The 57,671-nt window shown below is 36.1% G+C and carries 40 protein-coding genes and 4 pseudogenes (1 of these 44 only partly in view); 15 read left to right on the plus strand and 29 right to left on the minus strand.

The annotated features are described in order from the left end of the window. Positions 1-1,385: 1,385 nt before the first annotated feature. Positions 1,386-2,009 (minus strand): PEP-CTERM sorting domain-containing protein, encoded by a 624-nt coding sequence (locus F6K23_RS11900; protein WP_293155110.1) that lies wholly within the window; start codon positions 2,007-2,009, stop codon positions 1,386-1,388. 729 nt (positions 2,010-2,738) lie between these two features. Between F6K23_RS11900 and F6K23_RS11905 the strand changes: the two genes are divergently transcribed. Next, positions 2,739-4,043 carry an NAD(P)/FAD-dependent oxidoreductase gene (locus F6K23_RS11905; RefSeq protein WP_293155113.1) on the plus strand — a complete coding sequence of 435 codons (1,305 nt, stop codon included), beginning with the start codon at positions 2,739-2,741 and terminating at the stop codon, positions 4,041-4,043. A 398-nt stretch (positions 4,044-4,441) separates the two neighbouring features. Here F6K23_RS11905 and F6K23_RS11910 read toward each other — a convergent pair whose 3' ends face one another. After that, positions 4,442-4,591 (minus strand): hypothetical protein, encoded by a 150-nt coding sequence (locus tag F6K23_RS11910; RefSeq protein WP_293155115.1) that lies wholly within the window; start codon positions 4,589-4,591, stop codon positions 4,442-4,444. A gap of 211 nt (positions 4,592-4,802) precedes the next feature. On the opposite strand from F6K23_RS11910, the gene mtnA reads away from it, so the two are divergent. Beyond that, entirely contained in the window at positions 4,803-5,843 is a 1,041-nt protein-coding gene (gene mtnA, locus F6K23_RS11915; protein WP_293155118.1) for an S-methyl-5-thioribose-1-phosphate isomerase, read from the plus strand. Between the two features lie 932 nt (positions 5,844-6,775). Here mtnA and F6K23_RS11920 read toward each other — a convergent pair. The 5 genes from F6K23_RS11920 to F6K23_RS11940 all read right to left on the minus strand — a co-directional run bounded on the left by F6K23_RS11920 (position 6,776) and on the right by F6K23_RS11940 (position 14,844). Continuing rightward, positions 6,776-8,659, minus strand: a complete 1,884-nt coding sequence (locus F6K23_RS11920) for a serine/threonine-protein kinase (RefSeq protein WP_293155121.1) — start codon at positions 8,657-8,659, stop codon at positions 6,776-6,778. A gap of 849 nt (positions 8,660-9,508) precedes the next feature. After that, a complete protein-coding gene (locus F6K23_RS11925; protein WP_293155124.1) occupies positions 9,509-11,407 on the minus strand; it encodes a serine/threonine-protein kinase in 1,899 nt (632 codons plus the stop codon). A gap of 477 nt (positions 11,408-11,884) precedes the next feature. Further along, positions 11,885-12,301 (minus strand): hypothetical protein, encoded by a 417-nt coding sequence (locus F6K23_RS11930; RefSeq protein WP_293155127.1) that lies wholly within the window; start codon positions 12,299-12,301, stop codon positions 11,885-11,887. A gap of 24 nt (positions 12,302-12,325) precedes the next feature. Continuing rightward, a complete protein-coding gene (locus F6K23_RS11935; protein ID WP_293155130.1) occupies positions 12,326-13,078 on the minus strand; it encodes a hypothetical protein in 753 nt (250 codons plus the stop codon). Positions 13,079-13,251: 173 nt separating this feature from the next. Continuing rightward, positions 13,252-14,844, minus strand: a complete 1,593-nt coding sequence (locus tag F6K23_RS11940; protein WP_293155133.1) for an Hsp70 family protein — start codon at positions 14,842-14,844, stop codon at positions 13,252-13,254. 1,112 nt (positions 14,845-15,956) lie between these two features. Between F6K23_RS11940 and F6K23_RS41755 the strand changes: the two are divergent. After that, positions 15,957-18,170, plus strand: a pseudogene (locus F6K23_RS41755) (SUMF1/EgtB/PvdO family nonheme iron enzyme). A 2,278-nt stretch (positions 18,171-20,448) separates the two neighbouring features. Here F6K23_RS41755 and sodX read toward each other — a convergent pair. Together sodX and sodN are read right to left on the minus strand one after the other, a co-directional pair. Next, a complete protein-coding gene (gene sodX, locus F6K23_RS11955; RefSeq protein ID WP_293155139.1) occupies positions 20,449-20,823 on the minus strand; it encodes a nickel-type superoxide dismutase maturation protease in 375 nt (124 codons plus the stop codon). Positions 20,824-20,839: 16 nt separating this feature from the next. After that, a complete protein-coding gene (gene sodN / locus F6K23_RS11960) occupies positions 20,840-21,298 on the minus strand; it encodes a superoxide dismutase, Ni (RefSeq protein WP_293155142.1) in 459 nt (152 codons plus the stop codon). Between the two features lie 222 nt (positions 21,299-21,520). Here sodN and F6K23_RS11965 point away from each other — a divergent pair, with 222 nt between their 5' ends. After that, the gene (locus F6K23_RS11965; RefSeq protein ID WP_293155145.1) at positions 21,521-22,480 is read left to right on the plus strand and encodes an orange carotenoid protein N-terminal domain-containing protein; all 960 of its coding nucleotides are present in this window, start codon (positions 21,521-21,523) and stop codon (positions 22,478-22,480) included. Between the two features lie 261 nt (positions 22,481-22,741). After that, a complete protein-coding gene (locus F6K23_RS11970) occupies positions 22,742-23,074 on the plus strand; it encodes a hypothetical protein (RefSeq protein WP_293155148.1) in 333 nt (110 codons plus the stop codon). A 74-nt stretch (positions 23,075-23,148) separates the two neighbouring features. On the opposite strand, the gene F6K23_RS11975 is transcribed toward F6K23_RS11970, so the two are convergent. Next, positions 23,149-24,006 (minus strand): EI24 domain-containing protein, encoded by an 858-nt coding sequence (locus F6K23_RS11975; protein ID WP_293155151.1) that lies wholly within the window; start codon positions 24,004-24,006, stop codon positions 23,149-23,151. 486 nt (positions 24,007-24,492) lie between these two features. Here F6K23_RS11975 and F6K23_RS11980 point away from each other — a divergent pair, with 486 nt between their 5' ends. From F6K23_RS11980 to F6K23_RS11990, 3 genes and pseudogenes are all read left to right on the plus strand, one after another. After that, positions 24,493-24,666 (plus strand): hypothetical protein, encoded by a 174-nt coding sequence (locus F6K23_RS11980; RefSeq protein WP_293155154.1) that lies wholly within the window; start codon positions 24,493-24,495, stop codon positions 24,664-24,666. A gap of 58 nt (positions 24,667-24,724) precedes the next feature. Further along, positions 24,725-25,264: pseudogene (locus F6K23_RS11985) on the plus strand (RNA-guided endonuclease InsQ/TnpB family protein); the annotation flags it as partial. Between the two features lie 46 nt (positions 25,265-25,310). Continuing rightward, positions 25,311-25,730 (plus strand): transposase, encoded by a 420-nt coding sequence (locus F6K23_RS11990; protein WP_293155157.1) that lies wholly within the window; start codon positions 25,311-25,313, stop codon positions 25,728-25,730. Positions 25,731-26,971: 1,241 nt separating this feature from the next. Here F6K23_RS11990 and F6K23_RS11995 read toward each other — a convergent pair. The 7 genes from F6K23_RS11995 to F6K23_RS12025 form a co-directional block, all read right to left on the minus strand. Beyond that, positions 26,972-28,039 carry a branched-chain amino acid aminotransferase gene (locus F6K23_RS11995; RefSeq protein ID WP_293155160.1) on the minus strand — a complete coding sequence of 356 codons (1,068 nt, stop codon included), beginning with the start codon at positions 28,037-28,039 and terminating at the stop codon, positions 26,972-26,974. A gap of 364 nt (positions 28,040-28,403) precedes the next feature. Beyond that, positions 28,404-28,679: a hypothetical protein gene (locus F6K23_RS12000; RefSeq protein WP_293155163.1), complete on the minus strand. Its 276-nt coding sequence runs from the start codon at positions 28,677-28,679 to the stop codon at positions 28,404-28,406. 36 nt (positions 28,680-28,715) lie between these two features. Beyond that, positions 28,716-28,985, minus strand: a complete 270-nt coding sequence (locus F6K23_RS12005; protein ID WP_293155166.1) for a hypothetical protein — start codon at positions 28,983-28,985, stop codon at positions 28,716-28,718. Positions 28,986-29,009: 24 nt separating this feature from the next. Then, positions 29,010-29,183, minus strand: coding sequence for a hypothetical protein (locus F6K23_RS12010; protein WP_293155169.1), 174 nt, complete (start codon positions 29,181-29,183; stop codon positions 29,010-29,012). A 9-nt stretch (positions 29,184-29,192) separates the two neighbouring features. After that, positions 29,193-29,480 carry a hypothetical protein gene (locus F6K23_RS12015; RefSeq protein ID WP_293155172.1) on the minus strand — a complete coding sequence of 96 codons (288 nt, stop codon included), beginning with the start codon at positions 29,478-29,480 and terminating at the stop codon, positions 29,193-29,195. A gap of 470 nt (positions 29,481-29,950) precedes the next feature. Further along, positions 29,951-30,115 carry a YqaE/Pmp3 family membrane protein gene (locus F6K23_RS12020; RefSeq protein ID WP_293155174.1) on the minus strand — a complete coding sequence of 55 codons (165 nt, stop codon included), beginning with the start codon at positions 30,113-30,115 and terminating at the stop codon, positions 29,951-29,953. Between the two features lie 158 nt (positions 30,116-30,273). After that, complete coding sequence (locus F6K23_RS12025) at positions 30,274-31,218, minus strand: fused MFS/spermidine synthase (protein WP_293155177.1); 945 nt, start codon at positions 31,216-31,218, stop codon at positions 30,274-30,276. A 537-nt stretch (positions 31,219-31,755) separates the two neighbouring features. Here F6K23_RS12025 and F6K23_RS12030 point away from each other — a divergent pair. Continuing rightward, entirely contained in the window at positions 31,756-33,123 is a 1,368-nt protein-coding gene (locus F6K23_RS12030) for a transposase (RefSeq protein WP_293155180.1), read from the plus strand. 178 nt (positions 33,124-33,301) lie between these two features. Further along, positions 33,302-34,111: a trans-aconitate 2-methyltransferase gene (locus F6K23_RS12035; protein WP_293155183.1), complete on the plus strand. Its 810-nt coding sequence runs from the start codon at positions 33,302-33,304 to the stop codon at positions 34,109-34,111. Between the two features lie 1,149 nt (positions 34,112-35,260). Here F6K23_RS12035 and trxA read toward each other — a convergent pair. From trxA to F6K23_RS12055, 6 genes and pseudogenes are all read right to left on the minus strand, one after another. Then, on the minus strand, positions 35,261-35,581 hold the full coding sequence (gene trxA, locus F6K23_RS12040) for a thioredoxin (RefSeq protein WP_293155186.1): 321 nt from the start codon (positions 35,579-35,581) through the stop codon (positions 35,261-35,263). Positions 35,582-35,627: 46 nt separating this feature from the next. Next, the gene (locus tag F6K23_RS12045) at positions 35,628-35,855 is read right to left on the minus strand and encodes a hypothetical protein (protein WP_293155189.1); all 228 of its coding nucleotides are present in this window, start codon (positions 35,853-35,855) and stop codon (positions 35,628-35,630) included. A 265-nt stretch (positions 35,856-36,120) separates the two neighbouring features. Next, positions 36,121-36,579 carry an HNH endonuclease gene (locus tag F6K23_RS42835; RefSeq protein WP_375340756.1) on the minus strand — a complete coding sequence of 153 codons (459 nt, stop codon included), beginning with the start codon at positions 36,577-36,579 and terminating at the stop codon, positions 36,121-36,123. A gap of 15 nt (positions 36,580-36,594) precedes the next feature. Beyond that, a pseudogene (locus F6K23_RS42840) lies at positions 36,595-36,834 on the minus strand (group II intron maturase-specific domain-containing protein); the annotation flags it as partial. A gap of 78 nt (positions 36,835-36,912) precedes the next feature. Beyond that, a complete protein-coding gene (locus F6K23_RS42845; protein ID WP_375340757.1) occupies positions 36,913-37,836 on the minus strand; it encodes a reverse transcriptase domain-containing protein in 924 nt (307 codons plus the stop codon). A 549-nt stretch (positions 37,837-38,385) separates the two neighbouring features. Next, positions 38,386-39,303 (minus strand): glycosyltransferase family 2 protein, encoded by a 918-nt coding sequence (locus F6K23_RS12055; protein ID WP_293155192.1) that lies wholly within the window; start codon positions 39,301-39,303, stop codon positions 38,386-38,388. A 900-nt stretch (positions 39,304-40,203) separates the two neighbouring features. Between F6K23_RS12055 and F6K23_RS12060 the strand changes: the two genes are divergently transcribed. Further along, positions 40,204-41,406 (plus strand): argininosuccinate synthase, encoded by a 1,203-nt coding sequence (locus F6K23_RS12060; protein WP_293155195.1) that lies wholly within the window; start codon positions 40,204-40,206, stop codon positions 41,404-41,406. Positions 41,407-42,134: 728 nt separating this feature from the next. Beyond that, positions 42,135-42,401 (plus strand): hypothetical protein, encoded by a 267-nt coding sequence (locus F6K23_RS12065; protein WP_293155198.1) that lies wholly within the window; start codon positions 42,135-42,137, stop codon positions 42,399-42,401. 348 nt (positions 42,402-42,749) lie between these two features. Here the strand turns inward: F6K23_RS12065 and F6K23_RS12070 are convergent, their stop codons facing one another. The 6 genes and pseudogenes from F6K23_RS12070 to F6K23_RS12095 all read right to left on the minus strand — a co-directional run bounded on the left by F6K23_RS12070 (position 42,750) and on the right by F6K23_RS12095 (position 50,889). Continuing rightward, entirely contained in the window at positions 42,750-44,357 is a 1,608-nt protein-coding gene (locus tag F6K23_RS12070) for a helix-turn-helix domain-containing protein (protein WP_293155201.1), read from the minus strand. Between the two features lie 461 nt (positions 44,358-44,818). After that, positions 44,819-45,310: a helix-turn-helix domain-containing protein gene (locus F6K23_RS12075; protein ID WP_124147368.1), complete on the minus strand. Its 492-nt coding sequence runs from the start codon at positions 45,308-45,310 to the stop codon at positions 44,819-44,821. Between the two features lie 522 nt (positions 45,311-45,832). After that, positions 45,833-46,111: pseudogene (locus F6K23_RS12080) on the minus strand (ISAs1 family transposase); the annotation flags it as partial. Positions 46,112-46,995: 884 nt separating this feature from the next. Further along, complete coding sequence (locus F6K23_RS12085) at positions 46,996-47,124, minus strand: hypothetical protein (RefSeq protein ID WP_293155205.1); 129 nt, start codon at positions 47,122-47,124, stop codon at positions 46,996-46,998. Between the two features lie 504 nt (positions 47,125-47,628). Beyond that, on the minus strand, positions 47,629-47,928 hold the full coding sequence (gene fdxB / locus F6K23_RS12090; RefSeq protein ID WP_124146397.1) for a ferredoxin III, nif-specific: 300 nt from the start codon (positions 47,926-47,928) through the stop codon (positions 47,629-47,631). Between the two features lie 1,161 nt (positions 47,929-49,089). Beyond that, entirely contained in the window at positions 49,090-50,889 is a 1,800-nt protein-coding gene (locus F6K23_RS12095) for a PAS domain S-box protein (RefSeq protein ID WP_293155207.1), read from the minus strand. A 681-nt stretch (positions 50,890-51,570) separates the two neighbouring features. On the opposite strand from F6K23_RS12095, the gene F6K23_RS12100 reads away from it, so the two are divergent. From F6K23_RS12100 to F6K23_RS12110, 3 genes are all read left to right on the plus strand, one after another. Then, on the plus strand, positions 51,571-51,795 hold the full coding sequence (locus F6K23_RS12100) for a hypothetical protein (RefSeq protein WP_293155210.1): 225 nt from the start codon (positions 51,571-51,573) through the stop codon (positions 51,793-51,795). A 65-nt stretch (positions 51,796-51,860) separates the two neighbouring features. After that, the gene (locus F6K23_RS12105) at positions 51,861-57,131 is read left to right on the plus strand and encodes an AAA family ATPase (protein ID WP_293155213.1); all 5,271 of its coding nucleotides are present in this window, start codon (positions 51,861-51,863) and stop codon (positions 57,129-57,131) included. A gap of 133 nt (positions 57,132-57,264) precedes the next feature. After that, on the plus strand, positions 57,265-57,671 hold the beginning of the coding sequence (locus F6K23_RS12110) for an AAA family ATPase (protein WP_293155216.1). Its footprint extends 1,714 nt past the window's final position; the window shows 407 of its 2,121 coding nt (coding positions 1-407); its start codon is at positions 57,265-57,267; its stop codon lies off the right edge, out of view.

Here is a 57,671-nt window from a genome sequence, read left to right on the forward strand (position 1 = left end):
ATAATTACTCTCCATGCAGATGTTGACTTTATTTACAGTAAGTTAAGTTTCTTTAATTAACTTAACTATGAATATACTGACATAAGCATTTTGTGAGACGCAAGTAGTTATTAATAGTCAATCCACTTGGTAAAAACCATCATCGAAAAACACTAAATTATTTATCTCAAGAGAATTTGAAGATTTGTGTAAGAAATGTTATAAAAGTTTAATTAAATACCAAAACTTCACATAATCTTTAATAAAAGCACCCCAAACTTCACATAATCTTTATAAAAGCATATTTATGGACTATAAATTTTTCTCAATATCCATTTGCACGCATTTCTTAAATTAATACTTGCGTTTAAATCGCGGTCAATAGATATGCCACACTCAGGAAATCAAAAGTTCTTAAATGCAACAGCATATCCTGAATATGACCACAGTTATACCAAATTCAAAAAAGATAGCTATCGTGTTTGATTTTGGCGATCGCTCTGAGCATACTCGTATTCTCCCGGGAATTGTAGTCAATATTATTGTTTAATCATCAAATAAATTTGGGTAAAACTACTGAGCTTGCAAATCCTATCAAATAAATTTGGGTAAAACTACTGATATTGCAAATCATAAAGTTCTGTAGTATACTTGCTGAAATGTAAAACTCAAGGAAAATGGATAATGAACCAACCCTTAGAATCTAATGTTTCTCGCAGTGAGATTACTGTTAATCGCCGTTCCCGAACAAACCTATTGAATTTAAACAGCTCTAATTCACTAGTTCAAGTGGTTTTAGATACTTGTTCTGATTGTGGGCAAGACCCCTGCGAGTGCTAGAGTCATGTGCTAAATACTACTTTTTTTTATCTGGGTACATCTATCTATAAAAAAATTTAAGGACTTACCCACGCATACGAAATTATACACCACTTGTAGGGGTTAACGGCCGTTAACCCCTATTATGTTTGGTTGTTATGTGTAAGTCCTGTATAGTTTCCAGTGGAAAGTTATGGTGGTAAAGTTTGGATGGGTTGTCGCTACACAAAACATTTCCAAGAAGAGGGAAAGACTATTGTAGAAATGAGGCGTTTCGGGGCTGAAAAATTTACTGTTATAGCAATGAGCGCTGGTATATTTACAAATTGTAGGAAAGGGCAAATAGCTAAAAGTATTATATTACCGGCAATTTATTCCCCCAGATGAGCTGTTGCTTTCCGGAGCTGTTGCCTGCGCACAGCGCTATAGCACAGGAGTTGTCAAGTTATCAAGGGATAGCTTTGATGCCACTGAATAAAGCTACAACATATCCTAAATAGATTTCTCAGAAAAAAAATTGTAGGAACATTCTATGGCATATCCCTACAATGGTTGCTCGAAAAGACTGGTATAATTTCTGAAAAATTCTATTTGCGCTTTAACATTGAACTAGCACCCATAGCACCAAATGCTAATAAACCTAAAATTGAAGCAGGTTCAGGAGTTGATTTTGGTGTAGGGTTGAAAGTAAAGTCATCAATACCGATCGCTACTTGATTTACATCTTGAATCTCAAATCGCACAATACCTAGACCGGATATGGATAAAGTCTGTGCTGTTATGTCTGTAAAAGTGTCAGAAGCAACAAGGTTGTCAAAGTCATCGAAACCTAGAAGAGTTACAGTCTCAGTATCACCACTCGCATTATCTCCTGCAAAGACTGAAACAAAATCAACTGCTTCTGTGAAGAAACCGCTAATATCCCCGAATAAGGGTTCAGTACCTATAGCAACGTTTATTCCAGATTTAATAGGTGCAGCTGGATGTCCTTGAAAAATTTTTAGGTCTTGATCGAAAACAACACCTAAATCACTAAAAGTATCACCGGAGATAGTTTCAAAGTGGCTAAATCCCTCAAAATCAAGAGTTACTGCTTTAGCTGAGTTATTCCCTATGAAAATAGGAGCTAAAATAGCAAGAGAAGCTAAACTTTTTACGGTCGTAGACCGTAAAAAGTTGATTGCATTTTTTTTGTTTACTTGACTAATCATGATAATTACTCTCCATGCAGATGTTGACTTTATTTACAGTAAGTTAAGTTTCTTTAATTAACTTAACTATGAATATACTGACATAAGCATTTTGTGAGACGCAAGTAGTTATTAATAGTCAATCCACTTGGTAAAAACCATCATCGAAAAACACTAAATTATTTATCTCAAGAGAATTTGAAGATTTGTGTAAGAAATGTTATAAAAGTTTAATTAAATACCAAAACTTCACATAATCTTTAATAAAAGCACCCCAAACTTCACATAATCTTTATAAAAGCATATTTATGGACTATAAATTTTTCTCAATATCCATAATTTATGTTTCAATAATGGATAATGGATAATTAATAATTACCTATCCCTAAAAAGAAGAGGATTGAATAAAAGGAAAATTTTTTCTCTCTTGGTCGATTGGATATGACGAGGTCTCCTCGCCATCCCACCCTACGGGAAGCTGCGCTAACGACCGCTTGTTTCTCCTTTAAAGGAGAGGCTTTAAACCTTAATTATTCGGTAAATTTTAAGAAGGGGACAGTTTTTGAGGATGGGCAAGTATCGTACCATTTCTCAAAAACTTTTCTATATTTTCTATAGTTGAAGTGTTGCCTAAGTATAGTATGACTTTTGGTAATCCCTTCCGGAGTACTGCGCAAAACCTGTCTGTCGCTTCGGACGAAAATACCTTGTAATGTGTAAGTCCTACAAAATATTTTCTCAAATATTTCTATGAGTAAATCAGAAATTATGAACAGTAAAAATGAATTTAATGTGGTAGTTATTGGAGCAGGTCCGGCAGGTTGTCAATGTGCTAGAAGTTTGGCAAAATTGGGACGCAAAGTTTTATTAGTTGAACAACACGAAACATTTAATAAAAATGACTTTTCCAGTGCGGCAACTCCTCAAGAAACTCTCGATAAATTTGACTTACCAGAAACAGTAGTCGGTAGTTATTGGCAGAAAATTAGTATTGTGACAACTAATGTTAATCATACCTGGGCGTCACCAAAAATATTAGGATCAGTTTTAAATTTTGCCAAACTTAGAGAATTTTTGGCGGGAGAGGTGGAAAGTTATGGCGGTAAAGTTTGGATGGGTTGTCGCTACACAAAACATTTTCAAGAAGAGGGAAAGACTATTGTAGAAATGAAACGTTTCGGGGGTGAAAAATTTACTGTTAGTACAGAAGTTTTGGTTGATGCAACCGGACCAGCAAGGGCAGTAATGTATGATAAAAAAAGCAGGCAACCTCAATTTTTAACGGCTGCGGGAATTGAATATTTAATTGAAGTTGAAGGAAGAGAATATGAGAAATATGCTAAGGATTTGATTTTTTTCTTAGGTCATAAATGGATGCCGAAAGGTTATTCATGGATATTTCCTATGGAGGCAGAAAAGCACAGATTAAAAATAGGTGTGGCGCGGTTTAATCTAGAACATAAACAAATAGTTGAAACCAAATCTATGAGATGGTATCTAGAACTATTGATTCAAGATTATATGAAACTTGAGGAGTATGAATTAATTGATTCTCATGGTTCAACTGTTAGATATTCTGTGGGATTAAAGGATATTTATTATCAAGATAATATTATTGCTATTGGTGATGCTGTATCTACTATTAATATGTTGGGTGGGGAAGGAATTAGACATGGTATGGATAATGCAGAAATAGCTAGTAAGTATATAGAAAAATATCTTGATAAACGTTTATCTAGTTTTCGTTCTTATCAAAAAGAAATGCAGAGACGATATGCTATAAAATGGAACATTTCTGAACAAATGGGGCGCAGAAGATATATGCAAGATAGTGATGAGTTGATTGATAAAGGAGTGAATTATTTAAAATCTTTGACAGTAGAGGATATGATGAATATTTTATTTGCATACAATTTTCAAAAGTTGTATAAAGGATTGGGTAAGTACATACAACGCAAGGTAAAATTAGGATGGCAACAAATGCAAGCATTCAGCGGTCAGCTATCAGCTATCAGCTATGAGTTATTAACTCATTATTTTGGCAAGAAGAATTAGTCTCGAAGAAGGATAGACCTCTGTAGGGAAGTAGGGGATTAGAGGAGTAGGGGAGTAGGGGAGATTAAATATTGAAGTATAAACAGATATTATATAACCAGATTCTATGTGCAATTAACCGGATTTGATATTACGCAAATTAACTTTTAGGCATTGCATAATTGCGGGATGATTTTGTCACCAGAGCACAAACCATAATCCCCCTGTCTCCCTTTCTCCCTGTCTCATATAGAATCCGGTTATACAGTATATGTTTATAATTCTATCCACACTTTCGGATCCTTCAATCTCTCGACCTCCCCTTCTCCCCACACTCCCCACCCTCCCCACACTTCCCACCCCCAAACATAAGATAAGTATTCAACCGGATTTTATATCAGTGGAGCGCCAAAATCATCCTAGTATTCAGCAACGCCACTTTTAGGTGGTGGTGCATTGTAATGGTCGTGCATTGCATTATTTTTGTTAGGAGGTACGGCAGTGGGAGCATCTTGCTCCCGTGCCAACCATTCTTTGTTACTTGTATAATTACTATGCAGGAATACCAACTCTTTAAGCACCATTTGTAGGGGGAAATAGTATTTTTTATCACTATATGTAGAGTCTCTGCTTAAGTCCTGTCAAAAAAAATCTATCGATCGCTGACCGCTGACTACTTCTTTAAAATGACTATGATTATTAGGTTGCGCTGTCGCTTAACCCAACCTACTATATTGATTATCTGAATTTGATATTATCTATGATATATGGGGAAAAATTATGATGTCTAAAAATACAGAAGTTAATCCTATTATCTGGCAAAATGACCGTGTTTTATTAATCGACCAAACTTGCCTACCAGGAGAATATAAAACTGTAGAAATTAATAACTCTACAGAGATGGCAAGAGCTATTAAAACAATGATAGTTCGTGGGGCACCAGCTATTGGTGTATCAGCAGCTTATGGAATGTATTTAGGGGCGAAAGAAATTTCTATAACTGATAGAAATGAGTTCTTAAAACACTTAGAAGAAGTGGCTGTAATGTTACGACAAACTCGCCCAACTGCTGTTAATTTATTTTGGGCAATTGAGCGAATGTTAAAAGTAGCAAATGAAACGAATAGCTCTGTAGAAGAAATTAAAACGACTTTATTAGAAACTGCTAAAAATATTCAAGCAGAAAATTTACAAACTTGTAAAAATATTGGCGATCGCGGAGTTAAAGTTTTACCGACTTCTCCAGGAAAATTAAACATTTTAACTCACTGTAATGCTGGTGCTTTGGCGGGTACTGCAGTCTTAAATGTTATTGGATCGGCATGGCGAGGGGGTAGACTAGGGAAAGTCTATGCGGATGAAACTCGTCCCCGTCTCCAAGGTGCAAAACTCACGACTTGGGAATGCGTGCAAGAAGGTATTCCTGTAACCTTAATAAGTGATAACATGGCTGCTCACTGTATGAAACAAGGTTTAATTCATGCTGTAGTAGTTGGAGCTGATAGAATTGCTGCTAACGGAGATACTGCTAATAAAATTGGTACTTATAGTTTAGCGATCGTTGCTAAAGCACATAATATTCCTTTTTTTGTGGCAGCACCTCTATCAACAATAGATTTTAAAATATCTGATGGTAGTCAAATACCAATTGAAGAGAGAGATGCGGTGGAAATATATCAAATAGGAGAAACGCGCATTTGTCCAGAAGGGGTAGAATTTTATAATCCTGCATTTGATGTTACCCCTGCAGAATTAATTGCAGGAATTATGACAGAATATGGTACAGTTGCGCCAGGAGATTTAAAACAGTTTCAGGAATAATCACCTGGGTGTGGGGAGTCAGTCCAGTAGTGGACTGTTTCATCTAAAATAGTGCAATAGAATACCAGCCAAAAGTTACTATTGGACTGACAAGCGATCGCTCTTCAACAGACAACCAAAAACAGGCGATCGCTCTTCAATCAAGATAAAAAATAGGTGTTGGCGGAGCAAGTGCGACAGCTACATCACTATTGAATTGACGGTGACAACACAATGTAGTGGATTGTTTCACCTAAAATAGTGCATTAGCTTTTTTCGTCACCCCATCCCCCCATCACCCCATCACCCCATTTTCTATTGCAACATTTTAGTTGAAACAGTCCAGTAGGGTGTGTTAGCGGTAGCGTAATATCATGTCTGGATAATTAGTGATCAAAAAACTTTCTCCTTTTCCTCCTCTTTATTCTTTCTTCTTTCTTCTTTCTTCCCTCCTGAATCCTGACTCCTGAGGACTCCGTCATTTATTTATACAGCGGTTTTCATTTGGGTAGACCACAGTAGGGACGTTCCATGGAACGTCCCTACAAGGTTTTGCTTGTGAAGATGTGGTTCATCAATTTGAAAAGCGCTGTAAGTATTCAACCGGACATGATATAACGCACCACATCCTATATCTATTGTCAGTCATATCATGTCCGGATAATTAGTGATAAAAAAAACTCTCTCCTTCAACTCCAGTTATTCTTCTTCCTTCTTCCTTCTTCTTTCTTCCCTCCTGACCCCTGACTCCTGACTCCTGAGGACTCCGTAGTTATTTATTTATCACTGTTCAACCGGACATGATATCAGTCCTATCTGTATTAGGATGAAGTAATTTTGCAATTACTCTATAATATTATGTGCGGATAATCTGCGATAGAACTCCGTTCCGCTTACGCAAACCCAAAAACCTTATCCCTTTGAACCAATATTTCCTTCTGTCTTCGTTCCTTTTATTCACAACGCCAAATTTTTACAGTATTGTCACTACTTCCACTCACAATTGTATTATCATAGCCGCTAATTGCCACAGAATTTACATCCTTAGAATGCCCGTTTAAAGTCTTAATAACTTCTCCAGTTTCCATCTGCCAAATCTTAATAGTTTTATCTGCACTGCCACTAATTATTGTTTTTTTATCCAAACAAATTACAGACCTAACCCAATCAGAATGCCCAGTAATTGTTTTGATTAATTTACCTGTTTCTACAGACCATAATTTAATTGTTTTGTCGCTACTACCACTGACTAAAACTTTACCATCAGGACTAAAAGCAATTGTATTAATATCTCTAGTATGTCCGATTAATTTATCTATAAGATTACCTGTTTCTACTTCCCATAATTTAATCACATTGTCACTACTACCACTAGCAAGAATTTTACCATCTGGGCTAAAAGCAACTACATTAATGCCACGAGAATTTTTGATGCTGTACAAAAGTTGACAAGTTTCTTGATGCCAAATTTTAATAGTCCGGTCATCACTTCCACTGGCAATAAAATCTCCATTTGGGCTAAATACTACTGGCATTGAAACAATAGAATCAGAATGTCTGGATAAACTACAACTGATAGTTCCTGTAGCTAAATCCCAAATATTAATAATTCCACCGACATTACCAATAGCTAGGATATTACTTTTAGGATTAAAAGCAATTGATAAAACTATATTAGAAGTTATAAAAGAGTCTAATAATTCTCCTGTAGATAATTTCCACAATTTAATAGTTCGGTCAAAACTACCACTAGCAATCATTTGATTATCTGGGCTAATAGCAACTGATGAAACTGAGCTTAAATGACCGGAAATAGTTTGAGGTTTTCCCCAAGAATAAAGATGTAATCCTGGTACATAATTTGTATCTTTGAGAGAAATTTTTGGGAATGAAAATTGGAGAAAAGATGGTGTGGGTGGGGGTGGTAATTTCCCATGATTTAAATCTTTTAAGACATCTTTAGCAGACTTATAACGTTTGTTTGTACCTTCAGAAATTAATTTATTGAGAATATTTCCCAATTCTTTGCTAATCGGATTATCAATTAAATAATCTCGCCATACCCATTTATTTTCCCCAGTATCAAATAGTTTAAATGGAGAAATATTGGTTAGTAAATTGATGCAGGTTACGCCTAAACTGTATAGGTCACTGGCAAAATTTGCTCTACCTTTGAGTTGTTCTGGGGCTACATATTCGGGAGTACATAATATTGTGCCTGGTTTAAATATTGGAGTTCCAGTCAACTGTTTTGCTACATCAAAATCTACTAATACAAATTGACCTTTTATTCCAGCTTGATAAGCAGAATTTGATGGTAAACGACGAATTATATTTTCAGGTTTAATATCTTGATGAATAATTTTGTGGGAGTGAATAAATTCTAGCACTGGCAGAAGACTATTTAATAGTTCTCGAATTTGATATTCGGAAAATATTCCTTCTGTTTCTAAAACTTGAGCTAAATTTTTTCCAGGTATAAATTCTTGGACTAAATATTGACAATAATCATCGTGTAAATTGGCTAATAATTCAGCTATTTGAGGATGTGTTCCTAAAGTATCTAGTTTTCCTGCTTCTTCTTCAAACAAAGCGATCGCTCTTTTTATATCTACTTCATTTTGTGAGATAAAATAAAATTGTTTAATTACACATGGTGGTTTAGAAGGTTTATCTTGATCTACTGCTAAATAAGTTTTACTTAAGCCTCCTTGACCAATCATTTTAATTGCTCGATAGCGGTCTTTTAGAAGTAACATAGAACCACAGGTTAAACAGATTCTCGTTTCTGGTGGAGAATTAGGATTTTTGCAATTTTCTTTAAGGCAGTAATTCATATTTTTTCTACTCTCCTAACGATAAAATTTAGTCAGCACACCCCATAATTTAGTTCTAATCCAAAAGTATTATACTTTACTGTATAAATACTCTTTCTTCTAGACTCCTAAAAAGGGTAAGCATTTCCTGCGGAATACTGCGTAAACAGCTATTAGCAGTCAGCTATTCCTTTGGAATGCTGCGCAAACAGCAATTAGTAATGAATAATTACTTCTAAGGTTTAGTCCGGGGACTTTGGTCATAACTTTTATTCTTTCTCAATTTCTTTTACCTTCCCCATAATTAATAGCTAATAGCTGACGGCTGAATGCTTACTAAAAAGGTGCTTTAGAGGAGCTTAATTGACATAATAATAATTTTTGACTTTTGATTTTTGACTTTTAACTTAAAAAAGGTGCTTTATAAGAGTTTAATTGACATAATAATAATTTTTGACTTTTGACTTTTGACTTTTAACTTAAAAAAGGTGCTTTATAAGAGTTTAATTGACATAATAATAATTTTTGACTTTTGACTTTTGACTTTTAACTTTTAACTTAAAAAAGGTGCTTTAGAAGAGTTTAATTGACATAATAATAATTTTTGACTTTTGACTTTTGACTTTTAACTTAAAAAAGGTGCTTTAGAAGAGTTTAATTGACATAATCAGGATTTACGCACGGACACTAAATCTAGTGAGGGCGTTTTGCTCCGCAACATATAAAGCGGAGCTTGACGTTAGTCAATGCCATTCGCCCCTACATATGAGGTTTTAAAGGTTAATTTGCGTAAGTCCTAATAATAATAATTTTTAACTTTTAACTTTTAACTTTTAATTTTTGACTTTTGACTTTTGACTTTTGACTTTATTACTGTTGCCAAATTTTAATTGTATTATCACTACTACCACTAGCTAAACTCTTTCCGTCCTGGGAAAAAGTAACAGAATTAACATATTTTGAATGACCTTCTAAATTGGCTATTTGCTGACCTGTTTCCCAATACCAAATCTTAATAGTTTCATCTTCACTACCACTAGCAATAATATCTCCTTGAGGACTAAAAGCTATGGCACAAATATCTCTTGAATGTCCCTCCAAAGTCTTTAATATTTCACCTTTATCTATTTGCCAAATTTTAATATTTCGATCGCGACCACCACTAACTAAAGTTTTACCATCATAGCTAAAAGCAACTGCATAAATATAATGTATCCCCTGATAATAGTTGCATAGAGTCTGAACAGCATTACCTAAATTTAGATCCCATAATTTAATCGTATTATCTTCACTGCCACTCGCCAAAATTTTCCCATCAGGACTAAAAGCGATCGCACGCACTGGTTGTAAATGTCCAGTCAAAGTCATTATCACTTTCCCATAGTTAGGATCGTAAATATCGTCCCCAAGTCGCCAAATTTTAATATTGTTATCCTTACTTGCGCTAGCCAAAATTTTGCCATCGGGACTGAAGGCGATCGCCATTACTCCCTTAGAATGACCAAAATATTCTCCCAGACTCCAGTCACCAAGAATACAAAGAAGTTTCCCTGTTTTAACTTCCCAAAGTCTAATAGTTTTGTCTTCACTCCCACTAGCTAAAATTTTGCCATCCCGACTAAAAGCAACAGAGTTTACATAACCAGAATGTCCAAACATAGTCAATATTTCTCTACCACTATCTACTTGCCACAACTTAACAGTTTCATCCTCACTCCCACTTGCCACAATATTGTCATCAGGACTAAAAGCAACGGAGCAAACCCATTTTTGATGACCTATGAGAGTATGTAGACATTTCCAAGTTTGAGTCGGTAGGGGTTCAGGTGTAACCTCCGGAGTTTGGATAGCAGTTTTATCTTGAATACGAGTCAAGTTGACTTGAGTATTAGCATTTAAAGTTTTGATGACTTCATAAACAGACTGATAGCGACGGTTAATCGCATTTTCCACCAGTTTATCTAAAACATAACCCAACTGTTCGCTCACAGAATTACTCTTTAAATAACGTCGCCACACCCAAGTACCTTCACCCACATCAAATAACTCAAATGGGGAAATGTTGGTCAAAAGATGTAAGCAAGTTACCCCCAAACTATATAAGTCACTCGCAAATACTGCTTTGCCTCGGTTTTGTTCGGGGGGAGTATATTCCGGAGTGCCAATAGTAGTACCTGTTTTCAACAGTGCTGTACCGAGAGCATATTTGGCAGCACCAAAATCTACTAATACTAATTGACTGTCATTGTTTTGACGACGAATAATATTGTCTGGTTTGATGTCGCGGTGAATAACATTGTGAGAGTGGATAAATTGCAGGACTGGCAGTAAATTTTTGAGTAAAGCTTTAATTTTCTCTTCATTGTAAGGCCCTTCGACTGCCAGAGCTTGGCCTAAATTTTGTCCGTCGATGAATTCTTGCACTAAGTATTGTCGCCCATCCTGGATGAAGTGGGCCATTAATTCGGGGATTTGGGAATGTCTGCCCAATTCGTCTAATCTTGTAGCTTCTTTTTCAAAGAGTTGGGCAGCTTTACTGATATTGTTTGTGCCTTGGGATGCTGGGAAAAATTGTTTAATTACACAATAGGGTTTGGAAGGTTTATCTTCGTCGATAGCTAAGAATGTTCTGCCAAAACCTCCTTGTCCAATGAGGTTAAGGGGACGATAGCGGTCTTTGAGTAGTAGTTTTGAGCCACAGTTTTGACAGTATATGTTCCAGTCTGGGTTTTGGGGAATTTGACAGTTGGGGTTGAGGCAATGACTCATGCCGATATTTTTAGCTAAGGATAGTATAGCGCTACGCGCAAGTTAAAATTCAAAAGTCAAAAGTCAGAAGTAATCTCTGACTAACTTTGAGCATTTATAAATGTCCTAACCTATTTGCGTAGTGCTATATTGATTATATTTTGCTTAGGAATTTTTGACTAAATTTGATTTAGTGGGGTTGAGCAATTTATTGTCATTTTTTAAGAATAGGCAAGATAAATTTTGAGAGTTTTTTATTAAATATATTGTTGTTTTTGTCAGTATTGGTTTAAGTTAAGCATAAATTAATTTTTCTTGTTTTTTGTGTGGAGTAGCATTCGCGATCGCTTTTTTAGAAGGAAGATTGAAGGAATAAGGAAGTCAGAAAGCTGGTTGAGAAGCAAATGAGTGAATATTTTTTCAAGGGAATGTTTTTAGTTGCTATAGAGATGACTTATCAGTTTAAAACTTTTGCAAAAATTAGCTTACTTAAAATTACTAGATTTCTAAACGTAATTCTATAAGAGGTACTAACACCATTCCTTTCCAAAGCTTTTTGAATGATATTCCCTTTTTTGTAATTAGATCATATGCTGTTGTTTCTGTATCTTTGTTGCTATATATTAGTCGAAGCAAATATCTACCTGCTTTGAGATTGTCAAAAATCCAAGACCCTCCATCTCCAGCAGCTATTTTAAGTTTAAATTGGTCATTTTTTTTCCACAATAATTTGGCATGAGGAAAGAAAGTAATACTTTTTCCTGGCAATGCTAAAAGTAGATCTGATACTAATATACTTTTCAAAAAATTGCTGGTGTAATACTCCTGCACTATTTGCCAATTTGGGGCGATAAGTTGAGGAATTAGTGTGTTGTAAAAATTAAAATAAAAGTTAGTATTACTTTTGTTTGTCATACGAATACCAATTTTTACTGATGTTTATACACCAGATTTTTTCTCTGGTAAGGTTAATACTGTTCCTGGCAGTGTAGTTTCAAAGCGGATACCATCTACTTCTATTGTTTTATCATTTGGTTTAGGGAGTTCAACCAAGGGTAGATTTAAACAAGAAGTTGTTAAGCGATCGCCTTTTATTTGTTTGGCATTTCTTCCCTGTAAAGTTTCTTTTTCAGGCTGAGGTTTGATTTTACTGCTTGAATAATATATGAATCTGAGTTGATAATTTTCCGGTTTTAGACCATCAAAAAATGAGCTATTCAAAGCTTGATATCTATTAGTTAACAACTGTAACTGTAGTAAATCTTTTTTCCAACAAATATTAGCAGTAATGGAGATGAATGTTGCTCTTTTGGGACTCACCCAGGAAATACTTCTTTTGGTAAAATGATCGATTAAATTTGAAATAAAATAGGCTACTTTATTGACTAAGTTATTTCCTTGATAGGGTCTGTTCGCTTCATTTTCTCGATTATCAGTAGTTAATTCTCTTTCTAAAAATTTACCATCGGGTGCCATTAGTTCTGCAATAATGATTTTATTGGGATGAATTTTCCAAGGTTTTGCTGTCTGATTAGTCAACTTCAGCCATAATCGAAAAGAAATATTTGCCAGTGGGGTTCTTTCTGGAATGGGTAATACTATTAAACTTGGTTCCCATATTTCTAAGAGTATGCTATTTGCTTCATTTTTAAAGCTAATACCATTAACTTCGATAAAATCACTTTCATTCATAAAGCATAATTTTTTTTATTTCCTCCTCAAAAATTACATATAGCAATCCCCATACTGGTGAGGTACAAAATTTTATCTTTGAGGGAACATAAAACAGGGAATAAAAAGACAAAAGAATAACTCTATCTCACTAATTTGAGAAACGCTATATATATTGATTGTCTAAAAACAGATTAACTCAACTGCACAACAACTTGCTCATTTAATAAAATTTCATTAGTTAATAAATCCTCTACTGTTATTCTGAGAAATCTAGATTCATCCACCCAAAACAAAACCTTAATTCGATCGCTTCCAGGATTTCCGGGAGGATTTAATTGAGCAATATTACGACCTCCTTCTTTATCATTTAAAGGCTGTACTGAAGTTTCCTCTCCTGATATTTTTCTAGTAATTAAGCGATCGCCATCGAAATAAACTTCTGTGCCGCCAGACTCAGCACCCAATTCTCCCAAAATTAATTCAATACTTGGTTGACTATTGACCGAAGCACCCAAAACCAACTCTACAGGATTACCCATTGGATATGGTTGACCAGATTTAATCAAAGGATGCCAACTATGAACATTTTTCCTTCTATCCCAATAGCGAATACCATAACTGTGATACAAAAAATCCTTAACCTCAACCCCTTGAGTTAATTGTAATGCTCCCTGAGAAATTGCTTCAAAAGGTTTTTCACAACGAATTCTTGCAGCATCAAAATATTCTTTTACCCACCTCTGTACTGCTGGAATTTGTACCGTACCTCCCACCAACAAAACAGCATCAATTTCTGATAACTCTATTCCTTGTCTTTTTGCCTGTAGTAAAACCTGATTCATCGATTCATCAAGACTGGTAAAAAATCCATTTTTCTTGATAATTTCCTCAAAGCCATCTCGCCCTAATTCCAATTCATAACTTTCTAAACTTTCATCATCAAAAAAAACTTCTGTTGCCTGCTGTTGTAAAGACAATTGAATCTTCAACTTTTCTGCCAAACGAGTAGTTAAAGGAGTCTTTTCAATACCCTGATTTTCCACAAAATAATCTACCAACCAATTATCAATATCCGAACCACCTAAATTTTGTCCCGCCTTTGCCAAAACCCTCGCCGTTTTTACCCTTTGATTTGAACTTTTACCAAACGACTTTTCACCCCATTTCAGAATAAAACCCAAAGGTTGTTTTTGTATCGAATTATCCAACCTTACCAAAGATAAATCTAAAGTTCCCCCACCAAAATCAACCACTAATAAAATTTCTGCCTCTTTCATTCCATAACCCAAAGCTGCGGCAGTAGGTTCATCAATCATTCTTACTTGTTCAACTTCTAAAGACTGACAAACTTCCCCCAACCAATTACGATAAGCCTCAAAACTATCAACTGGAACAGTAAAAATTAAAGATTCTACAGGCAAAGGAACATTCCGAATACCAGCTACAACTTCTTCTAAAAATAATTTTCCTACCTGTTCAAAAGAAACTATTTGACCATCAAGCTCAGGCAAAAATCCTTTAATATCTGAGCCAATACCCCGCTTAAAGTTCCGAAAGAAGCGAGAATCTGTATTTACATCGTAACCCCTATCTCTAACTTGCTGACCTATTACTACCTTATTTTCAGCAGCATTCTCTACATAAACCAAACTCGGAATTAGAGGTGGATTTTGTCCAGAAATAATTGACAAACCTGGTAATTTAACAATTTCAGGCTGTTGAGTTGTTTGATTCCAACGGGAAATTACCGTATTACTTGTTCCGAAATCTATAGCTATAGTCATTTAGTTATCTAATTAAATATCTAATATTTTCAGCAATTATATTGGTTGACAAAGAGAAACTTGACATGATACTATAATCATAATGGAAAAGGTGCGCTCATATATACTCAAATTAATTGGACTAAAATATACACTATTTATCGAACAAAATACCAAAAATTATTCAGAACATAGGGAGTAGGGAGTAACTTACCGAATAATTAATAATTAAATAATTCAGCTTTATTAGCCACCCCTTAGCTGCGCTGCGAGCTGTAGCTCTACAAGGGGAAAAAAAGAAATAAAATTCCCTTATATTTATATTAAATTCTGTAATGGTTTAAACCTGATGTAATTATCCATTATCCATTAATGAAAAGGATAGACTTAGGGTGAAAGTAGACTTAGAAGCACAAATGTCTCCTAGCTTCAAATAATAAACAATTAAAAAATTTAGTTATCGCTTCAACCAAGCATTTAATCCAGCAATGATAGTCACTTTTTTCTCCCAAGTCTTCCCAGTTCTCCTTGTCTTGTAAAAACTAGAAAGTAAAAAACCTACTCTTGACAGGTAGGGAGTAAATAGGTAGGCATAAATAAACGTTAAAACAAAAAATCTGAAAAAGAACCCAGGAACAACTTATCAGTGGGTTATCAGTATTTTGAATCTTCATTGCTATTTTACGGATAATTAGGGTTTGCTGAAAAAGTCTTATGGGCGAGGGTAGGAGACAGGAGACAACCCACCCCTCGCCCCTCCCCATCCCAGGAGGGGAAGACAGGAGAAAAGGTTCGGGAGCAAGAAGGTAGGAGCTAAGTTTTGTCCTTTGATTTTTCTGCCCAACTATGAGCCTAAAATACTAGCTTTTTGAGCATGAAGAGCTGAAAACCAGGCACTTTTTTCGACTCCAAAAAGACACTTACCTTTATCTGTAAATACTTTTATATTTAATCAGCAAGCCCTAATTAAACTCATCTAACTTAGAAAGAAAGAATTAAAGCTAGTTGACAAGCAAAAACTTGACATGATATTGTATGTATAATGGAGAAGGTGCGCTCATATATACTCAAATTGATTAGGCCAAAAACACCATATTTCTCAGGTAAAGGAAAGTCTGATAACTAAAAAAATCATGCAGTCTGGAAAAATCCTGAGAAACCACTACAAAATTATCGACTCTCTCGGAAGTGGAGGATTTGGAGATACCTACTTAGCAGAAGACTTAGACTTACCAGGAAAACCGAAATGTGTCCTTAAGCATCTTAAACCTAAAGGAAGCAAAAGAAGGGATTTACCTTTTCTGCAAAAATTCATCCCTTGGTTGAGCAACAATAAAAGTTCAGACCCAGAAGTTTTAGCTATTGCCCAAAAATTATTTGAGAGAGAAGCAAAGACTCTCTACAAATTAGGCAAAGACTCAGACCGAATACCAAAATTATTTGCACATTTTCAGGAAGGAACAGAATTTTACCTAGTACAAGAATATATAGAAGGGCACGATATTAGTAGAGAACTTACGTCGGGGAGAAAATTAAGCGAGTCTTATACCATTGCCTTACTCATAGGAATATTAGAAGCATTAGCAGTAGCTCATCAAAATAATATTATTCATCGAGACATTAAGCCACAAAATTTGATGCGTCGTAAGTCGGATAACAAAATAGTATTGATAGATTTTGGGGCAGTAAAAGAAATAAGTGTATTAACTAGAACTAACCAACCAGGAACAACTACTTTAACTGTAGCAGTCGGAACACCTGGGTATATGCCAAGCGAACAAAGTAATGGGAAACCAAAATTGAGTAGCGATATTTATGCAGTGGGAATGGTAGGAATAAAAGCACTAACAGGAAAAGAACCAAAAAACTTACCAACAGACTCAAAGACAGGAAATATTATCTGGCGAAATGAAGCACAAGTGAGTGACGACCTGGAAAATATATTAGATAGGATGGTGCGGGAATATTTTTCATAGCGTTATGAAAATGCCATGAAAGTATTAGAAGTATTAAAAGTATTAAATTTTCAAACTCCACCACCCCCTCCACCAGAACCAACACCAGAACCAACACCAGAACCAACACCAGTCCCCCCACCTATTCAAACAGAAACAGTAGTAGCAAAACCCCAACCCCAACCTAATAAAACGAATAAAACTAGAAGACAAATATTGATATTAGGAGGTTTGGCAGGAAGTGGGTTTGTCGCAGCAATATTAAGTAGAGGTTTTGGGAATAAACCATCTCCAGAAAATGTTTCTACTTCCCAACCAACTTCAGAACCAACACCAGAAAATATTTATCCCCCCGAACCAACAAGAGAAACTCCCCCTCCACTATTAATATTAGGAGGTTTGGCAGTAGGTGGGTTTGTCGCAGCAATATTAACTAAATATTTGTGGAGTAAAACACCTCTAGAAAATATTTCTACTTCCCAACCAACTTCAGAACCAATACCAGAATCTCCCCCTCAACCACAACCCACACCAAAACCTACCCCTCCACCACAACCAAAATTTCCCATTCAGACATTTACTACCATCACAGTTAACAGGAGAGGAGAAATAATAAGTCGCCGTAAAGGTAAAGCAGAAGTAATCACAGAAAATCTCGGTAATGGAGTCTCCCTAGAAATGGTAAAAATTCCTGGAGGTAGATTTCTCATGGGGTCTCCAGAGACAGAAGCAGAAAGAGATGATAGTGAAAGTCCGCAACATTATGTAGATGTGCCAGAATTTTTCATCGGAAAGTATCCAGTCACTCAAGCACAATGGCAAGCAGTTATGGGAAATAATCCTTCTTCTTTTAAAGGAGCAAACCGTCCTGTAGAAAATGTAAGTTGGAACGACGCGACAGAATTTTGTCAGAAACTCTCACTTAGAACAGGTAAAAAATATAGTTTACCCAGTGAGAGTCAGTGGGAATATGCTTGTCGAGCTAGAACTTCCACACCATTTCATTTTGGCGAAACTATAACGTCTGAGTTAGTTAACTATTTTGGCAACTATCCTTACGGCGATGCACCTAAAGGAAAATATCGTAAAGAAACAACAGAAGTGGGAATTTTTCCACCCAATAATTTTGGTTTGTACGATATGCACGGTAATGTTTGGGAATGGTGTCACGATGTTTGGCACAGTAACTATGAAGGAGCGCCTACTAATGGTAGTGCTTGGGAAACTGGAGGAGATAGTCGTAGAAGACTGCTCCGTGGTGGTTGCTGGTACAACGATTCTTGGTATTGCCGGTGTGCCAGGCGCGACTATGACTATGCCGACGTCCTCAGCTACTATAGGGGTTTTCGGATCGTCTCGTCTTCTCCGGTGGTTTCTGCCTTTCGTTCCTAGGAATCTTCCCCTTTATTCTTTTCCTCTTTTCCCCTTTTCTCTCTTTTTCTTTTTTCTTTCCTCCCGCGAAGCAGGTCAAATTTTTTTTTAAGAGCGGGACAAGTCAGGGCAAGACAGGGATTTTGTTACCGAGAAATTAAGGTAAGGTATAAAGCCTCTCCATTCATGGGAGAAAGAAAAAAAAAATTCCTTGAGCGCTAATCCTTCTATTACAGAAGAGGTAATTATTCATTATTGTAAGGATGCAGGGATGATAAAATCTGCATTTTGTGGAGCTACAAGATGCCGAAAAGACTTTCCCCCTTGCGTTGAGAAAAAATTTCTGATACAATTTATTCATTGGGGCTTGTTCGCCCCTACACATGACTTTTTATTCAACACAAAAAATACCCCACAACTGAATGAGTCATATCGAAGTTTTAAATCTTCCCTCTTTAAATCTCTGTATTTTTGATCCTCATTCCTTAAGTTTAGCGATCGCCTAATTCAATATAATCCTGACAAATTCAGCATTACCCAAATCCCAAACAACCGTGAAAAAGTCAGAGTAAGACAAGGATTTTGCCACAGATGCACAGATAAGAAGATTTGCATTGTGTGAAGCTACCAAAAAAATCCGCAAGGATATTCCCCTTGCCAGCAGAAAAAATTTCTGATACAATTTAGTTATTGGGGGTTGTTTGCCTTTACGCATGACTTTTTATTCAACACAAAAAATACTCCACAACTGAATGAGTCATATCTAAGTTTGAAATCTTCACTCTTTAACTTCTGTATTTTTGATCCTCATTCCTTAAGTTTAGCGATCGCCTGATTCATAGAATCCTGACAAATTCAGCATTGCCTAAATCCCAAACAACCGTGAAAAAGTCAGAGTAAGACAAGGATTTTGCCACAGATGCACGGATAAGAAAGCTTGCATTGTGTGAAGCTACCAAAAAAATCCGCAAGGATATTCCCCTTGCCAGCAGAAAAAATTTCTGATACGATTTAGTCATTGGGGGTCGTTCGGCTATAAGCATGACTTTTTGTTCAACACAAAAAATACCCCACAACTGAATGAGTCATATCCGAGTTTGAAATCTTCCCTCTTTAATCTCTGTATTTTTTATCCTCATTCCTTAACAGTAGCGATCGCCTGAATCAATAGAATCTTGACAACTTCCGCATTGCCTAAATCCCAAACAACTGTCAGATAAGTCAGAGCTAGACTTGGATTGCCACTGATGCAGAAACAATGAATCTAAATCTGCATTCTGTGAAGCTACTAAAAAAATCGGCGAGAAAAGGAATTTCCCCTTGCATCGGCAAAAAATTTCTGATATGATTTAGTCATGGGGTGTCGTTCGCCCCTGCACATGACTTTTTGTTCAACACAAGAAATAGCCCACAACAGAATAAGTCATTTCAAATTTTTCAACCTTTGCCCTTTAAATTCTGTATCTTATTAAATCCTCATCCTTGACCTTAGCGATCGCTATCTGAAAAGTTTTAATTATCAATCTCAGTTTCTAATTTTAAAATTTTCAACTTTGTCATCAATCTCTGACAAAAAACATCAAAAAAAACCTAAATTAGCCAACAGAATTTCAATAGTTTCAGCCTTTTTGCGATAAAATCAAGAAATTATAATCAAAGGGTAATTATTACCCAATGGAAATTTTCAGCCCAAAACCCTAATTATTTCGTTCTTTAAGTAAGCGATCGCCTAAAATTGATTCAACGATGATGAACTAATTTTTGTCAGTTACTCTCATAGTAGTTTGACGTATTTATAAATATATGGTAAGCAAAAAAAATCAATGAAATAGACCGAGAATAAGAACAATAATCCTCTTATCCACCGTTTGACTTAACCTGATAACGACTCAATGGATAGACAACTGAATAAACTTACTCATTTTAGTTTGATAGCTATATTTATGAGTAAGTTTAATAAATTTTAGAGAAGTTTTTGCTTTCTGTATTTACCCCTAAAAATTGTATCAAATCCGCTTAATGAGGTATAAAAAAATTTTACATCTTCAGCAAAGAGGAAATCTTTCTAAATTCTCTTCCCTTCCGACTCCTGTACAGGGGAATTGCCATTCGCCCCTACAACCCCTGACTCCTAGATTAACTTTCCAAATATACCGATGCTACCAGATTTGATATTAGACATCTCCAAACAATAAAAAATAAAATCAATTATCGTACAGAAACCACCAATTATTTCACCCTATTTCCTACTCCCTAAAATTTACCGAATAATTAATTATTAATTGTTAATTGTTAATTGTCAGTTATTAATTATTACAGGAAACTTGCTAGTAACCCTACCAATTATCTGTTGCCAACTCACACAACCAAAAGAACGACTATCATTACTTTCTTCCTTATTTTCTCCCATCAAAAAACAGTCACCTTTTTCATCAACAAAGGCAACCCACTTAATTATTTTCAAATCTTGACGATAGGGATGTTCAGCCACCACCAGATCGCCAATTTCTGGTAAAAAGTGGCGGTAGGCTCTTGTATCCACAAGAATTTCCTCCCCAGGCTTAAGTAGAGGAAACATAGAAAATCCAGTGACACAAAACCGTTGACGCAACCTTAATAACCAAAGTAATAACTCTTTATTACTACTTTCCTGTATCAACTTTTTACCTACCACCTCAAACTCAAAAAATTTAGCTAGCCTTAACCCAAGCTACATCACGTTCCTTAGTAGCCCAGAACATACCGTGAATTTTCTCCACAGTAGCTAGTAACTCAGTAGCATGCTCCAAACTAACTTCTACTTTACAAGCAGAGCATAACTTAGCAGCCTTCCAGAAAGTATCGTGGAGGTCTGGGTACTTTTCTAAATGTACAGGCTTAAAATAATCAGTCCAAAGAACGAGTAAATCTTCCTTAGTCTTCTGAGCTTGCTCTTCCTTAATTGCAATATAACGAGAAAGAGTATTAGCAGTCTTATGATCTCCAGCTTTTGGGTCAAGCTCCAGGATTTTCTTAGTCATAGACAATACAGCTTCAGCGTAAATGCGAGCAGAAGCGGGGTCATAAACACCACAAGGGCCATCACAGTGAGCGCTAACCTCTGGTGCTGGGAAGTACTTTCTAATCTGAGTAGCAATTCTATTGAGCATAGTTTTCTAAGATATTCCTATCTGTATGAAAAATGTAAAGTAATGTTACGATGAAATAGTGGTTCAGAAGGAAAGATTTTCCTAATAATTTCCACCAACCCTAGTTTAAATCAAAAGTGTGGGTATTTCTCAATTTCCGATAATCCCCACCCACCCCATTTGAAATAAAAAGTGTGGGTATTTCTGATTTTGAATTTTTGATTCCTTTATGAAGATAAACCTATGCCATTTTCAATTGATACAGCTCGTAATATCTTTCCCAGCACGTTATCAGCTGACGCAGTGCCTGCCACTATCGCTCGCTTCAATCAGCTCAGTGCAGAAGACCAACTAGCTCTCATTTGGTTCGCCTACCTGGAAATGGGAAAAACCATCACAATTGCTGCTCCAGGAGCTGCCAATATGCAGCTGGCAGAAAGAACTATGAATGAAATTAAGCAAATGAACTTTCAGGAGCAAACCCAAGTAATGTGTGACTTGGCTAACCGCGCCGATACTCCAATATGTCGCACCTACGGTACTTGGACTCCAAACATTAAGTTGGGTTTTTGGTATCAACTTGGAGAATGGATGAATCAGGGACTTGTTGCTCCCATACCGGAGGGTTATCAGCTTTCTGCTAATGCTTCAGCCGTTTTGGGCACTATTCAAGGATTAGATTCTGGTCAGCAAATTACAGTTTTGAGAAATTCTGTGATTGATATGGGTTTTGATGTTAAAAATATGGGCAATTATACCCGAGTTTCTGAACCTGTCGTTGCTCCACAGAATATGGCAGAGCGAACTAAAGTTACGATTCAAGGTGTTGATAATCCTACTATCTTGAATTATATGAATAACTTGAATGCCAATGACTTTAATGCATTGATTGAGTTATTTACTCCAGATGGTGGCCTACAACCTCCTTTCCGTAGACCAATTGTGGGCAAAGATGCCATTTTGCGATTCTTCCAAGAAGAATGTCAGAATCTCAAGTTAATCCCAGAGCAAGGAATTTCTGAACCTGTTGAGGATGGTTTTACTCAGATTAAAGTTACTGGCAAATGCCAAACTCCTTGGTTTGGAGCTGGTGTAGGTATGAATATTGCTTGGAGATTTTTGCTTAATCCTGAAGGTAAAATTTTCTTTGTGGCGATCGACTTATTGGCATCTGCCAAGGAACTGTTAAATTTAGCTCGGTAGAAAGAGATAGGTAATTAAATATCGTAGTAGTTGGAGCTAATGTTAGCAAAGCTATTTAACTCCAAGAAAATAAGAGATAAATAAATTTTAAAGAGTGTCTTCAAACAGAACACTCTTTTTTTTGTTAGGACTTAATAAAATTGTCTTGTAAATTAATATAAATTTTATTTTATCTAGCTACTGAATTAGATTATATATGCTACTATTAACAACTACATAAAAAATCATAATCATACATAGATTTTAAGAAATTAAGTAAAGATGATGCAACTTACTGATACTCCGTGGTCCATAACAGAACAAGGTATTGCCCAAGCAGCTTTAGAAAAAGCTAAAGAACGAGAAATCAATGCCTTAATCACAACAGTGCGCCAGCAAGCAAGTGGAATTCAAGAATTTGATGATTTATGGTATCTACATGATTTTCTCAGTGCCAGAAGATACGATCTAGATGGCAAGTATGACTCCAGAAATGCAACTGTAATTTTTGCTCTAGCTGGCTTAGTAAAAGAGGGATGGTTGAAGATAGATGAGCTAGAAGGCTTGGATAAAGAAAAGCTCACAAAAGTATCTGCCATGACCCGCATTATCTAATATTATCTGAAATGTAATCTAAATCAAGGGCGGGTTTTGAAATGAAGTGCGGTTCCCATCTAGACCCGCACTATTTAAGCTTGATGATCTGGCAGTAAATTTGGTAAGACGCGATCGCAACAAAATAAAGTCCCTGCAGCGACACACAGTGGAATACCTAAAAAGTTAACTATGGGAATAGTAATTAAAGCTTGACAAATTAACCCAAAAGTGGCACTTGCTGGTAAGCTACGACGCACCACTGTTAACTTCTCTCTAAATCTTAATTTTCTTCTCTCCAAAAATCCATCAAAAAAGTCAAGACAAACAATGGAAGTTGTTAAAATTATACCACCAATAGTTGCTATTAAAGAGCCTCCAGGCAAAAAGTTGATCAGCAACATCGGTAAACCTATGACTAACAGTAATCCAATTTTTTTTAGTTCAAAAAGTATGGCTCGCCAAATATCTTTGAGAGAGCTTAATAAACTTGGAGGAGTTTCAGGGAATGTGCCAGTTCTAATTTTTTCTAATTGTTCAGAAAGTTGACCATAAAAAGGTGAACCTAGAATAGTTCCAAATTGTACTAACAAAAATCCAATTATTAGTAATAATATTGCGAACAGAATGACTTGTACAAGTTTATATAAAACATTATCTATATAACTTAAGAAGTTTAACCATGTTGGTAATTGAGCAATCAAGGCATCAAAGCGTAAAGATAAGTTATTAAAAATAGTATTAATTAAATCAATGCCGGGTAGAAGTAAACTAATATAAAGAAGAATACCCACCACGATATTAATCAAAATTGGAACAACTATATAACCTATTAATTTTGGATTTTTGAGAAATATTGTTAGAGCACGAAAATGGTAAGTTGCCCCTGCAAATAATCCGATAGGAGCCTCAAATATAGATAATATTGACTTAATTTTTTTTTGTTTAACCATGAATTAATTGAGAGTAGTTATACCAAATTGATAAATTTTTGCTACAAATAGCTAGGATATTTCTTAGGAGTCAACCCACCCCTAACCCCTCCCAAAAGCACCGAGTCAGAATGAATAGCTTTAATGGCAGTTTTTAGATATGAATTTATCTTTTTAGTCCAAAAGGCATCTCCTATAAAGTAGGGGCGAATGGCCATATACCCTCACGGCATGGGCTTCGCAATTGCGCCCTTACTGCCCTGATTATTCGTAACATTCTTTTTTTACCTAGAATCACTCTTATGGCCAGCGCTATAATTTTTAATGAGCGCGCCTGGATGAATGGTGCGTGTATAATTATGATTTCCTACGGAATGCTTCCCTATGGGATGCTGCGCAAACGCAAACGATGTCATAATTATACACAAATATTAATAGTTTATCTAGTAGACATTTTGGGTAAATTTAGCTATAACAATAGATGTAGTCGAGGAATTAATAATATCTTTGCTAGTAATTGAGGCTAAATTAAAAGGCAGTCAAAATCAGTACAAAGTTTTAGATGAAATGATTCTCACAGGTCAATTCATCAGAAACAGTTGTTTGCGCTATTGGATGGATAATAAAGATGTCAAGCGCAACGACTTACAAAAGCTTTGTTCACAACTAGCAGGCGGATAGTAATTTTCCTTGGGCTAAAAAGTTAAATTCCCAAGCAAGACTTGCATCAGCCGATAGAGCATGGCAATCAATACAACGATTCTACAAAAATTGTAGACTGAAATTACCAGGTAAAAAAGGTTATCCTAAATTCAAAAAATTCACTCGTTCAATAGAGTATAAAACAACTGGTTATAAGCTATCCCCAGACAGAAAGAAAATTGAGTTTAAAGATGGTTTTAAAGCAGGTGTATTTGAGTTATGGACAAGCCGTGATTTAGTCTGGTATTCACAACAACAAATAAGTAGAGTTAGAGTTGTTAGACGTGCAGATAGTTATTATTGTCAATTTTTAGTAAATGTAGAGAGAAAAGAAACTCATAATTTTGAAGGCAATGTAGTAGGAATAGATTTAGGTTTAAACGCTTTCTATACTGATAGTAATGGTGATGTTGTAGAAAATCCTAAGTATTTGAGTTCCTCAGAAAAACGACTAAAAAAGCTACAAAAGAGAGTATCACGTCGCCACGAGAAAGGTAAAAAGCCACAGTCAAATAACTACCATAAAGCCAGAAAGCAATTAGCCAGGCAGCATCTCAAAATCAGCTTTACTGCGTAAAGACCATGCAGTAAAGACTGCAAGGGCGTTAATCCAATCTCACGACTTGGTAGTCTACGAGGATTTGAAGATTGCTAACCTAGTTAAAAATCATCACTTAGCTAAATCTATATCTGATGCAAGTTGGTATCAGTTCACCGAATGGCTGGAATATTATGCTAAGTCCCATGGAATTGCTTGCATAGCAGTACCTCCACATTTCACATCTCAAAATTGTTCTTCTTGTGGTCAAACTGTTAAAAAATCGTTGTCTGTTAGGACTCACAAATGTCCTCATTGTGGTTATATAGCAGACCGTGACCATAACGCAGCAAAGAACATTTTAGCTAAAGGTTTAGAGATGTTAGGAGCAATAGTCAACAGTACCGAGGGGCACTCGGAATCTGGGGGAGACCCAAAAGCTACGGGAGAGTCCGACCTCTGGATTAGTAATAGCAATATTTCGCTCTTTAAGTTGTCTCTATGAGCGTAGAATCATCAATGATGAGAATCCCGCATTGCGTTACTCTGATTTGATGCCGGGAGTATGTCAAGCTGGGTATTAGAAGTCATAGCAGTGTGCGCTGGTATATTTACAAATTGCAGGAGGTGCCCAATAGCTAAAAGTCTTATATTATCGGCAATTTATTCCCCCTATTGCCAGATGAGCTGTTGCCTGTTGCCTGTGCACAGCGCTATAGTAGCTATGAGAGGTTGTTTGTAAACAAAAGATTAAGTAGGATATGTGACAGCATCCTTACAATTTTCTGTTTTCTGGAATAATGGTTGGTTTTTCTGTGAGGCACCCTATGAGTTAGTGGAGATTCAGATTTTTTGTAGAGGAAAAATCCCTACTCTATAAAAGTATTAAATTATTTGTAGAAAATCAGATTGTTATACATATTTATATTTAGGGTTTGCTGAATAAGTCTTTTGGTAAAAGTAGGAGTCAGGAGGACTGAGTCAGGAGTTAAGGGAATTACAGAGGAGGTATTCAACAATTAATAATGAATAATGAATAATTACCTCTCCTTGAAAAGAAGAGGATTGACAAAGGGATGAAAATTTTTCTTCTCTTGGTCGATTGGATATGGCGCAGGTTTCCTCGCCATCCCTCGACCGCTTATTATCCCCTTAAAAGGGGAGGCTTTAAACCACAATTTTTCGGCAAGAATAATTGTTCCTCTATCTTTCTGTACTTGTCTGCCCAAAATCCTAGCTTTTGGCCGCTCAAGCTGAAAAAGTTGCACTTTTTTTAGCTCCAAAAAAGCTAAAACCTTTATCTGTCAGTATTTTTAGATTTAATCAGCAATGGCTATTTAGCTTCTCTATTTTTCAATTATCCCCAGAATATTTTTTATACTAACTACAATAGAAAGTTATATCAAGTCTCATTAATTAGCCATAATCAAAATACTTTCTCTGATAAATTTGCCCATTTTCCCTGTTACCCATTCCCTAAAATTTTTATTGTGGGTATTTAAATAAACATGATATAAGCGTTTCTCAGTCTAATGAAGTAAACCTATCTTTATTTGTCTTCTATTCCCTGTTCCCTATTCCCTAAAACCAACGAATTTTGTACCTCACGCTTCTTGGGAATGGCTATATATATTAGCTATATTTAACATATAAAAATTATGGGATGATAGAAGATTTATATTAGTAAATCAACCAATAATGTTTAGCTTTAATCTCATCCCAAGACCAATTATAGTAACCTATAGTTTACAGTGGATAAACCCAACCGTAAGGATCAGTCAATTTAGCAGTTTTAATATCTTCTAATTTTTGTAATACTTGAGGAGCATATTTTCGTTCAGAAACAGGAGGTAAAATCATATCTTTACCTTGATAATTAATAGTAGAAATATGAGCAATTGTAGCAGCAGTTCCCATACCAAATGCTTCAGAAAGATTACCCTCTTCATAAGCTTTTGCCACTTCATCAATAGAAATTAATCTTTCCTCAACTTTAACACCCATATCTCTAAATAAAGTTAAGACACTATCTCTAGTAATTCCGGCTAATATAGTGCCAGTCAATTTAGGAGTAATAACAACATCATTAATGACAAAAGCCACATTCATTGTGCCACATTCTTCAATATATTTTTTTTCCTTCCCATCCAGCCATAAAACATTATCATAACCCTGTTGTTTAGCTTCTTTATCTGCTAATAAACTACCACCATAATTACCAGCACATTTAGCTGCTCCTGTTCCTCCTTCAGCAGCTCGTATATATTTATCTGTAACAATTAACTTAACTGGTTCTGAATAATAAGCACCAACAGGGCAAGAAATAATAATAAATTTATAACTACTTGCTGGTTTAAGACCAACAGATTCATCTGTAGCAAAATAAATAGGCCGAATATATAATACACTACCTGATTGAGTAGGAATCCAGTCAGAATCTAGCCTAACTAATTCCTTTAAACCATCCAGAAAAATATCTTCAGGAATAGTTGGCATACATAATCGAAAAGCTGATTCATTTATCCGTTTATAATTAGCTTGTGGGCGGAATAGTAAAGGTTTTCCTGTGGGACTTCGATAAGCTTTTAAACCTTCAAAAACCGCTTGACCATAATGCAAAACTGACAGAGAAGGAGCCATTGAAATATTGCCATAAGGAACAATTTTCACCTCTTGCCAATTACCATCCCTGTAGTCAGCAACTAACATATGATCGCTAAATACTTTGCCAAAAGAACTATTATTAATATCTTGTTCTTTAATACGAGAGTAGCTAGTTTTTTCTATAGATATTTGAAGATTTAGCGTTTCCATTATTACTTGGCTTGTCTAATAAATGTAATCTTTCTATAATAACATTTATCAGTTACGAGGTAAGCATTCAGCTATTGGCGGTTAGCTTTCAGCTTTTTACAGTGCTTTTCAAATTGATGAACCACATTTTCACACATCAAACCTTGTAGGGACGTTCCACGGAATGTCCTTAGTGTGGTTTACCCAAATAAAAACTCCTGTAAACAAAGAACTGAAGCACAAGAAAATAAACTTAAATTGTCCATTCAAGGTAATAAAAAGGTAATAAAGCTGTTTGCGCAGCATTCCGTAGGAATAGCTGACCGCTGAATGCTTACGTTACGAGTAGCCATTGATACTCCCCGACCTAAAGGTAAGGGAATTCTTAAGCAATCCAAAAGTGGATTCTTAAAGGCATTATCAAAGTGCCTCTACTGACTCCTTTGAGAGAAAATTTCAAAGTTGTCGCTACTTTTTTGAGGATATTAGCTGCGCCATTAATATCTGCATTAACTAATAAACCACATTGAGTTTGATATAAACCTCGCTTAATTCGTTTTCCAGACGCTTTCCAGCTTTGAGGTTTTTCACCGATAGTTGGCAAGAAATCATCATCTAAAAACGATACTTGTGAAGTATAAGATTCTTCGGTTTCTATCAATTCTATGCCGTACAATTCGCATAACTGACTAATCCGTTATTTGAGTTTTGCTGTAGGAATTTGTACAAACTTTTGGTTGTTTTTGCCTCCAATGTTAATACTATCTTTTTGCCTCTTATTAAAACCAAAAACAATTCTACCAATGCTATATTTTAAGCAGTTGTCGATCCCTAATCTGGCTGCTTTATTGACAGCATCCCGCATTTTTCGATTGCGTTTCTCAGTTATGCCAGCTAGTTTTTTTGACCAAAATCCTTGGGGTTTACCTTCTTTAATTGTCGCAATTTGTTTGTTGTACCAACCCACCCCTATCCCCTCCCGGGAGGGGAACTAAAGGGGTGGGTGTTTACCATCAATAATGAAGCTTATTCCTACATTGGAGACACAACTTAACCAATTATCAACCCCGTGGTCAATGCCTAAGACTTTGGCTTTATATAACTGAGGTTGAGCAGCTTTTAACTCATAAACCCATTCGACATAAAAGCAATCATTACGTGGCAAAATCCTAATTTATCTGATTTCTTTAAACTCAAGATTACTGGGAAAATCTAAGAAAAAACTGTCAATTTTAAATGCTGCTTTAACCTTTAGTCCCAGAGGTAATTTAACTTTATCCAATTCCAACTTTAAAGCTTGTTTGGGGTAAGTTATAACTGCCATTCCTCCTTTTTTATGGTATTTAGGCAATTGAGGCCGTTCTGTTAATTCTCCTTTTGTGTACTTATGAGAAAGTTCTTTATAAGACTTAAATGCTTCTGCTACCCCTCTAAGAGTTTGTTGTGCTGCTTGAGAATACAAAAACTGATAATTCGTATTAGATTTGAGCTTTTTTTCTAAGTCGTATTTTCCTATCTATAATATACCCAAACTTAAAATACCATTGTCTGGCTAAATAAATCCCGCAATTAATAAGCTTATTTGCTGTAATACATAAGTATTCTAAAAACGGGACATTGTCTGGACTTTTAATTAACTCTTGTTGGCATCCATACATCTTGAGCACCTCCATATTACTATGCTCCCATTAAAGAATAAATGCAGGACAACTTTTTAAGGTGTTAAAATTCCCCCCTCGTTTTTCATCAACGCTTTAAAAAGACGTGTCTTTCAAACTCTCGTCCTTTTTTCGTAATTAAAGAATTTAAAGTATAAAAATTAGCCGTATTGTAGAGATAGGTTTAGGATAATATTATGATTGTCTGTAACTTCAGAAATAATCAAAAAACCTTCCCCTATCTCTACACCTAAATTACTTGAGTTAAAAATTATTAATCATGCTTGGCAATAACCCAAATAGCATGAACAATACCACCAATATAAAAACCAAAAATAGTTAGGAGAAGATTAATCCAAAAAGCACCGCCGAGACCAACGGTCAAGAAAACACCTAAAGGTGGTAAGAATATAGCAGCTAGAATTCGTAGTATAGTCATTTTAGTTACTCTTGTAATTTTTAAACTATTGTTCTTTCAGTATGTGGCAGTCGCCACAAAGGCCAGGAATTATAGAATAGCCGAAACAAAGGAATTTTATATAGTTAATCTTCTTCCTTCTTCCTTCTTCCTTCTTCCTTCTTCCTTCTTCTATAGCTTCAACTGTTAGTAGAACCTTTTCCGAAAAATTTTGGAGGTTTTGCTAAAGTATATACCTCAGTCTCAGTGGCGATCGCTTCTCGTAAATGTTTAGGTATTTGCAACATTCCCAATAAGGTAGTCCCATCCAACATCCGAAACCCACCAGTAGTTTTTTCTCTCAGAAGTTGATTAACTGTTTCTGGGTCAGGACGACTATTAATCATCTCTCTCGAACCAATGACAAAACCCCAAGGTCGGCCATAAGTAGGAATATAACTACTATAGGATTGGACATAAGGAAAAACTTCTTTCATTGTATTCACAATTCGAGCATGAAGTTTCATTTCTCCTGGTGAAATAGGGCCAGCTTGCAAAACAAAAAACCCTCCAGGGGTAAGCACCTGTAGAATTTTTTCAAAGTATTCCTTTGTAAACAACTGAAATGAAGGTCCCTCTTCAATAGGGTCAGAAAGGTCAGAGATAACTACATCCCAAATTTCAGCAGAAGTCTGCAAAAATTCTAAAGCATCACCAATGACCAACTTGAGGCGAGAGTCATCAAAAGCATTAGCGTGCATCTCAGGCAAATGTTGACGACAAGCTTCAACCACTTCTCCATCAATGTCAATCATGGCCACTTCTTCTAGTGTTTGCCAACGTAAAACCTCCCGAATAGTGGCTCCTTCACCACCACCAAGAACAAGAACTTTACTAGGAGATCCATGAAAAACCATGGCAGGATGTACCAGAGGTTCATGGTACAAAAATTCGTCTCCTGTACAAGATTGCCATTTACCATCAAGAACCAGTGCTTTACCATAAATACCTGTTTCTACAATGTACATATCCTGATAAGCAGTTTTCTTGTAGGCAAGTACCTTAGTAATACCATGAACATAAATATCCCAAGGTGTGATATACTCACTTACCCATAGATCTGCACCAACTTCACTACCTGCCATAAGGCGTACTCCTGAATGACATATTTATCTCAATACTCAATATTGGGACAGGATATATTTCTTAGCACAAAATGGTTTTAGATTCCAACTATACTGAATACAAATTTGAGGTTTAACAGGTATTATTATTGAAATGAGCTAAAATTTTATCCCGATGAATAGAGTAATTTTACTCAATCGCTTCAAGAGCAAAAAAAATTTTTCCTAATTATTTTCTTAATTAAAACTATCCAAATTAATCAGTTAAGTCTTACTTTTGACTGTCTTGCCGATTTTCCTTTCTATTTGTTGATTTGATATGTTAATTAGGGAGAAAATCTCTACATCCCTTTACTCGTGAAATAGGGGATCGGCACTTTTAAATTTTGACTGGATAGGTTATTACCCTGAATTCAAGTATAATCTATCAGAGAATGTTGAAAGAGTTCGAGCAGCTATAATTTTTAATTTAGCGGTGAGATGAATTTCAACCAGCAAATTAATTGAGCAGTAGCTAATCAATATAGTATTAGTTATAATATAGATAGTTATTAACCTTTGATTACTTTAACTTACCAATATAAACTTAAGCCAAACAAACAACAAGAAACTGAAATAAACCAGATTCTTGATGTTTGTAGAACTGTGTATAATTATGCTCTGAGAGAGCGTAAAGATTGGTTAAGTTCAAGGAAAGTAGCAATTAATAGTTGCTCAATTCTAGCTGAATATATTATCCAGGCTGATGCAGCTTATCCTAATTACAATTATCAAGCCAAAAACCTAACAATAGTTAAGAAGAATAATCCCAGAATAAAGTCAGTTAATACTCAAGTTTTACAACAAACTTTAAAGACTTTAGACAGAAAATTTTCTGAAATGAAATATCTTGGTAAAGGCTTCCCTAGATTTAAGAAAAAGTTGAGAAGCTTTGTTTTTCCTGCTATGCTGAAAAACTGTCTAGGTAATAGTAGATTTAAACTCCCTCAGCTAGGTTGGATTAAAATCAAACAAAGTAGGCCATATCCGGAGGGTTTTCAAGCTAAACAAGCTAGGATAGTGAGAAAAGCTACTGGTTATTATTTGATGATTACCTTTTCTTCATCAGAGTCAGTTCCAGAAAATCCAGTAGGTGAAAGGTCATTAGGCATTGATGCCGGAATCGAAAGTTTTGTCGCTACTTCAACAGGAAAGTTAATCAAATCTCCTAAGTTTTTGTTAGGTCAACTGCGCGAGCTTAAATTGGCGAGGGACCCCGCGTCGCCTCCAGGCACAAGCGGTCAGACCCCGCGTCGCCTCCAGGCGCAAGCGGTCGGAACCCGCGTCGGCGTCAGACGCAAGCGGTCGGAACCCGCGACGACGCCAGTCGCAAGGGAACGCCGACCAAGAGAGGGAACGCCGACCAAGAGAGGGAATGCTGACCAAGAGAGGGAACGCGCGAGCTTGCTGCAAAGAAGACTTAAGAAAAAAAAGAAGGAGTCAAGTAATTGGTTAAAACTTCAGAACAAGATAGCTAGGCTACATGAAAAAATAGCTGATGCTAGACGAGATTGGCATTTCAAACTAGCCCATCAACTTTGCGATTTAACAGATAATATTTTTGTTGAAGATATTAACTTCAAATCTTGGTCTAGAGGTATAGTTAGAAAACAGTCTTTAGATTCTGGTATAGGTCAATTTATCAACGAAATACTTCTTTATATATTCTGGAAAAGAGGTAAGTATTACGCCAAAGTTGACAAAAATTATACTTCTCAAGAATGCCCTAAATATGGTCATATAGGGAAGAAAAAACTTTCTGTTTGCGTAGCATTCCGTAGGAATAGAAAGCATAATTGCAGCCATTGTAATTATCAAGAAAATCGCGATGTAGCTGCTGCACCCACCCCCATCCCCTCCCGGGAGGGGAGCAAGAGGGGTGGGTGAGGATTGATAGCGGTAGGGCATACCGTTAAAGAAGAAGCTTGTGGAAACGGTCTGACAGGGGTACAACTCAACTTGTTTGATTTGTTATCTAGTTAAGAGTTCTTGAAGCAAGAATCACTCGTTATAATCTCCGATTTAACGGGCGAGTGTCAATGAATAAGTTACTCTTCATAGTGCTATGGAAAATAATACAACTAACAACTTCCCAAATATATATTTCAATGAGCGGAATGCAGAACTGTATGAAAGTAAACATTCTTTTGTTTCTAATTTGGCAATAGATTTATTAGAATTGCTCAGTCCTCAGAGTGGAGAAAAAATTCTTGACCTTGGTTGTGGAACAGGTCATCTGACCTATAAAATCACTACAAAAGGGGCAAAAGTTGTAGGAATTGATAATGCTCCGACCATGATTGAACAAGCACATCGTTGTTATCCAGATATTAAATTTTTAGTAGGAGATGGAGTTAATATAGACTTAAAAGAAACATTTGATGCTGTGTTTTCTAATGCAGTACTTCATTGGATTAAAGAACAGAAAAAAGTTATCTGTAATATTTGGCGCGTCCTGAAACCTGGAGGTCGTTTCGTTAGTGAATTTGGTGGCCAAGGCAATATTAAAACAATTATTAAAAGTATTTATGAAGCCTTAGATGCGGCTGGTTATAGTAGTAATAAACAACTTAATCCTTGGTATTTTCCTAGTATTGGAGAATATGCTACTCTCTTAGAATCAGAAGGTTTTGTGTTGACTTTTGCTAGTTTATTAGAAAGACCAACTAAACTTGAGGATGGAGAATATGGTCTGCGTAATTGGCTGAAGATGTTTGCAACTTGTTTCTTTGAAGGAATTCCTGAAAAAAAACAAAGTATTATTATTGATGATATTGAAAATAGATTACGTCCTCATCTATATAAGAAGGGTAGGTGGACTGCTGATTATAAGCGAATTAGGATTATGGCTTTTAAGGAAGGTAATATTGAATAAATAATGACTAAATTACTGATTATTTAAGTTATTGTTGTTTTCTACAATAATTTATATGTGTTGCTAATTTATATTTCATTTCACTTATACCATTTCTCAAAGATTAATGCTTTAATCATGTTCGGTTGAATAGTTATAATTGATTAGGTAAAAGGTGACAGGGGGGAGGGATTTCATGGAACTGCTATACATAGAGACTTATATTAATAACGCTTTCATCCGAACATGATATTACCTGATAACTATTTCCACTATAAAGAAAAAGGAAGAAATGAAGTTAAGGTAGAGGTATAGTAAAAATTAGATTGCAAAAATTTTCTCTATGCATAATTTTTTAATTTCCTTTCTGTAAGTGGATTTCTCAGTTTTAGCTAATATCAAGTCCGGCAGCATCGGTATTATAAATAGTGGAAGTATCTTGCTAGCAATTAAGGAAGAAGGAAGAAGATTTGAAAGAAAGAAAAAGTAGATATTTCCCAATTTTTTACACAAACAGTACCAACAGACATTATATAAATCAAATTTTTTTTGGGGAAACAATACACAAAGCCCTTTATTTTAGTAATAAAGTAAAATTAATTGTATATTTGATGACTGGGTAATAGCAGTTGCACATTATGGAATAATATTGCCAAAAATTAGTTTAGATTTTGACTGAAAAAAACCTAATATTAATCATTCTAACAATTCTCAAATCCAAAATCCTTTTCGTTAAAAATCTAAAATCATTTTTCAAGAATTTAGAATTAATAATTTAGAATTTTAGAATTACCTCTCCTTGAAAAGAAGAGGATTAGGTTAAAAGGATTTTTTTCTTCTCTTGGTCTATTGGATATGGCGCAGGTTTCGGAGGCATCCCTCCACCGCTTTTTTCTCCACGGCAAGTGAGAAGATTTTTACCTTAATTATTCGGTAAAGATGATTTTTAGAGTCACTACTCAAGCACAAAAGTATATTTTTTTGCCCTGCTGCCTACTGCCTACTGACAAATGTTAAATTAATTTTGCACAGGTACTTAAGAAGATTTAGCAAAATTTTTTAGATTTGGAATTATCCAGTTAATCTCTAGAAAAATGTATAAATAAATTAAGTTGCTCTAAATAGTTCATAAAAACAATTATTTTTAACATCTACCTACTTCTATAAAACTTAAAGTAACTTATCAAGTGCTGCTTTGAAAGTTTCATAAGGAGAAACACCAACTATATTTTCTACAAGTTCGCCACTTTTAAAAAACATCACAGCTGGAATGCTACGAATACTAAATTTATTGGCAGTTTCCTTATTTTCAGAAATATCAAGTTTTACTACTTTGGCACGACTTTGATATTCTTCAGCTAACTGGTCAATATAAGGACTAATTTTTTTACATGGACCGCACCACGACGCTGTACAATCTACGACAAAGATTGTTTCAGAAGTTAAAAGTGCATTAAATTCACTGTCATTTATATAAGTTGCTGTACTCATTATAATTCCTGATACTATAGATAATAATCAATTATATAGTAATTCTTCACTCTAAAGTTATATTCTGATTATTTCGAGCATCAATCCATTGCTTGGCACGCCTAACTACCTCTTGTCGAGAAGAAGCATAAGGTACTGCCACAACACAACCTAACTTGTAGTTTGCCCAAGCCGCATAAGTGGCAGATCCATCCATTTCACCTTGGTCAATTTCAACCTTCCAACCTTTGTAGTTAAAGGCCAACACAATATGAGGAAAATCAGGTTCAATCATTATTTTTTTTCTTTTGGGTTTAATACCCCGCCTTCACCTGCGGTGTTTACAAGCTTGTTGGGGTTTGAGTCCCCATCTACTTTTTCTTCCTTCTTCCTTCTTCCTTCTTCCCTCTTCCTTCTTCCTTCTTCAAGCTCAATATTTACATCAGTAGCATAGTTAGAGTCGATAGGAGCGTCTCCACTTCTACCTCTCCTTCAAAACCGGACGTGAGACTTTCACCTCATCCGGCTCCTCAATAACTCCATCCTTGTTATGGATACGTTCAGACTTTCTCGTTCTTGCTCTTGTGGAGGGAGCCATCTGATACAGTCTTAGTGTCATGGCAATGTTTGTGTAAAAGTTGTAAGTTATCGTAGGTGTCTTTTCCACCCAGACTTTTAGGCACTATATGGTCAACTTCTGCAATGTCTGTATCTGTGAAATACAGACCACAGTGGGGGCATTTCCCTTTTTGCCGTTTCATTAATTTGGCTACCCTTGTGGGTGTTCCGGGATATTCCCCTTTACGCTTGCTCCAATATTTCCAGTCACCATTGTACGGACTAACCTCTCCCTTGACTTTGATATGTCTAATAATGGGAGTTTCTGAGTGTGTTCTTAGTCTTAATCCGTTTTCTGTGCTGAAACACCAATGTTGTTCGCCTACCGTTCTCCAGTATTTGTCCTTATTGATGCTACCTTTTCCCCGACCTTTTGCCCACGCTCTTAGTTTTTGATACACAAGGTAATCTAATCTTGAAAATGTTTCCTTGCTAACTACGGTCGAGTAATAGTTTGACCACCCGCGTATAATTGGGTTCAGCTTGCTTATGAGGGCAGCTTGTGGGGCAGTCTTATGGGTGTCTATTACTTCCCCGATTTTATTTAGATGAGCCTTGATGCACTTTTTGGAGGGGGTGATTAGTGTATTAAAACCTAGAATTTCTTTGTGCGGATTCTTTGCACTTCTGTAGTTTCCTACTTTGTACTGTTGTATGTGGAATCCTAGAAACTCAAACCCAGTTTCCTTCTCGTGTGTTCTGAGAGTATGGGTTAATCTTGTTTTTTCCGGTTTTTATTCCAATCCCATGTCACTTAGCCACTCTTCAATTATTTGTTGGCAGGATTTAATCACACCTAAGTCCTCATGGATTATCACAAAGTCATCGGCGTAACGGATTAGGTTCATTTTATCCTGGTTTGCTTTTTTGCCACCTTTAAGGGTTCTTGCAAATTCCTTAATCCGTTCTTCCATACCATGTAAGGCAATGTTTGCCAATAGAGGTGAAATTGTTCCTCCCTGTGGTGTACCCTTATTAGTAGGGAAGAAATTATCTCCCTGGTCAATGTATCCTGCTTTTAACCATTGTTTTAGAATCCGGTTAAGGATGGGGTATGTATTGACCTTCTTAAGCAGAGCTTGGTGGTTGATACGGTCGAAACATTTTGATATATCCGCGTCAAGCACATATTTGGCTTTGTACCGGATACTATTAAATATGGCTCCGATACCATCGTGGCATGAGCGTCCTGGTCTAAAACCATAACTGTTTGGCTCGAATTTGGCCTCCCATTCTGGTTCTAACGCTTGTTTTACTAGCGTCTGCAAGGCACGGTCATAAATTGTCGGTATTCCTAGGGGTCTTTTCTCGTCACTGTTTGGTTTTGGAATCATTACCCTCCGTGTCGGGCGTACTTTCCCAGTAATTCTCAAGTTGTTTGCTAGGTTCATACGGGCTTTTGGGGACAATGATTTGACACCATCCACTCCTGCCGTCTTTTTCCCTTGGTTATCCTGAGTGACCTTCCTTACCGCAAGTAATCTTGCTGACCAAGACCTAATCAACGTTTTTTGAAGCTTGCGTACTGCTTTAACATCACCACGTTTACTCGCTTGAAATATTCTCTTTTGCAACTTAAATGTTCGTATTTCGACTTTACGCCAATTTACGTTGTCCCATTCCATCATCGGGTTTTCCTGTGCTTTAGACTTATTCATTGCTACTTAATCAATTTCCTTGAAGTTACCGTGAGTCTGTCAGCATATCCAATCCATTACAGATCAGCGTTGGCTTCTGACTCTATCCCTCTCCCGAAATCATACGGTTAGCACCTACTAGGTTATCGACCTGTCCTAGAGATTTTTGGGAGTTAATTCGTTCCGATTACCTATTGTTTTGAGTCTTGAGCGTGAATACTTTCCACCGGGTTTCTAAGCAGTGCTTATAGGTCAAGCTATTAATTGCCTACGCCTTATCCTTGCCTTTTGGCTTGGCCTTAATCAGTCGTTTTGGCCATCTGTACTAACGGTGGTTCAAACGTATCTTCACTTGCGTTACGCATGGACTCTTGCTTGACAGTCACCAGATTCGACTACCAGTGTTTCTGTCTTTTATCCCCGCTTTACTCTATAGGTTGCTTATGTCTATGTAGTAGGGGAAATGCTTTCACTCCTGCACCTGGAAGGTGGGACTGACGGTTTCCCGCTTCACCCACATAAATAATCAGTTTTCCTGGCAAATGGGCCAGTATTACCGTCCCTTGGGTTTTAGTCCCAATTTAGGCTAGCGAATCGCACAACAGCTTGTACATTATACCAATTCAAAAATATCCGAGAAATTTCTAAAGCTAACTGCGACTTACCTCGGTCAATTAACCATTGCAAAAAAACAGCCATTGTCTTTTCATTTAATCTTCCACCTAATGATAAAACTCCCCATAATAATTTGTGTAGCCAAGTCATTTGAATCATCATTTTTACTTCCAAAGTCGGATGTTTTTGATAAAACAAAACTCCCATTTTTCCCCTTTGAATTTCTCGCTCAATCATTCCTGGTAATTGCTCCAAAGAAAAAGGTGGATGCCAATGATAACCAACAGCATCAGGACACTTAATCAATTTTAAACCCAATTTTTTTAACCTAATTCCTAACTCCAAATCTTCCCAACCATACTGTTCAAAACGAGTATCAAATAATCCAGCTTCAATTAAAAAATGACGAGCGATAGCTACATTTCCCGTAGCAAAAAAAGCTGCCGAAAAATCAGTCAACTTATAAGGTTCTGAAGTGGGAAAATCAAAATTACAAGTATTAATAACTCTGCCATAAGTAAATACATTTTCCCCTTCTGCACTAACTAAACTATTTGCGTGTGACTGTAGAAAAGAATCTGTTACCACCAGGTCACTATCAATAAAAATAATAAAATTTCCTTTGGCCTGTTCAACACCAAAATTCCGAGCTGCTGCTGGCCCTTGGTGGGACTGAGAAAATAGTTGGACATGGGGAAATTCTTTGGCCTCTGTTTCTAACCAGGGGACAGTGTCATCCGTTGAGCCATCATCGACAACTATTACTTCATAATCTATAATTGGGCGGTCATAATCCTGATTTTCCAGAGCGCGAAGACACTTTTCTAAAATCGGTTTGCGATTATAAGTGGGGATAACTACACTGAAAAACATTTTTTCTCCTAACTAAATTGGAGACTTACGCAAAGGCACTACATATAGTAGATAAAAACTATAGCACTATGGCATATATGGCGTTTTTGTCGGGAAAATGCGTAAGTCCTTTCATTAATTGATAATGAAAAATTGATAATTGATAATTACCTCTGGTTTTAACCGTTACGGAATTGAATATAAGGAATATTTTCTTTTCTCTTGGTCGATTGGATATGGTTAGGAAACCCATCCATCCCACCCTACGGGAAGCTACGCTTTACATGTTGCGTAGCAAAACGACCGCTGTCTTGGTCGATTGGATATGGCGAGGGGACCTCGCCATCCCTCGACCGCTTTTTCCCCTTAAAAGGGGAGGCTTCAAGGCGCGAATTATTTAATTATTAATTATTAATTATTCGCTAAATGGAAATCTCCAAAAATCCAAAATAAAATCAATTCTGATCTATAAATTATCAATTATTTCCCTCTACTCCCTACTCCCTACTCCCTCTTTAGGAGGAAATGTCTAATAAACATCTCCAAAAATCCAAAATAAAATCAATTCTGATCCATAAATTATCAATTATTCCCCTCCTGGGAGGGGGAGGGTCTAGGGGTGAGTTGCCTGTTGCCTGTTGCCTGTTGCCTGTTGCCTGTTGCCTCTTTTGGAGAAGATGTCTAATGGAATAAAAGTTAAAGAAGGTAAACAAGGCAGGAGTAGGCACAACAGAAGAAGCAGAAAAGTTTTGATGTGGTATTTTTCCTCTGTGGGTCTCTAGTTTTTTCTACACCCTATTACCCACTTTTCATTCCTCTGAAAATTAGGATACACTCTAGAATCTGTACTTTGCCTGACAATAATTTTACAGGCTAAGTCCGATAATAAAAACCCAGTTGTTAATTTCTAGAGAAGAATCTATGAGTCGTGCCACTAAAGTTGTATTAGCTTATTCTGGTGGAGTGGATACCTCCGTTTGCATTCCTTACTTAAAAAATGAGTGGGGTGTTAAAGAAGTAATTACTCTTGCTGCAGATCTAGGACAGGGGGATGAGTTAGAAGGAGTCCGCAAAAAAGCATTAGATTCGGGTGCAGTAGAATCTTTGGTCATAGATGTTATCGAACCTTTGATTCAAGAATATGCTTTTCCTGCTATTCAAGCAAATGCTCTATATGAAAATCGCTATCCTTTAGCTACAGCATTAGCTAGACCTTTAATTGCCAAAATATTAGTAGATGCAGCAGAAAAATATGGTGCTGATGCGATCGCCCATGGTTGTACTGGAAAGGGTAATGACCAAGTAAGGTTTGATGTTGCTATTGCTGCACTTAATCCGAAAATCAAAATTCTTGCTCCAGCACGAGAGTGGGGAATGAGTCGGGAGGAGACTATTGCTTATGGTGAAAAATATGGAATTCCTGCTCCAGTGAAAAAGTCTTCTCCTTATAGTATTGATAAAAATTTATTGGGGATGGCGATCGAAGCAGGGGAGTTGGAAGATCCTTGGGTGGAGGCGCCGGAGGAAGTTTATAATATGACTAAAGCGATCGCTGATACTCCTAATGAACCGGAATATGTTGAAATTGGTTTTGAGGGAGGTATTCCTGTTAGTCTCAACGGTCAAGGAATGGGTGGTATTGAGTTAATTACTAAACTTAATCAGATAGCGGGAAGTCATGGTGTTGGTCGTATTGACATGATTGAAAACCGTCTTGTGGGAATTAAGTCACGAGAAGTTTACGAGTCTCCGGCAATGTGGGTTCTTATTCAAGCGCACCGCGACTTGGAAAGTTTAACTTTGACTGCTGATGTGACTCGTTATAAGCGGGGTATTGAGGAAACTTACAGTCAGTTGGTTTATAACGGTTTGTGGTTTAGTCCGTTGAAGGGTGCATTGGATGCTTTTATTCAGCAGACTCAGGAAAGGGTGACTGGTGTTGTGCGAGTGAAGTTGTTTAAGGGTAATGCGATGGTTGTCGGTCGTCAGTCTGGCAATTCTTTGTATAGTTTTGATTTGGCGACTTATGGTGCTGAGGATGAGTTCGACCATAAAGCGGCGGAAGGGTTTATTTATGTTTGGGGTTTGCCTACTCGTGTTTGGTCAGAGAAACTTAGAGGTTAAGAAATTGGCGATTTTTTAACTTTAATTAGTTGTTCCTGTAGGAATATTTTTTTATTTCTACAGGAATAATTTTTTTTGTGTAGTTTGGGTTAAGCGATCGCGAAGTGAAATAGATTTTCTATTGCGCAACTCAAAAAATTTCTAAATAATTAGGACTTAGACTATTTCTCCATGAAGTTGCACTTAATATAAAGATGAGAATAGTCAGTTTAATCAGGTCTGAGCAATAATTGTTAAGCGCATTGTTACAGAGAAATGGTATTAGACATTACAAGGTATTTTCGTCATTGCGACCGACCGGGAAGCAATCTCAAATCCTATTTTTTCATACCTCATGCGTAAGTCCTGATGATGTTGGGTTTCCTACCTCAACCCAACCTAGAACCTATCCCACTATTTTTAACAAACTTATTCCTTGAAGTAAAATGTGCTTAAAAAGCTTAATTCTTGGTTTTTAACTCTCAAAATATTGAGGGTTTTTAGCAAAAATATTATTAGCGGGATAGGTTCTACATTAACTGAATCAATATTTTTCTAATCTTGATTTTTGAATTTATCATTTTGCTCTGATTTTTCTTCAATTTCTAATTTTTTTAGCGGTTATTTTTGAAGTGAAAACTGAAAATACCCGCAGAGACGATGAAGATTTTAAAAAAGTATTTTACGAACAATTAAAAGTACAGGAATGTTGGTGATTTTACCCTAAAGGTGAATGGATAGAAGAAAAATTGCAAGGGTATCGTCTGGCAGAAACAAATTATAAATTAATTACAGATGGTCGGAGCAAACCTTTAGGATTACGTTTAGAAGTAGAGGATAAATTGATAAGATTTTATCGGGAATATACGGGAGAAAAATTGGTGATTTCTGATAAATTACGAGAAGTTTTGAATCAGGAAATTGGGGCACGACAAGAAGCAGAAAAACGAACCGAAGAATTAGAATCTTTACTGTCTCGTTATCGCGATCGCTTTGGAGAATTACCTGAAAATTAACAAAGGAGAATTAGGCTAAGGAAAATTCTTTGGCTTAATTATTNTTAAAGGTCCCGCGTGGAATTTTGATCAAAAGCGTGGTAGAGAAATTTTCTACCACATTGGGAGATACCCCCTCAGTAAGTTAATCTTGCTGTGCATTGTTAACAATTGTTAGCAAAATAGTATCGGCAATCATAAGTCCTTACATTTAAGGGCATATCTTGGACATGACCGCAGTTTGAGCAGGTTTTTGATGAATGCCTTATTCCTTCTGCTATACCTATTAAATATAGGGGAATCGCACTTTGGGATTTGAATGATGCGGACTGCCCCTGATTTAATTCAATCATGGCGTTAAATTAATCATTACCCTCCCAAACCTAAAACATTCTGTAATAGCATTTGGTCTTCACCTTTAAGTTGAAAGCGTCCACTCTCAATATCTCTAATCCAACTTTGACTTTTTCCAAGCATAGTTGCCAACTGTCTCTGACTTAACTGCTGATTTTTTCTAGCAGTCATAATTTGTTCGCCACAGATCGCAGCAAGCTTTTTTGTTCTTTTGCGCTTATTAGAATAACGTAGCTTTTGTTTTTCAAAATCTGCTAAGTGTTTATCCCATTCTTCGGGCAATTTAAACCAGAGGATACGAGCGTTTAATAACATATTCCACTTACCTCTGGGGCCGTTATCTGTTAATCTTGTATTTTTACTACCATCATCAATCCAGAAATCTAAAGCTTCTTCACCATCATCAGGTAGAGCAGCTAATTTTGCCCACATTGGCTGAATTTCCTGGGGGTAAGTTACGGGGTCAAATTCTGGTTTAAGTCCATAATGATTGAGAACTTCCAGATCACTTTCAAAAGTTCTAATTAGTCGTTTTCGATCATCCCTAGAAGATGATGCTCGTATGACTTTTTGTTCGCCATAAGCTACTCGCATTAGGGTCGGTACAGTCAACCGTTGTTCCCTACCCATTTTGGTTTTGAATAATAACCATAACAGCATTCGAGCAGTACCTTCATGTTGCTGCCAAATACTCATTACTGTAGTTAATATAGACTGAGGCAAAATGCCGTATTGATAAAATGCTTTGCCCTGCTTGCAACCTTCTCTGTTGAGGAAATACTTAGTCCAAAGACCAGCTTTGACTCTAAAGGTAAGACCAACAAGATGTTTAGATCCTGTAGAATCTTCAGAAAAGTGATGTTGAATGTCTAAGATATGCCATAATTGATCTTCTGGTAATGAGAACGCATTAATTCTGCCCTGCTGAGGCCAATCAATAGTAGTAGTAATATTACAAGGTTGTTGAGCTAGGTTTTTAATTAAACTCAGTTTAGTTGCTTTCGATAAGTCTTTGCGTTTTTCTAACCCTAAGTACCTTTCAATTTGTTGGTCATCGATCACAAATTCTTGCTCCCATGGTTTGTCAATCACTGCTGCATGGGCAGCATAAATTAGGTGCAGACAAGCTGCTCTGATATCCATTGCTGGCATATCTGTGACTTTGATGACATCATCATTGATAATTTGAGATGAATACTCCACATCTTTGATGCTGAAACTGATTGAACCCTGACCTTGCTTAATAGAACGTTGATAAATCAGTTTACCTTCTGCATTCACTGTCCAAGGTAATGATTCTCTCTGCGTCAGAATGTTGCAAGCTTCCCAAACCGCGATAGAAGAAGCAAAAGGACTATGCTTGCCATTGGGAAATAAATTAGAGCTTGTGGGTATTCTTGTCTCAGCTTTATATCTACCTTTTTTAGCTTTGGTGGGAACAGGACTGCTAATAGAACAGTGAATTACGCACTGAGGTTCTTCGTAATAACCCTCACAGCTATTACATAGTTCAGGATTAATAGAGTATTTTTCATCTTCTATAGTTATTGCACCTGTTGGGCAGTGGATTTGGGGTACACAGGTGCCACATGAGATACAGTTTTCAGTCATTTTGTGAGTCATAACACCCCCCTGTTATTGCTGTTGAGAAGTTTGTGTTAGTAATACTACTCGTCATCTGTAAGTTGATTTGGCTGATTAATCATAGTAATGTCCTGATTGCTATATAACTAACTATACATGAAGTGAAGAACTCAAATCTTTTGTCTGTTGTTGATTTAAGTATTTTCACTTAAGCTTAATTGACGCTTTAATAATAAGAATTAATATTTCATAATTTTTTTAGATTAGATGTTCATAATAAGCAAATTAATATTCTTTTTATTTTTTATAATTGAGTAATTATAGGATTTTTATAGTTATACATTTAACTTGCAATAGTTAATAACTATAATTATTATTTTTTTACGAATTTATAGTAATAAAAATCAAGGAAAAATGCTAAATAAATATTTTTAAGGTATATTTATCCGCATTTAACCCCATAGATTAACTGTTCATATTTTCATGATTGAGATGAATACCTAACATTCCAGTTTGTTTTTTGTAGTATTTACTCGATGACTAACTTGTAATCTACCTCTGGGAAGGAGAATATTTTTTTGTTTAAGAATTCTCCTAACTTGAGTACCACTAATTTTGATTCCTGTTTTTTCAGCAAGATAATTTGCTAAACGTTCTCCACTCCAGTGTTGACATTCATAACCGAACTGATGAGGAGATTTTTTGCTGACTTCTACCAATAACTGAATGTACTCTTCTGTAGCTTTACGAAAGTTACCATGCTCTCTTTGATCTCGTAAACTATCTAATTGGTCTGGGTCTCCATGTACACACCAATAAGCAACTGTTCTATAAGAACAACCGATAAATGCAGAAATTTCTGAATAAGTTTTTCCGTCATTTAATAGGAGTAACATCAATACTCGTTCTCGGAAATGAGAGCAATTACCTTCTTGTAAGGCTTTTTGCAATCTTTTCTTTTGCATTGAACTAAGAAAATCTTTAGCAGGCATAACAGCTACCTCAGTTTAACAACTTAATGCAACTTAGCTGCACTATATATATAATCCGCTTTTTGACACCCTCTAAATTGAGAAGATGAGCTACGACTCCAAACTCAGACAAAAGTTTGTCTATTGTAGTCTGCTACCCTATAATTCAAGTAAGATTGAGTAAAATTCGTGCTTAGTAATTGAATGGTTATGACTTCTTCTATAGAAAGCATGAAGAACCGGATTTAACTTAAGCCTGTATTTTTAACAGTTAATCTGGCCACAATTAGACATAAAAATATAAGTTTGTCTTACCAGATACATAGTTACTGCTAATAAAAATATATTACTTTTTCGTAAAATCTTTTCCTGTCAAATAATTAACAGTTTATTCTCTGATAATTAGAATTACTAGATGACTCTCGCATCTTTAGATGTGTAGATACTCAACCCTGATATAAGTAGAATGCTGGTAGATAGCGGAGAACCATACGACGCTAATGCCTGTCTAGTTATTTGATTGACTGACTGAATCCATGATCAAAAACATTGTTGTAATTGATCCGGGTCTAAAGGTGCAAAAACTCTGGCAAATGTATCGTGAGATGGAATTCCATTAGGCAGTTTAAAAAACTTTTTAGCCATTTACAGTAAGGATTCACCATAAGATTCTATATCTATCCACGTATCTGCACCACAAATTACAGCACAAATAGTAATTGTAATAATATGAATTAATTTATGACGTTTGGTTCCATCTACTCTCGGGTCTTCTAGTTCACTAAAATACTCATAAATATTCTTTTTTAGCTGGAGTTTCATTTTTATATAATATTCCCTTGAATACTTATAAATAATTTAGCTAGGAGTCATTCCTCAGCCCTCATAAGTCAGGAGGGGAGAAAGAAGGAAGGAACAAAAGTAAAGATAATTTCAGTATTTATTCGGTATTGTCAGTTCTTAAATTTTATTTATAACTGACCCGTCTGAACATGATATTAAATCTTACTATTATTACTAGAATAATTATTTTTTATAAATATCTAATCTTCAATTTTAATGAGTTTTTTTTAAGTATTAATTATTGAATTTATTGGAGAGTTTTGATTGTTGAAAGTTTTGGTATTTTTTGAGGAAACTATTCCCTACAGGACGCTACAGGTTTTGCCCCGCAACATATTTACGCAGTATTCCGCACCGAAAAAGCAGAGCTTTGCGAAGCGCAAAACCACGCCTTGCGCCTGTCGGCAAAGCGTGGTATTGGCGATGCATGACTTGCCCGTAGCGCTATACTTTGACACTACAGGGGATAAATCCGCGTGGATTCTTTAGAGGATCTTTCATTAATTGATAATTGATAATGGATAATTGATAATTACCTCTGGTTAAAACCGTTACGGAATTGAATATAAGGAGATATTATTTCTTCTCTTGGTCGATTGGATATGGCGTTAGCGCAGCGGCTCTGTCAAGAGCGGGAGACCTCACCATCCCACCCTTCGGGAAGCTGCGAAGAGAGAACTCCGTTCCGCTGACGCGAAACGCGACAGCGTTGCGTTACGCCAGTTTTGCAAAGCAAAAGCAAACGACCGCTGTCTTGGTCGATTGGATATGGCGAGGTCCCCTCGCCATCCCATCCTAACGGACTGCTCCGCAAACGACCGCTTTTTTCCCCTATCCAAGGGGAGGCTTTAAACCATAATTATTTAATTATTAATTATTAATAATTCGGTAAATCGGACTTTAGTCACGATTTTCACATCGTTTACGAAGTATGCCACTCCGGCAAAACAACCACATTGCCAGTAAAATACTGTAGTACGTATAGAACCCATTTGAGATCTATATAATTATGGTAGCCAAGTCTTTTCGCCCATCAATGAGTGAGGAAAAATCTGAAAAGGAGTGTTGAATTTTTTGTATTATTTCTCCTCACATCTTCCCTCTTCCCTCTTCCCTCTTCCCTCCTGTCTCCTGTCTCCTAGCTAGAAAAATTTAATATTTATGAAGATACGCTTAGGGGTTCTATACACTGCTCAGTCAACTTGGCGGTGCCAATTGCCACTACTCTTTCCAGCCATGCATAGGATTGAAGCTACTTTTTAAGTTTTCGGTTAATCATAACACATTTTTTTGACTACGGGTTAAAACCCATCGAGTCGTTTCCATCCACCACTTAAAAGACGGTGGTTTCCCACTTAGCAAATTTTTATGATGACAAAATTGCACAAAAAAAGTCAGGGAGTTCAGACTTTAGGTGAATAATTTTACTAATACACCTAAAGCTGATACTCCACAAACTTCTATATTAATATTTCTGAGTTGATATTCTTCGGAACTCATACAGCTGCAGGAGCATGAGTGAAGCATTTCTTACCACAAATGTTAGCGCAAGCTTCACATCCGATACAGTCATCTGCATTAGTAATAGTCATTACTTTCCGTAATACTTCATCATCATCATCATCATCATCGTCCACAAATTCTCCATGCTCGTTGATGGGTCTAAGTTCTAGAACATTTCTATGACAAACTTTAAAGCAACGACCACAACCTAGGCACTTATTCATGTCAATAGATTCGACATACTGAGGAGTCCAAGCTGTACCACCTTTAGTTAAAGCTGTTAATGTTGCCATTGGTTCTTCTCCTTAATTAATAGATTGAATTTTTTGTTTTGTTTGCTTTGTTCCATCTTTTTATATAATAGCTATTTACTCTAGCAAAAAAGTAGTTTTTTATACTTTTTTTAGATTTTTTGTAATATTTGATTATGGCTTTTTTTGTGTATTTATTTATTAGAAAATATTTGCAATTATCGCTAGATAAATATACCTATAAACCGTCAAAGTCTCTATATAAGTTTTGACGATATTTTTGGTTGAATTGAGACAATACCAGCAAATAAAATGAACTATTAATATTACTTAAGTTTCGTCAGATACTGGTAATAGAAATTATGAATATAATTAGTGTGCTTTAGCACAGTTATAAATTATTTGATGGCAACTAAATAGTAGGATATTGAAGTTGAATAATCTATTGTTTAAAACATTAAAGTATTTGAAGTTCGTAGCTACTCTTCCGTTGCGTTTTGAGTGTGAGGAAGCAGATTTTTCTAAGTTGTCTGAGTTTTAAGCTTTTGATACTTCCTAACAGTAATGACGACTGCAATAATTAGACTCTTAAACAAACATTTTTACCCTTCAAGTTTTTCGGTTTTCAACTGTACCGTAGGGCATGCGGAAACAGGCTTTTGATAGAATTTGCGCAGCATTCCCATAGGAAAGCTCCTCTGTTTGTGGAGTATTCCGAACGAAAAGAGGCAATAGAGTAAACTCTTGGGGAGAGAACCATCTCTGGATTAAATATTGCAAGGTGTTAAGTTTAAGTGGACTCAATGTTGGCGTAGCCTTGCGGAGCACAAACCAAGAATCCTGGTTTCAGGAGAATCTCCGTGTCTGCCTCTTTCAGAGGAGCTTCGCTAACAGGTCGGAGAGTATGTCAATACTTCTACCCCTAGCTAAATTGTTTAGATTTGGTATTAGGTTTGCGAGCAGCTTTTTTTCACCTAGTACCGACCACCTACTACCTAATACCAAATTCAAAAAAGGTAGTTACATCTTAATTTGTGATTTATTGCTACAATTAAAAATTGTATATATCCATCAAATGTCAAAATTAAGCATTTTTTCCTCTTTTTTATCCAGTTTTTCTTTCCCTGTTGCCTTCCGGAGCAGATGAGCTGTTGCCCGTGTCGAGACTGTACAATATTTTATGAAATTGGTATAACACCTTCTTCAATTTCCAGCCTTAACTGGAATTAATATTTCAAATAATGTACCTTCATTTTGATTAGATATACATCTCAGTTCTCCCCGATGTTTTTCGACAACAATTTGGTGAGAAATTGATAGTCCTAGACCTGTACCCTTGCCCACTGGTTTGGTTGTAAAAAACGGGTCAAAAATACGATTTTGAACAGATTCGCTAATACCATGCCCATTATCAGAAAGGGAAATTTTCACAAAATCTTGATTTACTCCTGTTTCTGACTTTTGAGATATTTCTGTTTTTATGGTAATAATTCCCGGTTCTTTTTGTTCTTCAAAAGCATCTATTGCATTAGCAATAATATTCATAAATACTTGATTTAACTGACTAGCATAACACTCAATCTTGGGTAAATTTCCATAGTCTTTAACTAATGTTATATCTGGTCTTTTTTCTGTAGCTTTGAGACGATGTTGTAAAATTAATAAAGTGCTATCTATACCAGAGTGAATATCTACTTTTTTCATCTCTGCTTCATCTAAGCGAGAGAAATTTCTTAAAGATAAAACTAACTCTCTAATTCGGTTGGCTCCTATATTCATTGAATCGACTATTTTAGGCAAATCTTCCATCAAGAAATCTGCTTCACACTCTTCGGCAAAATCTTGAATTTCTGGAATTGGATCTTGATAGTTTTGTCGATACAAATGCAGTAAATGTAGTAATTCTCTAATGTAGTTATTTGTATGAAGAAGATTGCCGTATATAAAGCTAATTGGATTATTAATTTCATGGGCAATACCAGCAACCATTTGACCTAGACCAGACATTTTTTCTGCTTGTACTAATTGAGCTTGAGTCTTTTGCAATTCTTTTAAAGCTTTTTCTAATTGCAATGCTCTTTCTCGTTCACGTTTTTCTGATTCTCGTAGTGCAATTTCTCCTTGTTTTCGCTCTGTGATATCACGAATAATTGCTAAGACTTCATCTTTACCACTTTTGACATAACGAGCTTCATAATGATAGGGGTTATGATTAATAATAGTAGAATATTCTCCTGCTTGCACTTTATGAGTGCTGAGAGTAAGTTTTAAATAATGTCGAACCCAAATAGCTAAATCTTGGGGAAATATTTCTTCTATAGTTTTCCCTAGTACTTCTGATGCTTTGGGGGCATTTTCATCATCTTTTGATGGGTAGAAGTCGAGAAAAACACCTTTTGAGTTGAGGCGTAACATTAAGTCGGGAATAGCATGGAGAAGACTATGGTTGCATTTTTGACTTTCTTGTAGTGCTTCTTCTACTCGCTTGCGTTCGGTGATGTCAAATCTAATAGCTAAGTATTGATAAGGTTGTCCGAGGTCATTTAAAAAAGGTACGATAGTTGTATTAACCCAATAATAACTACCATCTTTAGCCTTATTTTTAATTTCGCCTCTCCACACACGACCAGAGCTAATAGTAGACCACAAATCTTTAAAAAACTTTGGGGGATGATATTTAGAGTTAAGCAGACGGTGACTTTTTCCGATTAACTCTTCTCTAGAATATTGAGATATTTCATAAACTTTATCATTCACATATTGAATAATACCTCTTTGGTCTGTAATGGCAACGATCGCTGCTTGATCTATAGCAAATTTGATATCAGATAGTTCTTTGAGGGTTTTCCGCAGTATTGCTTCTAGTAAGCGACGTTCTGCTATTTCCTTCCCCTGGTTAGTTAAATTTTGTAAATCGTGATTTTTTTCAATGAAAGATGCTACCATCTGATTGATCTGGTAATGCTCATAATCAGATTGATTTAGAACTTGATTAGTTTCCATTCTTTTTTGTTACTCCTGGTTGAATTTGATGCACTGCTAATATTTCTGACTCCACTTTCAGGTTGAGAATTATTTGTAGCTTTGTTTGGCTCGCAACCTGTAAATGTGAAGCTAGTTCTTATCTAGCAACTTAATTTTGGTACATTAATTTTTACTAGCTTAAATATATGAAATGCTTATCTTAATATTAAGAGCATATAATTTTTCTACTTTAGGGTTTAGTTAAATTGGTTACTAAATATATCGATATTTGGGTAAATCTTTATTGCTGATTGTTAAAAATATTTAATACAAATATAAATATTTAATGCAGTTCTTGTGGATACTAAAGTTCCTTTAAAGAGGTATTTAGAAGCTCAGAGAGAATTTTTTAAAGCTTTTTTTTGTGATACACCCCCTATTAAGTTAGATTTAGTGGGAACAAAAAATCTATGAAAGCATCTGTGATTATTAGAGATTTATTTTAAATTTTTTGTAGCTAATATTACAAAAAATTAATCGATTTGAGTGTAATGAAAAAATACTCAACAAAGCTCAAAATATTTATTAATTTCAGACGATTAAGATACTAATTTTTAAAAGTTATTTATATTAGACATCTCCAGAAAAGATGCTATTATGGCTCTGTTTCCCAATTCTGCTGACGATGCGGTTCAATGAGCGATCGCTATGCTGGAGCAGTTGAAAATATACAATTCAGAGCTACAACAAAAGAATCTATTACCCATTCGTATTGGTATTGGTTTACATACGGTTAGGTTGATTTTAGGAACTGTAGGCAGATTTGGACCCATGGACGGAACTGCGATCGGGTTGTCTGTAGTTATCTTGAACGTTTCCACCATCATAATTTGGGTTAAAGACGTACAGCAGGAAAAAAGAATAAAGTTTTCTATTACTAAGTAAGCGGACATGATATAACAATACTGAGATAAAATGAATAAAGTACTTGATTTTTTTCCCACTTTATTATGGTAGTTCTTGCTGGATATGCAGATTTGATTCAAATCTATGAGGGTACAAACTCTCAAGTGTATCGCGCTCAAAAACTTGACAATAACCAATCAGTCATCCTCAAATTCCTCAACCAAAAATATCCCACCACCGAGCAAATTAGACGTTACAAACAAGAATATTACCTTACTTGCCAGTTAGATTCTTCAAGTATTATTAAAGCATATAGCTTGGAAGAATATCAAAGAAGTTATGCGATCGCTTTGGAAGACTTTGGCGGAATTTCCCTCAAACAATGGCTCGAAGGGCATCAAGATCTTTCCCTAGAAGAATTTTTATTTCTGGCGATCACCATAACCGAGAGTTTGGGAGAAATACATAAGCTACATATTATTCACAAAGATATTAATCCCACTAATATCGTTTTTAATCCCGAAACTAAAGAACTAAAAATCATCGACTTTGGCATTTCTACTAAACTAAGTAGGGAAAATCCTACCCTAAAAAACCCTAACGTTTTAGAAGGCACTCTAGGTTATATTTCCCCAGAACAAACAGGTAGAATGAATAGAGGGTTAGATTATCGCACAGATTTTTATTCTCTGGGGGTAACATTTTATGAAATGCTTTCGGGAAAACTGCCTTTTGAAGGTACCGATGCTTTAGAATTAATACATTGTCATCTTGCCAAAAATCCACCTGCAATTATTAGTAAAGAAAAACTTAACAAGATAGAAATACCCCAAATTATTGCAGATATTGTGATGAAATTAATGGCCAAAAATGCCGAAGACCGCTATCAAAGTGCTGATGGGTTAAAAGCAGATTTAGAAGAATGTAGTCGCCAACTAAAAGAAACAAGAAATATTTCTTTTTTTCCACTAGGAGAAAAGGATATTTCCGAACGTTTTCAAATTCCCCAAAAACTCTACGGAAGGGAAAAAGAAATTGCAACTTTACTGACAGCTTTTGAGAGAGTTGCCGAAACAGGAAAAGTAAAATTAATTATGGTGGCAGGTTATTCCGGTATTGGCAAATCATCCCTCGTTCAAGAACTATATAAACCCATTACTGCCCGTCGGGGTTATTTTATATCTGGGAAATTTGACCAATTGCAACGTAACATTCCTTATTCAGCAATTGTAGCAGCTTTTCGCGGATTAATTGGGCAATTATTGGGGGAAAGCAGAGATAGGTTGCAGGTCTGGCGAGAAAAATTATTGCAGGCGTTAGGAAATAATGGACAAATAATCATTGATGTCATTCCCGAAGTAGAATTAATTATCGGTAAACAATCTCCCGTTACCATATTAGGAGCAACTGAAGCGCAAAATCGTTTCAACCTCGTCCTTGGTGATTTTATTAGTTGTTTCTGTGATTATGAACATCCATTAACTCTATTTATCGATGACTTACAATGGGCAGACTTAGCAACTTTGACATTGATTGAACGGCTATTAGTAGAAGGAAAAACCAAATATCTTTTACTCTTAGGAGCTTATCGCGATAATGAAGTTTTGGCCAGCCATCCCTTAGCTATTTCTCTCAAAAAGCTGAAGCAAAACAAGGCAGGAGTTAATAAAATTAAGTTAAAAAAATTACCTATATCTCAAATTGCTTGTCTAATCGCCGATACCTTGAAGCAGAATGCAGAAAAAATCTGCGATTTAGCCTGGTTAGTTATGGGAAAAACAGGAGGAAATCCTTTCTTTGTTAATGAATTTTTACAGGCATTACATAGCGAAAAATTGTTAAACTTTAATCATAAATTAAGGGTTTGGCAATGGAATATAGAAGTGATAAATGCAAGGGTATTTACAGATAATGTTGTGGAATTGATGGTAATTAAGCTGCAACAATTACCCAAATCAAGCCAAGAATTCTTATCTATTGCTGCTTGTTTAGGAGCAGACTTTGACTTAAAAACTATCACTTGGGCAGGAAAAAAATCTGCCCAAGAAACTTTTCAGTTGTTAAAAATTTGTCTCGACCGCAACTTAATTTTACCCCAGTCTGAATTGGATGAAAATCTTCTGATTCAATTTTTTAAATTCAGTCACGACCGCATTCAGCAAGCTGCCTATGCTCTAATTCCTGATGAGGAGAAAAACCAGACTCATTATCAGATAGGACAACTGCTGTTACGAAAGATGTCAAGAGAAACCAGAGAAGAACGGATTTTTGAACTCGTCAATCATCTAAACTATGGAAAAGCTTTAATTACCCAACAAACTGAGCGAGATGAATTAGCACAACTCAACTTACTTGCCTGTCGCAAAGCTAAAGATGCCAATGCTTATCAAGCAGGTCGTGAATATGCCAATATTGGGTTAGCCTTGTTGGGAGAAAATGCTTGGTCGCAACAATATGATATGACTTTGGAACTCTATGAATTAGCAGTGGAATTGGCTTTTCTGTGTAGTGATTTTGAAGTGATGGAACAGTTGATTGAGATAGTAACGACCAATACCCGTTCTTTACCAGAACAAATGAATGTTTACCGAATTAGAATACAAGCATATAGCACCCAAAATCAACTAGCAGAAGCAACTGCCACTGCCCAACGATTTTTGCAGCAATTAGGTGTTACTTTTCCCGAAAAACCCACACAGGATTATATTAAAGAGGCAGTTTCCGAAATTTACCTATTAGTTGGTGATAGAGAAATAGAAGATTTGGTCGATTTGCCAATGATGAAAGATAGAGAAAAAATTGCTATTGTGGAAATTGCCAATAGCATGATCGCATCTACCTACATTTCTGGATCTCCGTTATGTTCATTATTGGCTTCTTTGTCAGTCAAACTATCTATTCAATATGGAAATACTGAGGCTTCCGCCTATGCTTATTCTTTCTATGGTATTGTTGCTTGTCATCTCTTGCAAGATGTCGATGTTGGCGTAAAGTTTGGTCAACTAGCACTGCAGGTAGTCTCAAGACTAGATTTAAAACGGTTAAGGCCATTAGTAATAAATTCTGTGATGTTCTTTATCCTACATCGTAAGTCTCACATCAAAGAAACGGTCTTTCCCTTGCAAGAAGGTTATGGAATAGGTTTAGAAGTAGGAATGTTGGAATATGCTGGCTACGATGCTCATGGCTCTTGTTTACAATCTTTTTGGTCTGGTCAACCTTTAGCTGTCTTGGAAAAGTTAGCTCATACTTATTTTGATGGGTTAGTAAAATTGAATCAATTGGTAGCAGCTAATTGGTGTCGCAGTTGTTGGCAGTCAACATTAAATTTACTTGGAATTGCTAAATATCCAACTATTTTATCTGGAAATACGGAGAAAGAAGCCGAATTTATCTCGCAAATGGTGTCTGCTAATGACTCTATGGGGTTAGGATTATCTTACTTATATAAGATGATGCTGTGTTATCTGTTTGAGGAAATTGAATCTATTCAAAACTATTTAGAAGAAATTAAGGGGTATGTGCTTACTGTTCCAGGACTTGTAACTCAACCAGTGTTTTATTTTTATGATTCTTTGATTGCTTTAGCAAGTTTGAGGAAAGCCAAAAATGAGATGTCAGAGGTGATGGAACGAGTGACAGAAAATCAAAGGGAACTGCAACAGAAATGGGCAAAGTATGCTCCAATGAATTACCAACATAAAGTTGATTTAGTAGAGGCCGAAAAATTCCGAATCTTAGGAAAAAAAGCAGAAGCAATTGAGCTATATGACAAGGCGATATCAGGAGCTAAGACTAACGAATATATTCAAGAAGAAGCTCTGGCAAATGAACTAGCAGCCAAATTTTATCTTGACTGGGAGCAGGAAAAAATTGCTTCCATGTACATGATGGAAGCACATTACTGCTATAGTCAATGGGGAGCAATAGCAAAAGTCAAGCACTTGGAAAAAAAACATCCTCAATTGTGTCAAAAATCCCAGAATAAAACTTCTCAGATAACATGGTTTCAGGGTACAAGCAGTTCTAATGATAGTGAATTTTTAGATTTAGCTACAGTGATTAAATCTACGACTGCCATTTCTAGTGAGATTGTTTTGGAAAAATTGCTGGCAACTTTAATGGATCTTCTCATTGAAAATGCAGGAGCGCAACGTGGAATATTAATTTTGCCTCATGGGGAAGCTTTATTTATTGAAGCAACGAAGGAAGAAGACTCACAGACAGTTTCGCGATTGCAGTCTATTCCCCTGTCTGAATTTCAAATGGTGGCATCAAAAATTGTGTATTATGTTGCTCGTACTCGTAAGACCATTGTTTTGAACAATGCTAGTTGTCAAGGGAATTTTACTGACGATCCCTACATTCAACAATATCAATGTCAGTCCATCGCCTGCACTCCTTTAATTAATCAAGGTAAACTCAAAGGTATTATTTATCTAGAAAATAACCTGACTATTGGAGCTTTTACTAAAGAGCGCATGGCACTGTTACGAACTATTGCTACTCAAGCAGCAATTTCATTAGAAAATGCCCAACTGTATAACAATATAACTAAATTAAACCAGGCTTATGAGCGTTTTGTTCCGGCTCAGTTTCTCAGCTTTTTAAACAAAAACAGTATTGTGGATGTGAAACTCGGCGATCAAGTGGAACGAGAAATGACGGTATTGTTCTCTGATATTCGGGATTTTACTACCATCTCCGAAAAAATGACTCCAACAGAAAACTTTGCTTTTATTAATGAGTATCTAGGTTATATGGAACCCCAAATTCAAGCTCATGGTGGGTTTATTGATAAATATATTGGTGATGCAATTATGGCTTTGTTTCCCAATTCTGCCGATGATGCACTGCAAGGAGCGATCGCTATGTTGCACCAATTGAAAAAATATAATTTACAAAGGCAACAAAAGAATCTTGAACCTCTGCGTATTGGTGTTGGTTTACATACAGGAGTATTAATGTTAGGTACTGTAGGGGGGTTTGGCCGTATGGATGGAACGGCGATCGGAGATGCGGTGAATCTGTCCTCAAGAGTGGAAGGCTTAACCAAAACTTATGGTGTTTCCCTGTTAATTACTCATAAAACTTTGGCACGGTTAAATAATCCCTTAGAATACGATTTACGATTTATTGGTCAAGTAAAAGCAAAAGGAAAAGCTAAAGCGGTTGGTTTATTTGAAGTCTTTTCTGCAGATCCGACAGAATTACGGGATGTGAAAATCAGGACGAAAGATAAGTTTGAAAGGGCAGTATTGTTATGTCATCAAGAGTTATTTGAACAAGCAGCGGGTTTGTTTCAAGAATGCTTAGAAGAGCATCAAGGCGATCGGGTTTCCCAGATTTATCTGGAACGTTGTATCAAATATTAACAAAAGTGTGGTTTATTATACCAATAATGCCTTGAAATTTCTCCCAGCCTTAATATTTTCAACAGATTATTTCAGAATTGACTTGACTACATTAGAATAAATAGAATGCCTAAGTTTTTCCTCCCTTATTTTTATGGTTAATCTTGCTGGATACCAGGACTTTATTGAAATTCATAAGAGTGCCAACTCCGTAGTTTATCGTGCCCAACGAGTTGATAATAACGAACCTGTCATCCTCAAATTTCTCAACCGAGACTATCCCACCACCGAACAAATTAGACGTTACAAACAGGAATATCATCTCACTTGTCAGTTAAAATATCCAGGTATTATCAAAGCTTATAGTTTGGTTGAATGGCAAAGGAGTTATGTAATTGTCTTAGAAGACTTTGGCGGAATTTCCCTTAAAAAATGGTTAAATGAACGAGAAAAGCTGAGTCTAGAAGAATTTTTATTTTTAGCGATCGCCACGGTTGAAAGTTTAGAAGAAATTCACGATCAACAGATTATTCACAAAGATATCAACCCTGCTAATATCGT

This window comes from Okeania sp. SIO2C9 (assembly GCF_010672455.1).
In the GTDB taxonomy this organism is placed as follows: Bacteria; Cyanobacteriota; Cyanobacteriia; order Cyanobacteriales; family Microcoleaceae; genus Okeania.

Coding starts and splice junctions, on each gene's coding strand:
- mtnA (WP_293155118.1), top strand. CDS start 4,803: ATGATGTCTAAAAATACAGAAGTTAATCCTATTATCTGGCAAAATGAC.
- F6K23_RS12070 (WP_293155201.1), bottom strand. CDS start 44,357: ATGACTCACAAAATGACTGAAAACTGTATCTCATGTGGCACCTGTGTA.
- F6K23_RS12105 (WP_293155213.1), top strand. CDS start 51,861: ATGGTAGTTCTTGCTGGATATGCAGATTTGATTCAAATCTATGAGGGT.
- F6K23_RS12035 (WP_293155183.1), top strand. CDS start 33,302: ATGGAAAATAATACAACTAACAACTTCCCAAATATATATTTCAATGAG.
- F6K23_RS12060 (WP_293155195.1), top strand. CDS start 40,204: ATGAGTCGTGCCACTAAAGTTGTATTAGCTTATTCTGGTGGAGTGGAT.
- F6K23_RS11930 (WP_293155127.1), bottom strand. CDS start 12,301: ATGACAAACAAAAGTAATACTAACTTTTATTTTAATTTTTACAACACA.
- F6K23_RS11900 (WP_293155110.1), bottom strand. CDS start 2,009: ATGATTAGTCAAGTAAACAAAAAAAATGCAATCAACTTTTTACGGTCT.
- F6K23_RS12095 (WP_293155207.1), bottom strand. CDS start 50,889: ATGGAAACTAATCAAGTTCTAAATCAATCTGATTATGAGCATTACCAG.
- F6K23_RS11995 (WP_293155160.1), bottom strand. CDS start 28,039: ATGGAAACGCTAAATCTTCAAATATCTATAGAAAAAACTAGCTACTCT.
- F6K23_RS12055 (WP_293155192.1), bottom strand. CDS start 39,303: ATGTTTTTCAGTGTAGTTATCCCCACTTATAATCGCAAACCGATTTTA.
- F6K23_RS12025 (WP_293155177.1), bottom strand. CDS start 31,218: ATGGCAGGTAGTGAAGTTGGTGCAGATCTATGGGTAAGTGAGTATATC.
- F6K23_RS12085 (WP_293155205.1), bottom strand. CDS start 47,124: ATGGGTTCTATACGTACTACAGTATTTTACTGGCAATGTGGTTGTTTT.
- F6K23_RS12045 (WP_293155189.1), bottom strand. CDS start 35,855: ATGATTGAACCTGATTTTCCTCATATTGTGTTGGCCTTTAACTACAAA.
- trxA (WP_293155186.1), bottom strand. CDS start 35,581: ATGAGTACAGCAACTTATATAAATGACAGTGAATTTAATGCACTTTTA.
- F6K23_RS11935 (WP_293155130.1), bottom strand. CDS start 13,078: ATGAATGAAAGTGATTTTATCGAAGTTAATGGTATTAGCTTTAAAAAT.
- F6K23_RS11925 (WP_293155124.1), bottom strand. CDS start 11,407: ATGAGTCATTGCCTCAACCCCAACTGTCAAATTCCCCAAAACCCAGAC.
- F6K23_RS12075 (WP_124147368.1), bottom strand. CDS start 45,310: ATGCCTGCTAAAGATTTTCTTAGTTCAATGCAAAAGAAAAGATTGCAA.
- F6K23_RS42845 (WP_375340757.1), bottom strand. CDS start 37,836: ATGAATAAGTCTAAAGCACAGGAAAACCCGATGATGGAATGGGACAAC.
- fdxB (WP_124146397.1), bottom strand. CDS start 47,928: ATGGCAACATTAACAGCTTTAACTAAAGGTGGTACAGCTTGGACTCCT.
- F6K23_RS11975 (WP_293155151.1), bottom strand. CDS start 24,006: ATGGTTAAACAAAAAAAAATTAAGTCAATATTATCTATATTTGAGGCT.
- F6K23_RS11970 (WP_293155148.1), top strand. CDS start 22,742: ATGATGCAACTTACTGATACTCCGTGGTCCATAACAGAACAAGGTATT.
- F6K23_RS11940 (WP_293155133.1), bottom strand. CDS start 14,844: ATGACTATAGCTATAGATTTCGGAACAAGTAATACGGTAATTTCCCGT.
- F6K23_RS11905 (WP_293155113.1), top strand. CDS start 2,739: ATGAGTAAATCAGAAATTATGAACAGTAAAAATGAATTTAATGTGGTA.
- F6K23_RS12020 (WP_293155174.1), bottom strand. CDS start 30,115: ATGACTATACTACGAATTCTAGCTGCTATATTCTTACCACCTTTAGGT.
- F6K23_RS11920 (WP_293155121.1), bottom strand. CDS start 8,659: ATGAATTACTGCCTTAAAGAAAATTGCAAAAATCCTAATTCTCCACCA.
- sodN (WP_293155142.1), bottom strand. CDS start 21,298: ATGCTCAATAGAATTGCTACTCAGATTAGAAAGTACTTCCCAGCACCA.
- F6K23_RS11965 (WP_293155145.1), top strand. CDS start 21,521: ATGCCATTTTCAATTGATACAGCTCGTAATATCTTTCCCAGCACGTTA.